Annotated in this window: 53 protein-coding genes (2 of these 53 cut by a window edge); 16 read left to right on the top strand and 37 right to left on the bottom strand. The window is 42.2% G+C overall.

Annotated features, from left to right (window positions below; genetic code table 11):
- On the bottom strand, positions 1-123 hold the 5' portion of the coding sequence (gene pnuC / locus IQ13_RS00520) for a nicotinamide riboside transporter PnuC (protein ID WP_144883447.1). Its footprint begins 504 nt before the window's first position; 123 of the gene's 627 nt are visible here — the first part of the coding sequence; the start codon lies at positions 121-123; its stop codon lies beyond the left edge, outside the window.
- A 463-nt stretch (positions 124-586) separates the two neighbouring features.
- On the opposite strand from pnuC, the gene IQ13_RS00515 reads away from it, so the two are divergent.
- Entirely contained in the window at positions 587-1,018 is a 432-nt protein-coding gene (locus IQ13_RS00515) for a DUF6326 family protein (protein ID WP_144883445.1), read from the top strand.
- Between the two features lie 137 nt (positions 1,019-1,155).
- Here the strand turns inward: IQ13_RS00515 and IQ13_RS00510 are convergent, their stop codons facing one another.
- From IQ13_RS00510 to hutH, 3 genes are all read right to left on the bottom strand, one after another.
- Positions 1,156-2,985 carry an AIPR family protein gene (locus tag IQ13_RS00510; protein ID WP_144883443.1) on the bottom strand — a complete coding sequence of 610 codons (1,830 nt, stop codon included), beginning with the start codon at positions 2,983-2,985 and terminating at the stop codon, positions 1,156-1,158.
- A gap of 465 nt (positions 2,986-3,450) precedes the next feature.
- The gene (hutU, locus tag IQ13_RS00505; protein ID WP_144883441.1) at positions 3,451-5,283 is read right to left on the bottom strand and encodes a urocanate hydratase; all 1,833 of its coding nucleotides are present in this window, start codon (positions 5,281-5,283) and stop codon (positions 3,451-3,453) included.
- Positions 5,284-5,632: 349 nt separating this feature from the next.
- Entirely contained in the window at positions 5,633-7,132 is a 1,500-nt protein-coding gene (hutH, locus tag IQ13_RS00500; protein WP_144883439.1) for a histidine ammonia-lyase, read from the bottom strand.
- A gap of 471 nt (positions 7,133-7,603) precedes the next feature.
- Here hutH and IQ13_RS00495 point away from each other — a divergent pair, with 471 nt between their 5' ends.
- Both IQ13_RS00495 and IQ13_RS00490 read left to right on the top strand, forming a co-directional pair.
- Positions 7,604-8,596: a WD40/YVTN/BNR-like repeat-containing protein gene (locus IQ13_RS00495; protein ID WP_144883437.1), complete on the top strand. Its 993-nt coding sequence runs from the start codon at positions 7,604-7,606 to the stop codon at positions 8,594-8,596.
- A 237-nt stretch (positions 8,597-8,833) separates the two neighbouring features.
- Complete coding sequence (locus IQ13_RS00490; RefSeq protein WP_144883435.1) at positions 8,834-9,235, top strand: hypothetical protein; 402 nt, start codon at positions 8,834-8,836, stop codon at positions 9,233-9,235.
- Between the two features lie 98 nt (positions 9,236-9,333).
- Here the strand turns inward: IQ13_RS00490 and IQ13_RS00485 are convergent, their stop codons facing one another.
- The 10 genes from IQ13_RS00485 to prfB all read right to left on the bottom strand — a co-directional run bounded on the left by IQ13_RS00485 (position 9,334) and on the right by prfB (position 18,056).
- Positions 9,334-10,128: a DUF4382 domain-containing protein gene (locus IQ13_RS00485; protein WP_144883434.1), complete on the bottom strand. Its 795-nt coding sequence runs from the start codon at positions 10,126-10,128 to the stop codon at positions 9,334-9,336.
- Positions 10,129-10,265: 137 nt separating this feature from the next.
- Positions 10,266-10,598, bottom strand: coding sequence for a DMT family protein (locus IQ13_RS00480; protein WP_242009441.1), 333 nt, complete (start codon positions 10,596-10,598; stop codon positions 10,266-10,268).
- A gap of 1 nt (position 10,599) precedes the next feature.
- Positions 10,600-11,532 (bottom strand): aspartate carbamoyltransferase catalytic subunit, encoded by a 933-nt coding sequence (locus tag IQ13_RS00475; RefSeq protein WP_144883432.1) that lies wholly within the window; start codon positions 11,530-11,532, stop codon positions 10,600-10,602.
- A 57-nt stretch (positions 11,533-11,589) separates the two neighbouring features.
- Positions 11,590-12,681 (bottom strand): hypothetical protein, encoded by a 1,092-nt coding sequence (locus IQ13_RS00470; RefSeq protein ID WP_144883430.1) that lies wholly within the window; start codon positions 12,679-12,681, stop codon positions 11,590-11,592.
- Positions 12,682-12,683: 2 nt separating this feature from the next.
- Entirely contained in the window at positions 12,684-13,091 is a 408-nt protein-coding gene (locus IQ13_RS00465; protein WP_144883428.1) for a hypothetical protein, read from the bottom strand.
- Between the two features lie 2 nt (positions 13,092-13,093).
- Positions 13,094-13,645, bottom strand: coding sequence for an RNA polymerase sigma factor (locus IQ13_RS00460; protein WP_144883426.1), 552 nt, complete (start codon positions 13,643-13,645; stop codon positions 13,094-13,096).
- Between the two features lie 147 nt (positions 13,646-13,792).
- On the bottom strand, positions 13,793-14,302 hold the full coding sequence (gene pyrR / locus IQ13_RS00455) for a bifunctional pyr operon transcriptional regulator/uracil phosphoribosyltransferase PyrR (RefSeq protein WP_144883424.1): 510 nt from the start codon (positions 14,300-14,302) through the stop codon (positions 13,793-13,795).
- A 132-nt stretch (positions 14,303-14,434) separates the two neighbouring features.
- A complete protein-coding gene (locus tag IQ13_RS00450) occupies positions 14,435-15,007 on the bottom strand; it encodes a porin family protein (protein WP_144883421.1) in 573 nt (190 codons plus the stop codon).
- A gap of 176 nt (positions 15,008-15,183) precedes the next feature.
- Positions 15,184-16,815 (bottom strand): L-glutamate gamma-semialdehyde dehydrogenase, encoded by a 1,632-nt coding sequence (pruA, locus tag IQ13_RS00445; protein ID WP_144883419.1) that lies wholly within the window; start codon positions 16,813-16,815, stop codon positions 15,184-15,186.
- A gap of 145 nt (positions 16,816-16,960) precedes the next feature.
- Positions 16,961-18,056, bottom strand: a protein-coding gene (gene prfB / locus IQ13_RS00440) for a peptide chain release factor 2 (protein ID WP_144883417.1) whose coding sequence is annotated in 2 segments (ribosomal slippage) — positions 16,961-17,995 and positions 17,997-18,056 — 1,095 coding nt in all. Because the reading frame shifts where the segments join, the coding sequence is not laid out codon by codon here.
- Positions 18,057-18,211: 155 nt separating this feature from the next.
- On the opposite strand from prfB, the gene dnaG reads away from it, so the two are divergent.
- Positions 18,212-20,143 (top strand): DNA primase, encoded by a 1,932-nt coding sequence (gene dnaG, locus IQ13_RS00435; RefSeq protein WP_144883415.1) that lies wholly within the window; start codon positions 18,212-18,214, stop codon positions 20,141-20,143.
- On the opposite strand, the gene IQ13_RS00430 is transcribed toward dnaG, so the two are convergent.
- From IQ13_RS00430 to IQ13_RS00390, 9 genes are all read right to left on the bottom strand, one after another.
- Positions 20,140-20,778 (bottom strand): phosphatase PAP2 family protein, encoded by a 639-nt coding sequence (locus IQ13_RS00430; protein ID WP_144883413.1) that lies wholly within the window; start codon positions 20,776-20,778, stop codon positions 20,140-20,142. The genes dnaG and IQ13_RS00430 overlap by 4 nt on opposite strands.
- Complete coding sequence (locus tag IQ13_RS00425) at positions 20,768-21,289, bottom strand: class IV adenylate cyclase (RefSeq protein WP_144883411.1); 522 nt, start codon at positions 21,287-21,289, stop codon at positions 20,768-20,770. The genes IQ13_RS00430 and IQ13_RS00425 overlap by 11 nt, the downstream gene beginning before the upstream one ends.
- A 54-nt stretch (positions 21,290-21,343) precedes the next feature.
- Positions 21,344-21,859: a hypothetical protein gene (locus tag IQ13_RS00420; RefSeq protein WP_144883409.1), complete on the bottom strand. Its 516-nt coding sequence runs from the start codon at positions 21,857-21,859 to the stop codon at positions 21,344-21,346.
- An 88-nt stretch (positions 21,860-21,947) separates the two neighbouring features.
- Positions 21,948-22,760, bottom strand: coding sequence for a M48 family metallopeptidase (locus tag IQ13_RS00415; RefSeq protein WP_144883407.1), 813 nt, complete (start codon positions 22,758-22,760; stop codon positions 21,948-21,950).
- A 75-nt stretch (positions 22,761-22,835) separates the two neighbouring features.
- Entirely contained in the window at positions 22,836-23,462 is a 627-nt protein-coding gene (gene plsY / locus IQ13_RS00410; protein ID WP_144883405.1) for a glycerol-3-phosphate 1-O-acyltransferase PlsY, read from the bottom strand.
- A gap of 1 nt (position 23,463) precedes the next feature.
- Positions 23,464-24,282, bottom strand: a complete 819-nt coding sequence (gene prmA, locus IQ13_RS00405) for a 50S ribosomal protein L11 methyltransferase (protein ID WP_144883403.1) — start codon at positions 24,280-24,282, stop codon at positions 23,464-23,466.
- Between the two features lie 60 nt (positions 24,283-24,342).
- Positions 24,343-26,520 carry a polyribonucleotide nucleotidyltransferase gene (gene pnp, locus IQ13_RS00400; RefSeq protein ID WP_144883401.1) on the bottom strand — a complete coding sequence of 726 codons (2,178 nt, stop codon included), beginning with the start codon at positions 26,518-26,520 and terminating at the stop codon, positions 24,343-24,345.
- A gap of 159 nt (positions 26,521-26,679) precedes the next feature.
- A complete protein-coding gene (gene rpsO, locus IQ13_RS00395) occupies positions 26,680-26,952 on the bottom strand; it encodes a 30S ribosomal protein S15 (RefSeq protein ID WP_144883400.1) in 273 nt (90 codons plus the stop codon).
- A gap of 91 nt (positions 26,953-27,043) precedes the next feature.
- Complete coding sequence (locus IQ13_RS00390; RefSeq protein ID WP_144883399.1) at positions 27,044-27,505, bottom strand: nuclear transport factor 2 family protein; 462 nt, start codon at positions 27,503-27,505, stop codon at positions 27,044-27,046.
- 60 nt (positions 27,506-27,565) lie between these two features.
- Between IQ13_RS00390 and IQ13_RS00385 the strand changes: the two genes are divergently transcribed.
- The 3 genes from IQ13_RS00385 to IQ13_RS00375 are packed head-to-tail and all read left to right on the top strand — an operon-like array spanning position 27,566 to position 30,377.
- Positions 27,566-28,123, top strand: coding sequence for a hypothetical protein (locus IQ13_RS00385; protein WP_144883398.1), 558 nt, complete (start codon positions 27,566-27,568; stop codon positions 28,121-28,123).
- A 42-nt stretch (positions 28,124-28,165) separates the two neighbouring features.
- Complete coding sequence (locus tag IQ13_RS00380) at positions 28,166-29,266, top strand: glycosyltransferase (protein ID WP_242009440.1); 1,101 nt, start codon at positions 28,166-28,168, stop codon at positions 29,264-29,266.
- Positions 29,259-30,377 carry a glycosyltransferase gene (locus IQ13_RS00375; protein ID WP_144883397.1) on the top strand — a complete coding sequence of 373 codons (1,119 nt, stop codon included), beginning with the start codon at positions 29,259-29,261 and terminating at the stop codon, positions 30,375-30,377. The genes IQ13_RS00380 and IQ13_RS00375 overlap by 8 nt, the downstream gene beginning before the upstream one ends.
- On the opposite strand, the gene IQ13_RS00370 is transcribed toward IQ13_RS00375, so the two are convergent.
- Together IQ13_RS00370 and IQ13_RS00365 are read right to left on the bottom strand one after the other, a co-directional pair.
- Positions 30,358-31,044 carry a cell division ATP-binding protein FtsE gene (locus IQ13_RS00370; RefSeq protein WP_144883396.1) on the bottom strand — a complete coding sequence of 229 codons (687 nt, stop codon included), beginning with the start codon at positions 31,042-31,044 and terminating at the stop codon, positions 30,358-30,360. The two genes, IQ13_RS00375 and IQ13_RS00370, sit on opposite strands and share 20 nt — an antisense overlap.
- A gap of 35 nt (positions 31,045-31,079) precedes the next feature.
- Entirely contained in the window at positions 31,080-32,252 is a 1,173-nt protein-coding gene (locus IQ13_RS00365; RefSeq protein ID WP_144883395.1) for an AIR synthase related protein, read from the bottom strand.
- Between the two features lie 71 nt (positions 32,253-32,323).
- On the opposite strand from IQ13_RS00365, the gene IQ13_RS00360 reads away from it, so the two are divergent.
- Both IQ13_RS00360 and pgi read left to right on the top strand, forming a co-directional pair.
- Positions 32,324-33,262 carry a bifunctional riboflavin kinase/FAD synthetase gene (locus tag IQ13_RS00360; protein ID WP_144883394.1) on the top strand — a complete coding sequence of 313 codons (939 nt, stop codon included), beginning with the start codon at positions 32,324-32,326 and terminating at the stop codon, positions 33,260-33,262.
- Between the two features lie 29 nt (positions 33,263-33,291).
- Positions 33,292-34,920 (top strand): glucose-6-phosphate isomerase, encoded by a 1,629-nt coding sequence (gene pgi, locus IQ13_RS00355; RefSeq protein ID WP_144883393.1) that lies wholly within the window; start codon positions 33,292-33,294, stop codon positions 34,918-34,920.
- A 55-nt stretch (positions 34,921-34,975) separates the two neighbouring features.
- On the opposite strand, the gene IQ13_RS00350 is transcribed toward pgi, so the two are convergent.
- Positions 34,976-35,776, bottom strand: a complete 801-nt coding sequence (locus IQ13_RS00350) for a M57 family metalloprotease (protein ID WP_144883392.1) — start codon at positions 35,774-35,776, stop codon at positions 34,976-34,978.
- 152 nt (positions 35,777-35,928) lie between these two features.
- Positions 35,929-36,735, bottom strand: a complete 807-nt coding sequence (locus tag IQ13_RS00345) for a M57 family metalloprotease (protein ID WP_144883391.1) — start codon at positions 36,733-36,735, stop codon at positions 35,929-35,931.
- A 210-nt stretch (positions 36,736-36,945) separates the two neighbouring features.
- Here IQ13_RS00345 and IQ13_RS00340 point away from each other — a divergent pair, with 210 nt between their 5' ends.
- Positions 36,946-39,579 carry a S8 family peptidase gene (locus IQ13_RS00340; RefSeq protein ID WP_158637268.1) on the top strand — a complete coding sequence of 878 codons (2,634 nt, stop codon included), beginning with the start codon at positions 36,946-36,948 and terminating at the stop codon, positions 39,577-39,579.
- Positions 39,580-39,627: 48 nt separating this feature from the next.
- On the opposite strand, the gene IQ13_RS00335 is transcribed toward IQ13_RS00340, so the two are convergent.
- Positions 39,628-40,527, bottom strand: coding sequence for a nucleotidyltransferase family protein (locus tag IQ13_RS00335; RefSeq protein ID WP_144883389.1), 900 nt, complete (start codon positions 40,525-40,527; stop codon positions 39,628-39,630).
- Between the two features lie 55 nt (positions 40,528-40,582).
- On the opposite strand from IQ13_RS00335, the gene IQ13_RS00330 reads away from it, so the two are divergent.
- From IQ13_RS00330 to IQ13_RS00320, 3 genes are all read left to right on the top strand, one after another.
- Positions 40,583-41,488, top strand: a complete 906-nt coding sequence (locus IQ13_RS00330) for a 1-aminocyclopropane-1-carboxylate deaminase/D-cysteine desulfhydrase (RefSeq protein ID WP_144883388.1) — start codon at positions 40,583-40,585, stop codon at positions 41,486-41,488.
- Between the two features lie 51 nt (positions 41,489-41,539).
- The gene (locus tag IQ13_RS00325) at positions 41,540-42,256 is read left to right on the top strand and encodes a hypothetical protein (protein WP_144883386.1); all 717 of its coding nucleotides are present in this window, start codon (positions 41,540-41,542) and stop codon (positions 42,254-42,256) included.
- A gap of 83 nt (positions 42,257-42,339) precedes the next feature.
- Entirely contained in the window at positions 42,340-43,143 is an 804-nt protein-coding gene (locus IQ13_RS00320) for a hypothetical protein (RefSeq protein WP_144883384.1), read from the top strand.
- Here IQ13_RS00320 and lipB read toward each other — a convergent pair.
- Positions 43,138-43,863 (bottom strand): lipoyl(octanoyl) transferase LipB, encoded by a 726-nt coding sequence (gene lipB, locus IQ13_RS00315; RefSeq protein ID WP_144883382.1) that lies wholly within the window; start codon positions 43,861-43,863, stop codon positions 43,138-43,140. The two genes, IQ13_RS00320 and lipB, sit on opposite strands and share 6 nt — an antisense overlap.
- Before the next feature lie 58 nt (positions 43,864-43,921).
- Here lipB and IQ13_RS00310 point away from each other — a divergent pair, with 58 nt between their 5' ends.
- A complete protein-coding gene (locus tag IQ13_RS00310) occupies positions 43,922-45,001 on the top strand; it encodes an RluA family pseudouridine synthase (protein ID WP_144883380.1) in 1,080 nt (359 codons plus the stop codon).
- A gap of 32 nt (positions 45,002-45,033) precedes the next feature.
- On the opposite strand, the gene def is transcribed toward IQ13_RS00310, so the two are convergent.
- From def to IQ13_RS00285, 5 genes are all read right to left on the bottom strand, one after another.
- Entirely contained in the window at positions 45,034-45,612 is a 579-nt protein-coding gene (gene def / locus IQ13_RS00305) for a peptide deformylase (protein WP_144883378.1), read from the bottom strand.
- A 118-nt stretch (positions 45,613-45,730) separates the two neighbouring features.
- Entirely contained in the window at positions 45,731-46,141 is a 411-nt protein-coding gene (ruvX, locus tag IQ13_RS00300; protein WP_144883376.1) for a Holliday junction resolvase RuvX, read from the bottom strand.
- Between the two features lie 47 nt (positions 46,142-46,188).
- Entirely contained in the window at positions 46,189-46,539 is a 351-nt protein-coding gene (locus IQ13_RS00295; RefSeq protein ID WP_144883374.1) for a four helix bundle protein, read from the bottom strand.
- A 44-nt stretch (positions 46,540-46,583) separates the two neighbouring features.
- Positions 46,584-47,525, bottom strand: a complete 942-nt coding sequence (locus IQ13_RS00290; RefSeq protein WP_144883372.1) for a UbiA-like polyprenyltransferase — start codon at positions 47,523-47,525, stop codon at positions 46,584-46,586.
- A gap of 15 nt (positions 47,526-47,540) precedes the next feature.
- Positions 47,541-48,077, bottom strand: a complete 537-nt coding sequence (locus IQ13_RS00285; RefSeq protein WP_144883370.1) for an RNA methyltransferase — start codon at positions 48,075-48,077, stop codon at positions 47,541-47,543.
- 242 nt (positions 48,078-48,319) lie between these two features.
- Here IQ13_RS00285 and IQ13_RS00280 point away from each other — a divergent pair, with 242 nt between their 5' ends.
- A complete protein-coding gene (locus tag IQ13_RS00280) occupies positions 48,320-50,032 on the top strand; it encodes a DEAD/DEAH box helicase (RefSeq protein ID WP_144883368.1) in 1,713 nt (570 codons plus the stop codon).
- A gap of 143 nt (positions 50,033-50,175) precedes the next feature.
- On the opposite strand, the gene fusA is transcribed toward IQ13_RS00280, so the two are convergent.
- Positions 50,176-52,320, bottom strand: a complete 2,145-nt coding sequence (gene fusA, locus IQ13_RS00275) for an elongation factor G (RefSeq protein ID WP_144883366.1) — start codon at positions 52,318-52,320, stop codon at positions 50,176-50,178.
- A gap of 533 nt (positions 52,321-52,853) precedes the next feature.
- Here fusA and IQ13_RS00270 point away from each other — a divergent pair.
- Positions 52,854-54,209, top strand: coding sequence for a hypothetical protein (locus IQ13_RS00270; protein WP_144883364.1), 1,356 nt, complete (start codon positions 52,854-52,856; stop codon positions 54,207-54,209).
- 98 nt (positions 54,210-54,307) lie between these two features.
- On the opposite strand, the gene IQ13_RS00265 is transcribed toward IQ13_RS00270, so the two are convergent.
- Both IQ13_RS00265 and IQ13_RS00260 read right to left on the bottom strand, forming a co-directional pair.
- Entirely contained in the window at positions 54,308-56,575 is a 2,268-nt protein-coding gene (locus IQ13_RS00265; RefSeq protein WP_144883362.1) for a DUF3858 domain-containing protein, read from the bottom strand.
- Positions 56,576-56,580: 5 nt separating this feature from the next.
- Positions 56,581-57,671 carry the 3' portion of a transglutaminase-like domain-containing protein gene (locus tag IQ13_RS00260; protein WP_144883360.1) on the bottom strand. It continues 781 nt past the right edge of the window, so the window shows 1,091 of its 1,872 coding nt (coding positions 782-1,872); the start codon falls outside the window, past its right edge — the gene reads right to left on this strand; it ends in the stop codon at positions 56,581-56,583.

The following is a 57,671-nucleotide window of genomic DNA, read 5'->3' as shown; positions in this document are numbered from 1 at the left end:
CGCAATTTTATTAGCTCTTGCCAGCAATACTTCGGCTACACCAAATGCAACACCCATCCATTCCAATAAGGGAACTGTTTTCAGCTGCAGCAGGAAGGTCTGCATCCATTCGTGAATAGTCATACTACGTTGTTTTATTCACTCAGGGGCATGCACTTGCAACTTGTATTTTCCTACGCCGGCATTACCCGGATCAGGTATGTGGGTATAATCTCAGCCCTTGAAAGTATGGCACCCCATGAGTTGGGCAAAGATAGGGAGAGAGAAGAAAATGTTTGACAAATGCAAAACGAAAGAGAATGATTACTGCTGCCCAACACAGCTGTCATCCCGAAGCATGAGGGATCTGTTGGGTAAGATTACACACTGATTGTATTTTTCAATCTGCAGCAATGCAGGTGCCGTTGGTGAAAACACACAACGGCGGCGGGCAATAGAATTACTATTTAGCAGGGAATACCAACAACGGCAAAGCTATTTGCAAAAACTGTAACATTTGCACGACAGCATCGTATTACAGCTGTAACCAATCCAAACTGCATATCTGTTTTGCGGTTTGGCTGTTCATTATTTTAACAACTGCTGTATGCAATCAACCAACACCAATCCTCGTTCGCTTGAAGATATAAAAGTGAATATCAAGATCAAACTTTCGGCACTCTGGACTGCTGTAACACTCTGCTATTTGTATGGTGATTATTTTGAATTGTACGTACCACAAAAAACAATGGGACTTGTTGATGGAAACAACTTGCTGAATAGTCCGTTGAAATTATTGTTAGCCGCTATTCTGTTAGCGATACCTGCAGTGATGGTTTTCCTGTCGGTGGTTTTAAAACCGGGTATCAACAGGCTGTTGAATATTGTAACCGGACTTTTCTTTACCGCCATTATGCTGTTGATTGCCTGTACTTCGTTAACCGCATGGCGGGCCTTTTATGTTTTCCTGGCACTCACCGAAAGCTGCATCACCATCCTCATTGTTTATTATTCGTGGAACTGGCCCAACAACAAATAACCTCTTTCGCATGACCAAACAAACAACCGATCAATATTTTGCTGTACTGCATGTGCCATTGCTGATAACACGCAACGGCGGCGGGCAATAGAATTCTTTTGAGCAGTAACACAAAAAACGGCTGAGATCGAAGCCCGTTATTTGAAGTAAGCATTAAGATCTTTCGTAAGAGTTTTTCCTTTGTAATAGTTATCAAAATTGACTTCAATTACCTCCTGTCCAGAATCTTGATCTGTATATTTTCTAAAATAAGCACGGTTATCAGGTTGACTCTTCACAAATTCTTCAAATCTAAGCCAGCGACTTAGAATCAGATCAGCATTTGAAATCACCTCTTGTTCAAAATTTCCAACTTTTACATTACTTGTATAATACTTTGCTATTACACCGACCATTGCAATTTTGCCATAACGAAGACCATAACCATATTGAGCTTGACCATATCGATTATTCGTATCTTTTTCAAATCGCTTCTGGACATCGTTCAAATACTCAAGACATTTATACCCGAAAAAATACTTCTTTGTAAGAGAATTGTCAGAAAGAATCACACTAAATATTTCCCTTTTAAAAAGCTGCTGAGAACTTGCTCTTCTAGCCTGCCCTGAATTTCCGTTAATTGACAGGCAAACTCGCATAAACGTTTCCCGGTCAATTATTTTTGTTCTATCAATATACTTGCTGCGAACTCCGTCTCCAAACTCACCTCTTTTACGCTCATAAAAATATCCATATGTTTTAAAAATAGTCTCTTGAATCTCAATTTGTATTTTTTCGTTTGATCTTCTATCTGCCTCTGTAACTGCAGTTTGGTCATTTGTTGCTTTTGAAATTGCTTCGATTAACTCCAGCTTACTTGCTTCATCTATATCGCCGTTCTCATCTTCACTAAATGTTATCACCTTAAGTAAACCTTCTTTTTCAGAAAATATTTCAGTTGATTTACCACCTTTTAAACAATCTTCATAAATTCTACTCAGAGTAAACGCTGTTTGTCCGCCGTTGATGATTTGCGGGTTAGTAACAATTAATTCCGCCTCACTTCTCTTGCCTACCCTGTCGCTATAGAAAGTATTATCGGAAAGCATAGTAATTCCGTTGTTATACAAAGCAAATTCGTTGGTCTTAATATTTGTTATTGATGTCTGTATACGACTATTAACAGACCCCCCTGCAAGATCCAAATAACTTCGTGGATTAAATTTTAAGATCGAATTTTTATACTTATAAAGTATTTTTGCTATTTCAATGGTTGGAACAAATAGAGCAGTGATATTACACTCCTTTATTGAAGTATCAACATAATAATCAATTCGATTTCCAGCGCTCTTTGAATTGACGCTTATTGTAATTTTCAGTTCTTTGGGGTTATAAAAAGTACCAGATACAACTGGGAAAACCAACTCATTGTAACATCGTTCATAATCAAATATCTCTGCTGGAAAAAGAGTCAGTTTTCTAATTTGCTCCCCTCTATACTTATCTTTTAAGTTAGCAAGAATTATTACCACTTCCTTATATTTCGGATAGTCGTCTGTTGCTTTTATCTCGTCAATTAACTTTTGGATTTTATTATTATAGTTGTTTCCATTGATATATTTTCTTTCTCCTTTCGTTATCCTATCTAAATCCATATTAAATAACTCATCTAGTTCAATATTCTTATTTTCAAAGTTATCTTCACTACTTCTAAACTTAGCTTGCAAAAAGTATATTCTCTTGTGTTCTCTGTCTAAGTAATAAGCATCAACACCCCCATCATCGGTATCATCGGTGATAAAGTTTTCTCTTTCAAGGAATGTAAGCAACCCAAATTTCACCTTCAAGAATAAGTGTATATAAGCTCTCGCTCTTGCCTTGTTAAGTGCTTCAAGATCTGTATCAATCGGATAATATTTCTTGTATTCAATTGGCGCTTCTTTTCTTAATTCATCTAAGATGTTTAATAAAGTCAAATATTTACTCATAGCATTTATTTCAATGTGGTTGTAATAAGCACATTATACAACGCATCTCTCACAAATCCAATTTTTAGATATATGTATTACTTTATATGAGGTTAGATATTTAAGCTCGGTTCATGATTGCCTTATAGAATTCTCCAACGCAAAAGAGTGCCCTTCGACAAGCTCAGGATAAACTGCAACAACAGCTCAATAGCAGCACTGGCTTCTACTAAAAAAATGTAGTTGGCTTTTCGGTTAAAGAGAGTTGTTATTTTGACGAAGAGCCTGTGCCGCTTTACGGCAAGAAATCTGTTGGGCTGTGGTGCTGGTGTTGGGCAGATCCCTCGTGCCTCGGGATGACAAGAAGGTTGAGCAGTTGAATCTTACTTCAACCGCTCTTTAAAATCAAGATCGTTTGCTTTGAGTGTTTCCTTTGCAATATCATAGCCAGCTGTCCCGCTGAGGCGGGACGGACCTGCCGGCTTATTAAATTCTATCGAGTATGTTTAAGTTATGGGCTTTTGCGGTTTCTTGGGCGAGTTCATAGCCGGCGTCCGCATGTCGTATCACACCCATTCCCGGATCGTTACGTAAAACCCGTTTCAATCTTGCTTCGGCATCATCTGTTCCATCAGCCACAATCACCATACCGGCGTGGATACTGTAACCCATACCTACACCGCCACCATGATGCAGGCTTACCCAACTGGCGCCGCCTGCGGTGTTAACGAGTGCGTTGAGGATAGGCCAATCGGCCACGGCATCGCTGCCATCGAGCATGCTTTCGGTTTCACGGTTGGGGCTGGCTACCGAGCCGGTATCTAAATGATCACGACCAATGACAATGGGCGCTTTTACTTTGCCGGTGCGTACGAGTTCGTTAAAGGCGAGTCCTGCTTTTTCCCGTTCGCCCTGGCCGAGCCAGCAGATGCGTGCCGGTAATCCCTGGAAGGCAATTTTTTCCTGCGCCATTTTCATCCAGCGGATCATGCCTTTGTTTTCGGGGAACATGTTCATGATGAGTTCGTCGGTTACGGCAATATCGTTGGCATCGCCACTGAGTGCTGCCCAACGGAAGGGGCCTTTGCCTTCGCAAAACAATGGTCGTATGTAGGCAGGTACAAATCCTGGAAAGGAGAAGCATCTTCCGGTTGGAAAGTTGTTAGCCGATAGCCGGTAGTGTGTAGTCGGTAGTGGTTCTTTACTATCTACTATCGGCTTTTGGCTATCGGCTTGCGTTTGACGGTTCTCAAACTCAAACGCTCTTGCCCGAATGTTGTTTCCATAATCGAACGTGATAGCTCCCTGGTCCATGAGTTGCAGCATGAGTTGTACGTGGAGGTACATGCTTTCGTAACTGCGTTCAAGGTACTCCGTTGGGTTTTGTGTGCGGAGGATGTTGGCCTGTTCGTTTGTTAATGTGTGTGGTACATAACCAATGAGGGGATCGTGTGCACTTGTCTGATCAGTTAATGTATCGGGGATGATGTTGCGTTCGATGAGTCGTTGTAAGAGATGAACAGCATTACATAGTACGCCAATGCTTTTGGCTGTTCCTTGTGCTTTGTATACTTGTGCCTTGTCTATGGCTTCATCGATGCTGGTATATTTTTCGTCGAGGTATTTTGTTTCGATGCGTTTATCGATGCGCCACTCTTCTACTTCGGCAATGAGTGCCACGCCTTCGTTCATGGTAATGGCGAGTGGTTGTGCGCCGCCCATGCCGCCGAGTCCGGCTGTAACGTTGAGTGTGCCTTTGAGGGTGCCTCCGGCGTGAATGGTCAATGGTGAATGGTGAGTGCCGGGCTGTTGTGCGTTTGAAGAAGCTTGTGAAAAATGTCTGTCAGCTATTGCTGCATAGGTTTCATAGGTGCCTTGTACAATGCCTTGTGAGCCGATGTAGATCCAGGAGCCGGCGGTCATTTGTCCATACATCATGAGTCCTTTTTTCTCCAGCTCATCGAAGTGTTTCCAGTTGGCCCAGTTGGGTACTAACTGACTGTTGCTGATGAGTACACGTGGTGCATCTTTGTGTGTTTTTAAGATGCCCACTGGTTTACCACTCTGGATGAGGAGTGATTCATCGTTCTCCAATACTTTCAAGGCGGCAATGATGTTATCGAGTGCTTCGAAGTTGCGTGCTGCTTTGCCTCGGCCGCCGTAGACGATGAGATCGTCGGGGCGTTCGGCTACATCGGGGTTGAGGTTGTTGAGGAGCATGCGGAGGGCGGCTTCCTGGATCCAGCCTTTACATGTTAATTCACTGCCCGTGGGGGTTTTGTATTTGATGGCGTCGTAGTGTTGTGTAGTTGTTGACATGGCAATATTTTTTTCTTATCTTTTTGCTTGTCCAAAAAGAAACAAAAAGGACCCCGAAAACCAATATACAGCCTGGTTTTCGGATTACGCCTTGATGTGACTTTTGTACTCCTGTGGTGAATTACTTTTTATTTTCTACTGTACACTTTCTGTGTAAAAGTAGAATTTGGTTTAAGCTGCTTGTTATTCAAATTCCCAATTACTAATTCCTCTATACTTTCTTCTACTGTGGTGAATTACTTTTATTTCATGACTGTACACATCATGTGCTGCAGTTTGACTAATGGTATGCTGCTTGTTTTACTAGCTACTAACGACTAACCACTACCGGCTTCCTACTTCGTGCGTCTTAGTGGTTCAACTCTTTACTGATGAACGTTACGGCAGCGATCATATCCTCATGCAACACTCTGTCTTTATCAACAAAGCTTACCTGCTTGCGGAATGCACGCATCACTTCTTCTACTTTCGCTGAACTTTTTAACGGTCGACGGAAATCCAATGCCTGCGCTGCACTAAGTAATTCGATGGCTAATACTTTTTCTACATTCTTCATGACACGATAAGCCTTGGTAGCTGCATTGGCGCCCATGCTTACATGATCTTCCTGGTTATTGCTGCTTGAAATACTATCAACACTTGCCGGTGTGCAGAGTTGTTTGTTTTCACTTACAATGCCTGCTGCTGTGTATTGCGGAATCATAAAGCCGCTGTTGAGTCCGGCTTCTTTTACAAGGAACATGGGCAGGTTACGTTGTCCGCTGATGAGTTGATAGGTTCTGCGTTCGCTGATGTTGGCGAGTTCACTCATAGCAATGGAAAAATAATCCAAGGCTAACGCCAACGGCTGACCGTGAAAGTTGCCACCGCTTACAATCAAATCTTCTTCGGGAAATACATTGGGATTATCAGTAACAGAATTGATTTCGGTTAAGAATACATTCTTTACATGTGCCAATGCATCTTTAGTGGCGCCATGTACTTGCGGTATGCAACGGAAACTATAGGGATCCTGTACCTGTTGTTTTTTCTGCTGACCAATTTCACTTCCGCTCAAAATGTTTCTTAATTGTTGAGCGGTGTGTATTTGTCCGCTGTGTGGACGGATGGTTTGTATTTTTTCATGAAAGGGTTGATCGATACAATCAAATGCATCGAAGGAAATGGCTGCGATGAGATCGGCCCATTGCATCAACCGTTCGGCTTGCACCAAACAGTACATACCATACGCACTCATGAATTGTGTACCGTTGATGAGCGCTAACCCTTCTTTGCTTTTTAAATGAATGGGTTGCCATCCTAACTTGTTCAGTACTTCTTGCGCCTTGTACCTTGTGCCTTCATACTTCACTTCGCCCATACCAATTAATGGCAAACTCAAATGACTGAGTGGAGCCAGATCACCACTTGCGCCCAATGATCCCTGCTGATAAATAACGGGTAACACATTGTTGTTGTGCATGTCCATTAAACGTTTCACGGTATCTACCTGCACGGCACTGTAACCATAGCTCAATGATTTTATTTTTAAGGCGAGCATGAGCTTTACAATTTCTTCCGGCACTTCTTCGCCCATACCGCATGCATGGCTCATGAGTAAATTGTTCTGCAGTTGCTCTAACTGATCATCGGCAATAATCACATTCTGCAGAAAACCAAAACCAGTGTTGATACCATAGAACGGCGTATCGCTTTCGGCTACTTTCTGATCGAGATAGCTTCTGCATGTTTCGATCTTGTGGTGTGCACGAAAAGTGATGGAAACAAATTGTTTGAACTGCAGGTAATTCTTCACTTCATCGAAGGTAAGTGGCTGCTCATCGAGGGGGAGATAATTGTATTCGGTCATAGTTGATGCAATCGGGACGAATGTAGGAAATAATGGAGAGAATGCGAACTGGTGTTAGTAGAAGAAACCCCGTTGGCGGCTGGAAGCCCCGACGGCGGTTTGCTCGTGCAAATATGTAAATGGTTTATGTTTTAAACTCCTGTTATTCTTCTTGTTCTTTTTGCTTGTCCAAAAAGAACCCCCGCCTGACCGTCGGGCAGGAAAAAAGACCCCGAAAACCAATATACAGCCTGGTTTTCGGAATTCGCCTTGATTAAGGTTTTGTGCTACTGTAGTGAAGAACATTTATAATCACATCAACAAATCCTCTGTGCAGCATCATGAGTTATTTTGTTATGGTTTGATTTTTGCCTAGCTAACCTACTTCTGATGATATGGAAGAACAATAAAATTATAGCAGCACTGATGCACCGCTCTTTCTCCTTCGGGGAAAGAGATGGAGATAGGGCCCTATTACTTACATTTGAACATATGAAACAACTTCTTCTTTTCGCTTTTCTGATTGTTGCGGGTTCTGTATCGTCGCAAACTATTCAATTGCTCGATAGTAATCATACTTCGTCTATTCGTGGATTGAGTGTGGTGACAGATAAGATTGTTTGGGTAAGCGGAACGAATGGTATGGTTGGCCGTTCAATAGATGGTGGTGCAACGTTTACGTGGAATAAAGTAGATGGTTTTGCAAAAACTGATTTCAGAGATATTGAAGCCTTTGATGCCAACACTGCGATCATTATTGGTATTGATACACCGGCGGTGATTTTAAAAACAGTTGATGGTGGTAAGAACTGGAAGATCGTTTTCCAGGATAAACGTCCGGGTATGTTTTTAGATGCGATGGAATTTTTTAATGAGAAAAGTGGTGTGGTGATCGGTGACCCCATCAACGGAAAAATATTTATAGCCGTTACGATTGATGGTGGCGATAACTGGCGCACCATGCCGGAGCAATTGGCTCCTGCTGCAGAAAAAGGTGAAGCGATGTTTGCCAGCAGCGGTACCAATATCCGCTCGGTTGGTAAAAATGAATTGTTGTTTATTACCGGTGGTATGTATTCACGCATCTTTATCCGCAACGATAAAATTTTATTACCCATCCTTCAGGGTAAAGAAACAACCGGTGCCAACTCACTTGCGGTGTGGGATAAAAAAACATTCACGGTTGTAGGTGGCGATTTCATGAATGCTACCTCAACAGAAAAAAATTGTGTGCTTACACGTAATGGCGGCAAAACATTTATCAGTCCCACTACTCCACCCTTTGGTTACAGAAGCTGTGTGGAATACCTAACCAAATCAAAACTTATTACCTGTGGTATTACCGGTGTTGATGTAAGTGAAGATGGCGGCGATAACTGGCGCAACATTTCTGCAACCGGTTTTCATGTGGTGCGTAAAGCAAAGAAAGGCAGTGCCGTTTTTCTTGCAGGTGGTAAAGGAAAAGTGGCGAAGTTGGTTTGGTGATGAGTAAAGCTGTCATCCCGAGGTACGAGGGATCTGTTGGGCTTCAGTACAACAGTTGGGCAGATTTCTCCTTCGTCGAAATGACAAAAGACTTCAGCAGATTCCTCCTGCGTCGGAATGACAAATGACTCAACAGATACTCTTCAAAATTTTCTGATAACAATCATCCCCTTTTTTGACTGCAGGCATGCAGCCATAAACGCTACAGGAATACCTTTAACCTCTAAAGATTCCCGTATGCACATCCAATTGCACGACCTGATTACGCTGAGAGAGATTAAATCTGTTTTTTCTTCTTACTATCCTTATTTACGGCTTGAGTTTTACAGTGTACCACATAAAATATTTGAAGCGTCTGCAGAAAAAGATATACTGCCCGATGATGTGCAGCTGCAAACGATTAAAGCCGGTCATACAGATGGTATCATTGATATTATGCCTACCGAAAAAGTAGCTGATCTGGAGCGTGAGTTCCAGGTGCGGTTCGATTTACCGGTGCAGGTGTTGCGTATGGAACATGGCGAGTGGACACAAACAACGGGCATGGATAGTTTTACATTGAAAGATGTAAACGAATACAGTCGCCTCGATTCGGATGAGTATGTCATCCAGGATGAAGAAGAAAATTTCAATGACTAATACAAGCAAAAACCGATCGTCCTTTTTTCATTAATGATGATGAAAAACAAGAAACCGGGCTTTTCAGCCCGGTTGGTTTTTCAACAGACTTACCACACCTATTTCTGCAAAATAATTGCCGGCAGTTTTACTTCTCTGTTGTTGAGTTGTACATTCCGCAATGTTGTATCTCTGTAGCCACTGGCGGTTGCGTTTACAAACACATCTACAACAGCTGATTTGATGCCACGAATTTTAAATTCACCATCGTTTTCAGGAATGGCCAGCAACGTATCTCCGTTGCTGATAACAGATACAATCGCTGCTGCTTCACGTGGCAGTACTTTTCCTTCAATGCGTCCGTCGTGCTCATCGGAAAACGTACGGATGCGTGGCTGCAGTTCAAAACTATTATTGTTGATTTTTATAATTGAACCGCATGCATCAAAATCAATATTGATTTTTACTGCCGATGGATTGATTAATGAAATATCATCCACATCAATCATTACCTGTGGTTTCTTCAGCAACAGCGGATACACAACACTATCGGCCATTACACTGTTACGGTTGCCCAATGTGATGCGTATCTTTTTGATTTCGCCTGTTGTTACCAAGCCCTGTGCAAACAAGGTATCTACACCATTGCGGAAGTTGAGAATATTGTACACGCCTGCACGTATCTGCAATGTTTCCCAAAATTCTCTTTCGCCGCCGGTACTGTCTTTCACTTCTACTTTTATTTCCAGCTTTTGGATATCAACATTCACCTGCTGAAATGCAACCGGGTTATCGGTTAAATAAATTTTCACCTGTTGTTTTCCATTGGTAGTTCCGGAATTTTCTTTGCTGCAGGATAAAAGCAAGCAGGCAGAAACTGCTGTTGCGATGATTACGTTGAACATGGCTTTCATACAATCAGTTTTAAATTGTTAAGAATGAACAATTCAAAACTATTGTACATAGCTGCTGCTGAAAAGCGAATAAAACTGAACGGGAAACGGTACTGCCTGAACAGGCATATACGTTACGGAAGCGGAAAAATGTGTTGTTACTTTTTAAACATAAAGTAAACAGCTCCTAAGAGAAAGAGAAAACTTACAATGTATTTCCAGTGAAACGGTTCTTTCAGATACATCACCGCAAACACGCTGAACACAACCAGTGTAATTACTTCCTGTATCATTTTTAACTGAAAAGCACTCACGCCATTTTCGTAACCAATACGGTTAGCGGGCACCATAAAACAGTATTCTACAAAGGCAATGAGCCAACTGGCAATGATTGCTTTCCAGATGGGCACATTCTGTTGTTTTAAATGGCCATACCAGGCGATGGTCATGAAGATGTTGGAGAACGCAAGTAGTGTTATAACCCGCAGCATCTTAATTCTCGGAGCGTTTACCTGCCAGCAGATATAGTGCAGCCATCCTTACAGCTACCCCATTTTCTACCTGTTGCAGAATGATGGATTGTTTACTGTCGGCCACATCACTGTCAAGCTCCACACCACGGTTAATAGGGCCGGGATGCATGATGACAATTTCTTTGTTGAGCGAATCGAGCAGCTTACGGTTAATGCCATACGCTAAATTGTATTCACGCAGCGAAGAGAACAAGGGCTGGTTCTGGCGTTCGAGCTGAATCCGTAATACGTTCGCCACATCGCACCACTTTAAGGTTTCTTCAATGTTATACGATACGTTAACGCCAAATGCCTGTTGTAGATATTTTGGAATAAGTGTGGGCGGACCTGCAACAGTTACTTCTGCTCCCATCTTCTTTAACAGATAAATATTGCTGAGTGCTACACGGCTATGCATGATATCGCCAAGTATGGCGATCTTCTTTCCTTGCAGTGTGCCTAATTTTTCTCTGATGGAAAACGCATCGAGCAATGCCTGTGTAGGATGTTCGTTAATGCCGTCGCCTGCGTTTACAATGGCTGCAGGAATATGCTTCGCTAAAAAATGCGGTGCACCGCTGGCGCTGTGACGCATCACCACCAGGTCCACTTTCATACTAAGGATATTGTTCACCGTATCCAGCAGGGTTTCGCCTTTGGCAGCCGAAGAACCCGATGCGGTGAAGTTGATGGTATCGGCACTGAGTCGTTTCTCTGCCAACTCAAACGAAATACGTGTACGGGTTGAGTTTTCGTAAAAAAGATTCACAATCGTTACATCACGCAACGAAGGAACTTTTTTAATGGGTCGCTGTAAAACTTCTTTGAATTGAGCGGCCGTATCGAGGATGAGCTGGATATCCTGTGCCGTTAAATCTTTAATGCCGAGCAGATGACGAGTGGATAGTTGCATTAAAGAGCGAAGTTAAAGCAAATTCGATAACAGCCAAAATTGAACCTGCCGGTCGACCTAAGACCTTTTTCGAAACAATAGCACAAGTGCCAAAATCACAATAATGCCCGACACAAAAACCGCCCATATATTCATCTTTCTTGAAGTAGCAGTAAGTGTATAATCGCTGTTCAGCATCTTTGTGGCATCGAGGTTCCAGGAAATTGTATCCTGTTCGATCATGCCATTGGCTGTTAGTAATTGCCCCGGCATAACCAACCGGTATTTAAAAAAAGTGGACGTATAGTCATTCAACTTCTCCATCTCCGCAGGATTATTTACTTCCCTGCTTATTGCACTTTGTTCGTTCAGTAAGGGATTAAACGCAGTGGTAGAAAACCAACGATTCAATACTTCGCCAATGTTTTTTACTTTATAATCTTCTTTGCTTTCGTTGCTGACCGATTTGTAAATACTATCCTTCTCCTGTACCATTTTTTCAGCACCCGGATTACCGGGAAATTGATCGAGATTACGCAGCACAGCTGCGTATTGCAATTCCCATGCATTGGCTGAAGCCCAGGTTTCGAATTTATCTTTTATGTTATCCAGTTTTTCGTACAGATCCATACCACTGATTCCTTTATCGAAAACAGGCGTACCTGTAAGCCAATAATCAGCTTCTTCTTTACGCATATAGTTTTCTATAGGCAATGGAAATTTAATCGGTAACCGGGGATAAGCTTCGCTGTAACTGTAGTACGTATAAAACCACCTGAACTTTTTCTCAAACACAGGCCGGGGAATAAGATCATTCCATTTGCTTTTGGTATTAAACCGAAAGTTTTTTGCCATTTCACTTGCTGATGTGAATTTTCTTGTGGCATACACTTTAATTTCTTTCGCACTGTCTTGCGGTTGCCGTATCCAATTGCTTAAAGGCCATTCGCTGAATTGTTCATCTCCGTTATACTGCCATTGCACTTTCCAGTTTTTATCAATTGAAACAGGAAAAGGATTACTTGTGCTATCGCCTTTTATAAATGCATCAGTAGCCTTTGCAACCAACACCCGCTCACAACTTCCATCAGGGTGAATAATAGTTGTCATGTTTCCCGGCTCACAGGAATAAAGTGCTGCAGCTAAAATTATCCAAAGTATCTTCTTCATCTTTATCGTGGGTTTATATTGTTGAATGTATAATCCTGCATATTTCTTTTGAATTTATCTCTTGCTGTTTTTTGATCGTTGATATAGGTCATAAGCGATTGCACTAAATTCTCCCGGTCAATTAAAGCTGGTTTTTCAGGTGCTTCAGCATTTATTGCAATGCCCGGCTTCGTTTGTGATTGTTCCTCATCAACTAAAAATGTTTGATAGAGAAACACCCCCGCCAACATAGCAGCAGCACTAACTGTTACATTCCTGAACAGGTAATAGATCCTGCTTTTTTGTTGGCTCACTTTATCCTTCTCAATAGCTTCAATAATAGAATTGGCCAGGCCATCAGCATCAGCAAGTGCCGGCTTTGCATCTTGCAGAGCAGTGATCATTTTTTGATAGGAATCCGACAATTGCATACTCACATTTTTTCAAGTTGTTCACGAATAGTTTTTCGGGCCAGGTATAAATTGCTTTTTATTTTTTCGGGCGAAAGATCAGTGATGATTGAAATTTCATTTACCTCAAATCCTTCCAACTCTTTTAAGGTAAACACCAGCTTTTGCTTGGGCGTAAGTTGATGTGTAAGCTGGCTGATGACCGCAGCCAGGTCTTTATTCATGATCTTTTGCTCCATATTGCTCTGCAGCATTTGTTCACAAACATGCTTTACCTGGTCGATCTCCACCTGTTGTTTTCGATATTTTCCTTTCCTGAGCTGATCATAACAACAGTTGGCCGTGATCTTATATAACCAGGTAGTAAACTTTAATGCAGTATTGTATTTCGACAGGTTTCGCCATACTTTAATAAAGGCTTCCTGCACCACATCTTTTGCATCTTCTTCCTGGCAAAGCATCCTGAATGCAAATACATATACCATCCCCTGGTAACTTTCTACAAGTTGTTTGAATGCGTTTGCATCTCCGTTTCTACATCGCTCTATTAATTCAGTGTCCCAGCCATTCTGCATGTAATGCGCCTGTTTTAATATTATACGGGAATATCGAAAAAAGGTCGAAAAAAGAGCATAAAAAAAACTCCCCAATCAATAAATTGATTGGGGAGTGAATTGACAAGAGTAATTTTTTGTGTACAGGCAGTTCCTCTGCCCTCTTTGCTAATGCAACACAACTTCCGGTTTATGCCAGTCAACCGTTACTTTTTGACTGAGGATGGAATCGATGGCTTTGCCGGTATAATCGGGTTGGATAGGGAGCTGGCGGTTGAAGCGGCGATCGATGAGCACCAGTAGTTCCACTTTTGCAGGACGGCCGAAATCAACCAATGCATCCATAGCAGCACGGATGGTACGGCCGGTGTACAGCACATCATCAATGAGGATTACATTTTTGTTTTCAATATCAAAATCGATGGTGGTTTGATTGGCGATGTGCAATTCCTTATGCACATCATCCCGATAAAAGGTAATATCGAGCTTGCCGTAGTGCAGTTTCACATCAGGATAATTTTCATGGATGGCTGCTACTATTTTATCGGCCAGGAAAATACCTCTCGGCTGTAAACCTACAATCACCGTTTCGGCAAACGGGTAATGGTTTTCGATCAATTGATGGCTGAGACGCTGTATCGTAAGTTGCAGTTGTTCGTTCGATAAGATCGTTTTCACTCGCTGAAATTTTTATAAAAATACATACGAATGTCTAAACTCGTTCATACTTACTGTTTCGTGTTACAGGAAACAGTACTGCACAAAAAAGGGCTGCACCTTTGTACAGCCCTTTACCCAACTTCCCTGCTATTAATATTTGTGTTTAAATACATAGAATACACCTACCTGCACATTGCGGTTATACAAGTTTACCGAACTGGCATCGTTGATATTGGTGATGCCGTAATTGTAACGGGCATCCACGCCAAGTCCTGATTCGCCAACATAACTGGCACCAATCGTCCAGCCCAGCTCTGCTGTTTTAAATGAGCTTTTTACATTTGTTTTTACATCGCCCTGTTGTACATTGGCAGCTGCCAGCATACCCAACTGCGGACCTGTTTGAATACGAAAACCACGATCGAACATGTATTGCAGTTGTACAGGTACATTCACATAATGCAATCTTGTTTTTACATCATTGCTTTGTGCGCCTTGTCCGGAGTACATAATTTCCGGTTGAATGGCCCATTGTTTATTCAGATGAATATGTGCTAAACCGCCTGCATGAAAACCAGCTTTCGCATCGAAACCTGCATTGGGTGAACTTGCAATGTTTGAAATGTTCAAACCTCCCTTTAAGCCTACATGCACATTGCTATGCTGTGCAAGTACAGATCCTGCCATAAATAAAAACGCTCCTGAAATTATGAATGCTTTCATTGTAATTGATTTTAATGAACAATATCGCCGGCGAAGACAAACCTACCCTTTAAAAAACCGTGCCAAAACAAACTGCACTGTACCTAACTGCTTGTTTACTTGTTTGTAAATACCTGTATAAAAAACAAAAAGCCACCCTTACGGGCAGCTTTTGCAAGTATGATTAATCTGCTTAATTATTCTTCACCTAAAAACGGATAACGGTAATCTGTCGGCGGGTTGAATGTTTCTTTAATGGTGCGTGCACTTAACCAACGATAGAGATTGAGAATTGAACCTGCTTTATCGTTGGTGCCACTTGCACGTGCACCACCAAACGGTTGCTGACCAACCACTGCACCTGTTGGTTTATCATTGATGTAGAAGTTACCTGCACTGTTGCGGAGTTTTGCTGTTGCTAACTCAACTGCATAACGATCCTGTGCGATGATGGATCCTGTTAATGCATAGGGTGAAGTGCTGTCAACCAACTCCAATGTCTTTTCATACTCATTGGCAGGATACACATAGATGGTTAATACCGGTCCGAAAATTTCTTCGCACATGGTTGTGTATTTCGGATCAGTTGTTTCGATGATGGTTGGCTGCACAAAGTATCCTTCTTTCTTATTGCATTCGCCACCTACCAAGATGCTTGCTTTCTTTGAACGCTTGGCGCCATCGATGTATGCTTTGATTTTATCGAAACTCTTTTCATCAATCACGGCATTCACGAAATTGGTGAAATCTTCCACTGTACCTACTTTAAAACTGTTGACACCTGCTACCAGTTTCTTTTTTACTTTTTCTGCAATATTTGATGGCAGATAAGCACGTGATGCTGCTGAACATTTTTGTCCCTGGTATTCAAACGCACCACGCAGCAATGCTGTTGCCACTACATCCGGATCGGCACTCTTGTGGACCATCACAAAATCTTTACCACCTGTTTCACCAACAATGCGTGGATACGAACGGTACATGCTCATGTTCTTACCAATGGTTTCCCACATGTTGTTGAACACTCCTGTTGAACCGGTGAAGTGTACACCTGCAAATTCTTTATGTGTAAAACAAACTTTACCTACAGTTGGTCCATCCACATAAATGAGGTTGATGACACCATCGGGTAAGCCTGCTTCTTTTAAAATCTTCATGAACATCTGCGCACTGTAGATCTGTGTGTGTGCAGGTTTCCAGATCACCACATTGCCGCACATCGCAGCACTTGTTGGCAGGTTACCACCAATTGCAGTAAAGTTGAAAGGTGTTACTGCCAGTACAAATCCTTCGAGCGGACGATACTCCATACGGTTATGCATACCCGAACCACTGATGGGCTGCTGACGATAGATTTCGCTTAAGAAATGTACGTTGAATTTGAGGAAGTCGATGATTTCACAAGCAGCATCAATCTCTGCCTGGAAGGCATTCTTGCTTTGTCCCAGCATGGTTGTACCATTCATGTACGGACGGTACTTTGTTGCAATGAGATCAGCTGCACGTAAGAAAATATTTGCACGGTTTTCCCAACTCATATTGGTCCATGCTTCTTTCGCTGCTAATGCCGCATCTATAGCCTGGTATACATGCTTCTCTTCACCTTCGTGATAATAACCTAATATATGCTTGTGTTCATGTGGCGCTTTTAATGCAAACTTTTTATTGGTGCGTACTTCTTTACCACCAATGTACATCGGCACATCCACTTCTTTACTTTTTAATTCAGCCAGTACTTCTTTTAAACGTTTCTTTTCGGCAGAACCGGGGGCGTAGTTTAATACGGGTTCGTTGGCCGGTAAAGGATAGTTGAAATAACCAAGATTCATACAATAGTTTTTTTCTTTTTTACGATGCTTTCGCAATAGTCTGCGTAAAGTGTGCGCAAGGTACAAACTATCGCTCATATGCTTTGTGCTTCCGTTTGCACAAAAAAAAGCCCCCGCTTTCAGCGGGGGCTATATCGGTTGTATCTTATTTTGATTCGGCTTCTTTTTCACTCATCAGGTAGGCTTTAATAAAGCCATCCAGCTCGCCATCCATTACCGGTTGCACATTCCCTACTTCGTATTCGGTACGGTGGTCTTTGATCATTTTATACGGATGGAATACATAGCTGCGTATCTGGCTGCCCCACTCGATCTTCTTTTTGTTGGCATTGGTGGCATCCTTCAGCTCATTGCGTTTGCGGAGTTCGTCCTCGTACAAACGGCTCTTCAGCATGGTCATCGCTTTTTCACGGTTGCCCAGCTGCGAACGTTCTGTTTGACAAACCACCACAATACCTGTTGGAATGTGTGTGAGGAATACTTTTGTTTCCACCTTGTTTACGTTCTGTCCACCTGCACCACCGCTTCGGGCTGTTTCCATCTTTACATCACTTTCTTTGATGTCGATATCGATGGTATCATCCACTAACGGGTACACATACACGCTGGCAAAAGAGGTATGTCTTCTGGCATTGCTATCGAACGGTGAAATACGCACCAGGCGATGCACCCCATTCTCTGCTTTTAAGAAGCCGTAAGCAAACGGACCTTCAAACTGCAGTGTACAGGTTTTAATACCGGCACCATCACCATCCTGCCAGTCTAGTTCAGTTACTTTCCAGCCCTGCTTTTCGCCGTACATGCGGTACATGCGTGCAAGAATCTGTGCCCAGTCCTGGCTTTCGGTACCACCTGCACCGGAGTTGATCTGTAATACAGCAGGCAATTCATCTTCGGGTTGATTAAGCGTGCTTTTAAACTCAGCATCTTCAATTGCAGTAATTGCTTTCTCGTATGCTTCTTTTGTTTCTTCTTCTGTAGCGTCGCCGCCTTTCCAGAATTCGAAGAGCACAGCAAAATCCTCAACAGCTGTATTGGTCGCTTCATAGAGATTCACCCAATACTCATTGTTCTTGATTTCTTTCAGAATCTCCGTTGCCCGCTTATTATCGTCCCAGAAACCGGGACTCAGAGAGAGTTGTTTGTCTTCTGCGATTTTATATTGACGGCTCTCGACGTCAAAGAAACCTCCTCAGGACAAGAATGCGTTCCCTTATATCGTTTAATTTTTCGATTGTCATAACGGGTGCAAATGTAAGGGAAAGAGTCGGAAGTCGGGAGCCAATAGTCGGAAAGTCCGAAAGAAAGAAGCTGCTGATTTATCGGGCTGATACTTTCTGACTTTCGGTCTTCCTGACTTCCAGTCTTCCGGACTTTTCTTCGTAATTTGCCCCCCTTGATCTCGCAGGAAACCATACAACAGATTTTAAGCCGCATCGATATTGTAGAAATAGTAGGCGGCTTTGTGAAGTTGAAGAAACGTGGTGCCAACTATCTTGGTAATTGCCCGTTTCACAATGAAAAAACGCCTTCGTTTACCGTATCGCCCGCCAAAGAATTGTACAAATGTTTTGGTTGTGGTAAGAGTGGTAATGCTGTAAGCTTTCTCATGGAACATGAGAAGTACAGCTATGTTGATGCGCTGAAGTTCCTGGCGAACAAATACAATGTAACTGTTGAAGAAACCTTCTCTTCACCGCAAGCAAAAGAGATGCGGCAAACAGCCGACAGCCTGCACATCATCAACGCTTTTGCACAACAGTTTTTTTCCAAACAGTTATTCGAAAGCGAAGAAGGACAGGCCATCGCCTTAAGCTATTTAAAAGAGCGTGGTTTCCGGGAAGACATCATTCATAAATTTCAAATAGGCTACTCTCCCCGCCAGCGTGATGCATTTACCAGCGAGGCCTTGCGTCAGCAATACAATCCTGAGTTGTTAACTAAAACAGGCATTGTTGCCGAACGTAACGGCGAGTTGATGGACAACTATCGTGAACGCATCATTTTTCCTGTACACAACAATACCGGAAAAATCATTGGCTTTGGCGCACGTATTATCGGTAAAAAAGAAAATGCACCGAAGTATATCAATACACCGGAGAACGAAGTGTACGTTAAGAGTAAAATCCTGTACGGTACTTATTTCGCCAGGCAATCGATTGATAAGAACGATGAATGTTTACTGGTAGAAGGTTATACCGATGTTGTTTCATTGCACCAGGCGGGTATTGAAAATGTTGTTGCCAGTGGCGGAACTTCGTTAACACAGGATCAGTTACGGTTAATCAAAAAATACACAAACAATCTTACCATTCTTTACGATGGTGATGCTGCCGGTGTAAAAGCCGCCATGCGTGGATTGGATCTTGCATTGGAAGAAGGATTGAATGTTCGTTTGGTTCTCATTCCTGATAACGAAGACCCCGACAGTTATGTGAACAAAGTTGGCGCAGCAGGCTTCAACGAGTTTATCCGTAACAACAAAAAAGATGTGATCCTTTTTCAGCTGGAAGTAATGCTGAAAGATGCAGGCAACGATTCAACCAAAAAAGCAGCGGCTGTTAATACCATCGCCGAAAGCATCAGCCGTATTAACAAGGTTGAAGATTTTACACGCAAGCAGGACTACATTAAAAAAAGTGCAGAACTGCTGAAGATTGACGAGGCAGGTTTGCTTACGTTGGTGAACAAGCTTACCAGCGAGCGTGTCATTAAACAGGAGGAACGTTTTCAACAGGCAGTTACAGATGTGCCACCCGATATGCCACCTCCTGAAGTTGGCTACACAGACACTGTTGAGTTTTTTAATCTTGACATTAAAAATGAACGGGCTTTGGTTTGCCTGTTACTGGAGTTTGGTTTACAACCATGGGATGAGCAGACGACTGTAGCTCAACATGTATTTGCTGAGGTAGATGAATGGGGAATGGTTGAAGATGCAGAGCTGCTTCATTTATCAAACATTTACCGTGATGCGTATCTACAAGGAACAGAACCTACCTTGAAAGGTTTTCTTTTCCACGAAGATCAAACCATCAGTAAACTGGTGGTCTCCTTATCTGATTTCGGTAATGAATTAAGTCCGAACTGGATCCGTATTTACGAAAAACCCTTCCCTACCAAAGAAGACCTGTATGTGCAGGAACTGCAATCTGTTTTAACGTACCTGAAGCTGCGTAAGATCAAAAAAATGGTTGATGAAAACCAGCGTGACATGGAGCTACCGCACAGCGATGAAGAATTGATTACGCTCCTTAAAACACATCAGCATCTGAAAGAGCTGGAGATGGAGTTAACAAGGGCATTGGGTACCGTTATTGTTCGTTAATCCCAATCTTTCTTTCGCAACAACCAGCATAGAAAATAAGAGCTGCTGAAGCCGAGTGCTGCACCGGCCAAAACATCTTCTGCAAAATGTGCCCCGAGATAAATACGTGAATAACCAACAAGTACTGCCACAACAAAAAAGAACAGCTGGACCAATTTATTGCGGGTTGCAAATGCCAGCAGACTGAATGTAGCAAAAGCTGTAGTGGTATGTCCGCTGGGGAAACTATTATGCCCTTTCAGTAATACATCATCTACTTTATGAATGACTTCGGGCTTTTTAAAATACAAACCGGGTCGAGGGCGTTGCTCCAGCCGTTTAATTCCCTGTGCTAATAATCCACTAACGATAAAAGAAAGGATTAACAGTAAACCCAGTTTCTTTTTACCCAGCAACCACAGAATAATGCCCAGTGCAGCCATAAAAATACCATCACCTACATACGTAAAGTACTTCAGAATAATATCTGCCACATCGGTATGCCGGTTATTGAGTGCAAGAAAAACTGTTTCCTTATTCCAGTAGAAAAGAGCTGCTACACCAATCAGCAACAACACGACTGTTGCATAGGTAAATAGGTTTCGTAAGGGATGATTGTATTTCCAGTTCATGGCCTTTGCAAAACTAAGATGCATTCAGCAACAGGTCGCTGTAAGAATGCGTTAAAAGATCGGTTTCGGCTATTTGAAAAGCCTGTACATAATACTGGCATTGTGCATTAATTTTTTCTAAACCAAGGCTGCCATCGGTATCGATTGCTTCTATTTCCACAAAGCTGCCTAAGCCTTCCACTTCATCAATATGAAACTTTACGTTCCCGATAAAATAAATGGCTCTGCGTTTTTTAACCACCACTTTAACACCGTTTGCTTTTGTAAGCAGTGCTTTCAGTGCATCACTCTGTGCAGGCACCTGAAACAGTTGCACCTCACTCAATTTCGGACCGGCTTTGTTTTCCCGGTTATAAAAAATCAATGCGTTTTCAATTGGGCCCTGCCGCAATTTTAAGCGACCGTTTGGCACATGAAAATACGTGTCGGTCTGTTCGTCAACTCCAACAAAACGGGCTTGCTGCTGTTGCAGATATGCACGAATAAAGGCCGGATCGGCACAGCGTGCTTTTATTTCAATATTGTTATGGCTCATGTAAACTAAAAAGCCGCCTTTACAGACGGCTAGTGAATTAGTTGGTGAACGGATTTACGCTTCAGCCGGTGTTAACCTTGAAGTTCTGTTTGTTGATCTTGCTGGTTTCGGAGCTAACGCAATTGCACGCTCAAAGCGCATTGCAGTCCATACGTGGTCCAGCACTACTTCTTCTGAAGTTTCAAATCCGCACTGGCACACAAACTGCCAGCTTCCGTCTCTGTTTAAATCACTCACAATTTTGGAAGCCGATTTCGGATAGGCCACCCAGAATTTAGCATTAGGGCTTAATGCGGGCAACACTTCCTTTAAGATTCCATTTAATTGATTCTGATTTACTGCAAAGACGAGGGCAAAATCGATCTTCTTACTACGTAACAACGGTGTTACATTCTTGGCGAATGATAACTTTACAAATTGTTTTTCGATTGAAGAGGGTAAGCCCTGAATTAATAAGTTCTTTTCTTCGTTCAATTGGAGTTTTTCCAAGAGAGAAATAGACATGCCAATGTAAATTTTGATGAGAACTAAAGTGGATGGCAAAGGTAGCCAATTTTCCCCATGTTTCACGGGTTATCAACAAACATTTTTTTGTTTTTGCAGACATAAAAAAGCCGGCTTACCGCCGGCTTTTTCTATCTAAATATATATTTTTCAATTACTTACCTACCGGCTTATAGTACGGCATGGCTTCTTTTACATATTGCTCCATTTTTGCGATACGTGTTTCATCGGATGGGTGAGTGCTTAAAATTTCCGGTGGTTTCTGTCCGCTGCTGGCTTTTGCCATGCGTTGCCAGAACGCTACGGCCTCCTGTGGATTATAACCGGCCATGGCTGCAAAACGCAATCCAAACTGATCGGCTTCTAACTCCTGCTTGCGGGAGAAAGGAAGCGTGCCTCCCACTGTTGAACCAATACCATACGCATTTAAAAACAGGTTTTGCGTCTCGGCAGGCTTGTTCGCCAATGCCACCGAGAGTGCAACACCACCTAATTGCTGTACTACACCCAAACTCATGCGTTCGTTACCATGCAGGGCTATGGCATGTGCAATTTCATGACCCATTACCACAGCCAATGCAGCTTCGTTTTGTGTAACCGGTAAAAGGCCTGTATACACTACTACTTTACCACCTGGCATACACCATGCATTCACTTCTTTGTTGTCTACAAGATTAAACTCCCAGGTATATCCATCCAATACTGCCGATTTTCCCTGCTGCTCGTAATACTTTGTAATGGCATAGGCAATACGTGTACCCACACGTCTTACCATTTCCGCATCTTTATTTACCGTTGCCGATACAATTTTATTTTGCGCCAGGAACTGCTGGTATTGCTGTGTGGCCATTGATTGTAATTCCTTCTCCGGTAGCAACCGAAGCTGTTTACGACCCGTTACCTGGTTCTTCGCACAGGCAACAAGCAAAACTGTAATAACTACGAACGATCCAAGAATCTTTTTCATCACTGATTGATTTTAGAGTGTATTTCCAATTTGTGTACCAATTTTTTCGACCGGCTATTGTTCAAAAAGTTAAACCTATTTTTTCTTTCTTATTCCTTTAAACTTATTCTCGTTACCTGCAAACAGGCGCCGGATGTTTGTCCGATGCATAAAGATGACAAGTACAGCAGACAGTACGGAAAACCAACGCATATACACATTTGTTTCCTGTACGGCAAACCAAACACAAGCTGCAAATACTACAACGGCAACAATGGAACCGAGTGAAATATATTTTGTTAAAAACACCACCACTACAAAAGCAGCTACACTTATTAACGCCGTCCAGGGTTGTATTGCCAATACCACACCAAACAAGGTTGCCACTCCTTTCCCTCCTCTGAAACCTGCAAACACCGGAAAGATATGCCCTGCAACAGCGGTTAATCCTAATACCAATTTCCAGAATGTTGTTTCATAACCCAACCACATAGACGCACTTACAGCATGCGCCAGTTGCACTGCAGCAATACCTTTTCCCATATCAATCACCAGCACAATAATTCCCCAGGTTGAACCAAGTACACGAAAAGTATTGGATGCACCCATGTTCTTACTGCCATGCTCCCGAATATCAATATGAAAAAACCATTTCCCTATCCAGTAAGCGGTGGGAATGGAACCGATGAGATACGCAGATATGATCAACAAGAGGGCTTGCATACTATGCTATCTTTTGCAATAATAAGGCACTCCAGTTATTACGATCGGATGAAGTAACCAGTTGCAGCTGTTGTGCATTTGCTGCATCCACAAGCAATTGATTCTCCTCTTTATAAAAACCACTAATGATGATATAACCGTTGGGGTTAAGCGAAGCGGCCATTGTTGCCATGTATTGCAGCAGAATGTGGCGGTTGATATTCGCCAATATGATATCGAATTGTTGTGTTGATGGCACATCGGCTTTTTGTACAACAATGTTGCTGCAGTTGTTGGTAGCAACATTTTCCAGTGAGTTCTCAATGCACCAGTCGTCGTTATCAACAGCGAGTACAGACGTTGCTCCAAGCTTTTCTGCAAGAATGGCCAGCACAGCAGTACCACAGCCGAAATCAAACACATTTTTTTTGCTGAAGTTGATACCCTGCATCAGTTTCATTACCTGCCATGTGGTTGCATGATGGCCTGTACCAAAACTCATTTTTGGTGTAATCACAATTTCGTGCTGCACCGTTGCAATAGGCTCATGAAAATGTGCACGTACTGCAACAAACTCATCAACAATCACCGGTTCATAATTACTCTCCCACTCTGCATTCCAGTTTTTAGGCGCAATTTCTTCTTTTGTATAGCTGAGTGCAAAAGGTTGCAACAATTCTTCCAACTGCGGTTCATTGTATGCTTCTTCGCTGATGTAGGCATGGAATGCATCGGCTGTTTCTTCAAAACCATCATACCCTTCTGTACTTAATAAAGCCAACAGCATTTCCTGTTGTTCTTCATTGCCTACGGGAATAGAAATTTTAATGTAGTTATTCATACGCAATAAAAAGTCCCGCCTTGCAGCGGGACTGTAAAGTTCACTTATTTCATTGAAAGTTTAGAGACGCTCTTCGCCGTTGTTCTCATCCTGCTTTGGTTGCGGTTGAGGACGGGGAGCACTCTCCGGCTTTGGCATTAATGCCTTGCGGCTGAGTTTGAACTTGCCTGTCTTCGGATCGAGACCGATGAGTTTTACTTTCACCTGATCTCCGATTTTGAAGATGCCTTCCATGCTTTCCAAACGCTTCCAGCTTATTTCACTGATGTGCAACAAACCTTCTTTCTTCGGCAGGAATTCTACAAACGCTCCAAACTCTTTAATACCTTTTACCGTTGCTTCGTAAACAGCACCCACTTCAGGAACAGCAACAATACCTTTTACCCAGGCTACGGCTTTATCCAATCCTGATTTTTCCTGTGAGAAAATGCTTACTTCACCGTAGTTGCCAACTTCTTCAATGGTAATGGTTGTACCTGTTTCACGCTGGATCTCCTGAATCACTTTACCACCGGGTCCGATAACTGCACCGATGAATTCTTTATCGATGATCAGTTTCTCCATGCGTGGTGCATGTGGTTTCACTTCCGGACGGTGTTCTGCAATACACTCATACATCGCATCAAGAATATGCAAGCGACCGTTACGAGCCTGTGCCAATGCTTCACGCATTACATCCATGCTCAAACCATCTACTTTAATATCCATCTGCACGCCGCAAATACCTTCACGTGTACCGGTTACTTTAAAGTCCATATCACCAAGATGATCTTCATCACCAAGGATATCGGTAAGAATAGCATATTTACCATCGCCACGTGTAATCAATCCCATTGCCACACCACTAACGTGTTTTGGAAGAGGTACACCTGCATCCATCAACGCTAATGAACCGGCACAAACAGTTGCCATAGAAGACGAACCGTTCGATTCAAGAATATCACTTACCACACGAACAGTGTATGGATATTCACTTCCAGGCATCATTTGTTTCAATGAACGCATAGCAAGGTTACCATGACCAACTTCACGACGGCCAGGACCACGCATCATCTTTACTTCACCTGTTGAAAACGGAGGAAAGTTATAATGAAGGATGAATTTTGTGTATTCGCTTTTTGCTGCACTTTCTACCAGCAATTCATCAAGTTTGGTACCGAGTGTAACAGTTGTGAGTGATTGTGTTTCACCACGTGTAAACAATGCAGAACCATGTGGTGTTGGCAACGGTTCTGTTTCCATTTCCAGAGGACGCACTTGGTCTAACTGGCGACCATCGAGACGAATACGATCATCGAGGATCATGTTACGTACTACTTCCCATTTAAGGTCTTCGTAGTATTTCTTTGCAAGCTTTTTATCTGCATCAGTTGCTTCTTCACCGAGGCTTGCGATTAACTCCTGTTTCAATACATCGTATGCTTCGCTGCGTTCGTGCTTGCTGCTTCCCGCTTTCGAAATAGCATATACTTTATCTTTTGCAAAGGCAATTACTTTCGCATTCAGTTCTTCGTTAACAACAGGCTTTGTGTAGTCACGCTTGGTTGTTACACCAACTGCATCTCTTAATTCCTGCTGTGCTTTAATCTGAACACGGATTGCATCGTGTGCAATTTCCAATGCCTTTACCAATTCCTCTTCACTGCATTCTTTAGCTTCACCTTCCACCATCATCAGGTTCTTTTCGGTAGCTGCAATGATGAAATCGGAACTTGCTTTTGCCAGTTGTGAACGGCTTGGGTTAACCACAAACTCGCCATCAACATTGGCTACACGTGCTTCAGAAATAATTTCTTTGATGGGAATATCAGAAACAGCGAGTGCGGCAGAAGCAGCCAAACATGCCAATGCATCGGGCATCACCTCTGCATCAGATGAAATAAGGCTGATGAGTACCTGCACATCGCAGAAATAATCTTCCGGGAATAAGGGACGTAAAGCACGGTCAACCAAACGGCTGATGAGGACTTCAGAATCGCTCAGTCTTGCTTCACGCTTAAAAAATGAACCGGGAATACGGCCTGCAGATGCAAACTTTTCCTGGTAGTCTACGGATAAGGGGAAGAAGTCTTGTCCTTCTCTTGGTTCTTTATTGGCTACAACAGTAGCAAGGAGAACGCAGTTGCCCTGGCGCACAGTAACGGCACCATCGGCCTGGCGAGCCAGTTTACCTGTTTCGATGGTGACAATGCGACCATCACCCAGATCGAACGACTTGCTGATAGGTTTTAATAACATACAAATCTTGTTTTTGAATTGGCAAGCAAGGCAGGCGGGATGGAGGCCTTACAGGCAATTCTGTGAAAAATGAAGTGAAAGGAGAAACCTTTAAGAAAAGCAAAATTCCCAACCGCAAAAAAACGTGTTGGGAATAATGATTTATTACATGACCGTAGATTATTTACGGAGACCGAGTTTCTCAATTAATGCACGGTAACCTTGCAGGTTGTGCTTGCTCAGGTAGCTGAGTAAACGCTTACGCTTACCTACCAACTGCATCAGACCACGATTCGTTGAAAAGTCTTTCTTGTTTGCTTTTTGGTGAGCAGAAATGTGATTGATACGCTCAGTTAACAGAGCGATCTGACCTTCAATAGAACCAGTGTTTGTTTCAGCGCCACCGAAGTTGGCGAAAATGCTTGCTTTTTTTTCTTTTGTAATTGCTGACATCTCAGATTTTTTTAATTGACATCCAAATAGTACATCTGTAAATTGGCGGCAAAGGTAGGGGAAATAGTTAAAAAAAGCAGCGTTTGTGGTATTAAATATTCCGGCTAAGATAACGATCGAGCCCCGCCCGGGCAGTTTTCTGCAGTTTTTTCCGGAAAAAACCGGTGCTGCCCAGCAGTTTTCCCTTGAAACCCATGGCTTGAGCTGCCCATTTGTGCAGATCAAACCGATCCCGGTGTCGGTAAATTTTCCCGTCTTTCAGTTCAAACTCTGCATGAATGCGGTTAATAACCCGGCGCCCGGTTGCCGAAAACAGGTACACCGCCACCCAGTCGGCACTACCCTTTTCGGCTGTTTCCTGCACATGGCTGAAGGTAACATCCATATCGCCGCCTCCCCTTTCGATCAACATGCGCCACATGGCCGGCACTTCACGACCTTTCAATCCAACAAAAACCTCATCGGTAAATTCAGCTTCAGGATGATAGCAATCGGCCATTGTTTGCCAATCGCCCTTATTAAAAGCCGCATAAAACGTTTCAATTGTATTCATACTCTCAAGTTATCGTTTAATAATAAAGTATCATAATCTTTGTTCTAAACCTTATCAAAAATGCGCCTGATCATCATACCCGCTGTTGTGCTGTTGCATACAGTCGTTGCAACAACACAAGAAGTTGCAACTATTTCATTTGTTTCGCCCGGTATCGGATACGAACAGCCTATATCCAACCATTTCACCGTTAAAGGACGGGCAGCTTTGACCGTTAACTGGTCTTACTCTTCATCTGACTTTTTCGGGAATAAATTTGAGTTTGCCCCAAGTACCCTGGCAGCTGCGCATTTCCGGTATTATTACAATATGAACCTGCGTGACCGCAACAACAAACGAACAGCGTTGAACTCTGCCAACTATCTTTCACTGCTTGTAAAGTATGCATACAGCAACAGGTATTACCATTATGGCAGCGATGGTAATTACAGCTACAGCATGCCTGCACATACTGTTGATGGCGGTGTTGTATGGGGCATACAACGTAACTTCCGGAATCGTCTGAGCCTTGATTGCAACATTGGTCCAAGTTTATATAATCCGATCGCCAACAAGAAGTTTTCACTTATTGCAGATATTACATTTGGTATCTGGCTGGGTGCAAAAGAGCAGCAATGATTCATTTGTAATTTTTACATTTGCCCAAAACCAATTATTCCTTTGGCAAGCATTATCTGTACAGTTACCAACGACCTCACCTACGATCAACGCATGATCCGTATCTGTACTACGCTTGCACAACAAGGTTATACTGTTACATTGGTTGGAAGAACGCTAACACAGTCAGCCCCACTACAACATCATCCCTTTCTTCAAAAACGATTGTATTGCTGGTTTACCAAAGGGCCTTTGTTTTATGCAGAGTATAACCTGCGTTTATTTATCTGGTTATTATTTCAAAAGGCAGATTGCATTTGTTCCATCGATCTTGATACCATCTTACCTTGTTACTTCGCATCAACACTAAAAGGCAGCAAACGTGTATACGATGCACATGAGTTGTTTTGTGAGATGAAGGAGATTGTTACCCGTCCTTCCCGTTATCGCATGTGGAAATGGATTGAACGGTTTACTGTACCAAAATTCAAACATGGTTATACCGTTTGCCAACCCATTGCCGAAGAGTTTGAAAAAATGTACGGCGTGCAGTATGAAGTAGTGCGGAATGTTCCGTTTCTCAAAAAATCCAAATTCCAAAATCCAAATTCCAATGAACCAGAAACCTTCCTCCTCTATCAAGGCGCCGTAAACGAAGGCCGCAGTTTTGAAACCTTGATTCCCGCTATGAAAAAGGTGGACGCTCCACTGCAAATTTATGGCGATGGTAATTTTCTGGAGCAGACAAAAGCACTCATCAACAGCAATCAGCTGCAAAATAAAGTTGAGCTGAAGGGCAAATTAAACCCGACTGAACTGAAAGAGATCACTGCTACAGCTTATGCCGGTATTACTTTATTTGAAAACAATGGCCTGAGTAACTACCTTTCGCTGGCAAACCGTTTTTTCGATTATATCCAGGCAGGCATTCCGCAGTTGTGCGTTGATTATCCAGCTTACCGGAACATCAACAATCAATTTGAAATTGCGTTACTGATACCGGATACAAGCGAAGCGTCTATTGCAAATGGTTTGAACAAATTATTGTCCGACCCTGTTTTATATAACCGGCTGAAAGCAAACTGCCAGCAGGCTGCAGCCGTTTTAAACTGGCAGGAAGAAGAAAAACGATTAATTCACTTTTATCAACAACTCCTTGGCTGATCATTTACATATTGTTTCGTTTGATGTTCCCTACCCCGCCGATTACGGAGGTGTGGTTGATGTTTTTTATAAAGTAAAAGCATTGCATGATCTGGGTGTTCATGTGCACCTGCATTGTTTTGAATACGGCCGTGGCCAACAACCCGAACTGGAAAAATATTGTGCAGAAGTACATTATTACCCACGACAGGAAGGACATAAAGGCTTTTCACTGCAACTGCCCTACATTGTTGCTTCCCGAAACGACGAGCAATTGTGGAAACGCTTAAATGCTGATGCATATCCTGTATTGTTCGAAGGAGTTCATTGTACCTATGGACTTACCAATGGTGCTGTAACAAAAAAGAATATCGCCATCCGATTGCACAATACCGAGTTTGAATACTACAAACAATTAGGCAAGTGGGAAACTTCGCTGGTGCGTAAAGCGTACATGCAACACGAAAGCAGGTTATTGAAACGATACGAAGCAACATTGAAAAACTACCGCATTCTTTCCATATCGCAGAACGATTGTACGGCGTATCAAAAACTGTTTAAAGCCGATAACAGCAGTTATCTGCCTGCATTTATTCCAAATACGCTTGTTACATCTAAAACTGGAAAAGGAAACTTTGTTTTATACCACGGAAATTTATCGGTAGCCGAAAATGAAAAAACAGCGACATGGTTACTGGAAAAAGTTTTTAACGAGTTGGATATTCCTTTTGTAGTTGCAGGCAAAAATCCACCGGACCGTTTAGTTGAACTGGCGCATAAACACCAGCATACCTGTATTGTTGCAAACCCAGGTGAAACCGAACTGAACGACCTGATGCAGAAAGCACAGGTACATGTGTTGCCGGCAATGATGCAATCGGGTATTAAATTGAAACTGTTGAATGCGCTATTTAAAGGCCGCCATGTAATTGCCAACAGCGAAATGATTGAAGGAACTGGTGTTGAGCAAGCTTGTCAGCTGGCTAATAACCCAACTGAAATGAAATACCAGATCTTCCGGCTCTTTCATAAAGAGTTCACCGACGATGATGTGCAGATAAGAGAAGGCTTACTGCAAAACAACTTTAATAACCGAAAAAATGCAGAGCAGCTTATGCGTGCTCTACAGTAGCATTATCCCACACTTTGCCGCCTTCGGTCTTTACCATTCGTGCAGGATATTTTTTAATCACCATAAAATCATGTGTGGCCATTACAACGGCCGTGTTATAATCACGTGCAACCTGGAACAACAGGTTCATGATTTCATCGCTTGTTTCAGGGTCGAGGTTACCCGTAGGCTCATCAGCCAGTATTAATTTAGGCGAGTTGAGGAGTGCACGTGCAATGTCTACACGTTGCTGTTCGCCGCCGCTCATTTCAAAGGTCATTTTAAATCCTTTCGATTTCAAACCTACTTTGTCCAGCACATCGTTGATCTTTTCTTCCATCAGATTCTCATCTTTCCAGCCGGTTGCTTTCAATACAAACTTCAAATTCTCGTGCACGTTGCGATCGGTGAGCAATTGAAAATCCTGGAACACCACACCGAGGCTTCGGCGCAGGAACGGCACTTTCTTCCAATCCATCTCCCGCAGATTAAAACCGGCCACAATAGCGTCACCTTCGGTCAAAGGCAATTCTCCGTATAATGTTTTCAGTAACGATGATTTACCGGTACCCGTTTTACCAACGAGGTACACAAACTCGCCCTGGTTGACCGTGAGGTTTACATTGCTGAGAATAAGATTTCCACTCTGGTAAATATTGGCGTTCTTTATTTCTACAATCGGGAGCATTTTTAAATTCTTTTGAGTTAAAGTTGAAAATAAAATTAAAATTCGAGTTCACCTCCTGCATGGCGGATAATTAACTCTTTCTTTTCGCTCGCTTCTACCCTGCCGATCACTTGTGCATCTACACCAAACGAGTTTGAGATGTTGATCAATGTATCAGCATCTTTTTCATTGGTATAAATCTCTAATCTTGTACCCATGTTAAACACCTGGTACATCTCCCGGGCATCAGCACCGGACGCTTCCTGTATCAGATCAAAAATGATTGGCGGAGTAAAGAGATTGTCTTTTACAATCTTCATTGGCCCCGGTAAATATTTCATACACTTGGTTTGTCCACCGCCACTGCAATGGATCAAACCATGGACTGCATCAAAATGGTTTTGCAGAATTTCTTTCAGCACCGGCGCAAAGGTTCTGGTGGGCGATAACAACAAACGACCAATCAATGAAGTTTCACCATTCGGCAATTGTACTTCATCGGCCAGACGATGTTTACCAATGTACACAACGTCATCGCTCAGCTTCGATTCGAATGTTTCAGGAAAGTGATGCGCATAATATTTCTCCAGCACATCGTGTCGTGCACTTGTTAATCCGTTACTGCCCAAACCACTGTTGTACGATGTTTCGTAATTCGCCTGACCAAAACCGGCTAAGCCAACAATTACATCACCGGCTTTTATTTTATCGTTACTGATCACTTTGCTCTTCGGCCAACGAGCCGTCATTGTGCCGTTCACTGCAATGGTGCGCACCACATCACCTACATCAGCTGTTTCGCCACCGAGATAATGAATGTTCACGCCATATTCTTTCAATTGTGCAAATAACTCAGCCGAGCCATTGATCACCTGCTCCAGCACTTCACCCGGAATGAGTGTTTTGTTCCGGTCAACTGTAGAAGAGAATAAAATATTATCATAGATACCAACACAAAGCAGGTCGTCGAGGTTCATAACAATTGCATCCTGTGCAATGCCTTTCCACACCGATGCATTACCCGTTTCTTTCCAATACAAGTAAGCCAGAATACTTTTTGTACCGGCACCATCGGCATGCGTAACATTCACCCAATCGGCATCGCCACCCAGGTAATCGGGATAGAGCTTGCAAAACGCATTGGGGTACAAACCCTGATCGAGATGTTCTACTGCCTTGTGTACTTCTTCCTTTTGCGCTGAAACGCCCCGTTTGTTGTATAATGACATGTACCGACGATTATGAGCCGCAAAACTAACACTTCCACACATCAAATGTGTTACTTTTGTGCCTTCAAATTATGAAGGTTTACAGAAGTTTGCAGCAGTTACCGGTTTTCAGTAAAACCGTACTAACAATCGGTACGTTCGATGGTGTGCATCTTGGTCACCAGCAAATCATCCGGCAGTTAATAGCTGAAGCAAAAGAACGGGAAGCCGAATCGGTGCTCATCAGTTTCTACCCTCATCCCCGCAAAGTGCTAAAGCCCGAACAGGAAATAGCTGAACTCACCACACTGGAAGAACGTATTGAACTGTTGAAACAACAGGGATTAGATAACCTTGTGGTTGTTCCGTTCGACAAAGCATTTGCTGCACAAACAGCACAGCAATACATCCAGGATTTTTTGGTGAAGCTGTTTCACCCATCGCTCATTATTATCGGGTACGATCATAAATTCGGTAATAACCGTGAAGGTGATTTTGCGTTGCTGCAGCAAATGGGACAACAGTTTGCATACGATGTAAAAGAAATTCCCAAACAGGTATTGAATGAAGTGGCCGTAAGCTCCACCAAGATCCGTGAAGCCATTGCCAAAGGCGATGCACAAACAGCAAATCAATTGTTGGGCTATACGTATTTCTTCAGAGGATATGTGGTGGAAGGAAATAAACTCGGTCGCAAGCTGGGCTATCCTACTGCTAATTTGCAAATACAGGATGCGGGCAAACTGATTCCTGCCAATGGTGTGTACGCAGTGCTTGCACAGGTAGAAGGTGATACACGCATGTTGAAAGGTATGATGAACATTGGTACCAGGCCAACAGTTGACGGCACACAAAAAACAACCGAAGTAAACCTGTTCGATTTTGCAGAAGATATTTACAACCGGCATTTAAAAGTGTTTGTAAAATATCATTTGCGGGATGAAGTGAAGTTTAACGGACTGGATAAACTGATTGAACAGTTGCACAAAGACAAAGAACAAAGCCTGCAATTGCTGGCTGATGCAGAATAATACTTATTGATTGAATAAAATTAACCCACATGCTTTCGTCGATTAACCCAACAACAACAACAGCCTGGCAACAATTGGCAGCACATGCTGCACAAATGAAACAGGTGCACATGAAAGAATTGTTTGCAGCTGATGCAAACCGTTTTCAACAATTCAATGTAACAGAAGGTGCTATCATCTTCGATTACTCCAAGAATATTATTACCGGAGAAACCATGCAACTGCTGCAACAGTTAGCAGATGAGTGCAAAGTGAAAGAGGCGATTGAAAAAATGTTTGGAGGTGATGTCATCAATCATACCGAAAAGCGTGCGGTGCTGCATACTGCCCTCCGCAATTTTTCCGGCAAACCTGTTTTGGTTGATGGAAAAGATGTAATGCCCGATGTACAACGTGTACTGGCGCAAATGAAAAGTTTCTGTGCGAGTATTCATAGTGGCGAATGGAAAGGTTACACCGGTAAGAAGATCAAATACATTGTAAACATCGGTATTGGTGGTAGTGATCTTGGTCCGGTAATGGTTACCGAAGCATTGAAACCTTATTGGGTTGAGGGTATTGAAACCTATTTTGTAAGTAATGTAGACGGTACACATATTGCAGAAACCTTGAAGAAAGTAACGGCAGATGAAACGCTGTTCCTGATTGCATCGAAAACATTTACCACGCAGGAAACCATGACGAATGCACACAGTGCAAGAAGTTGGTTTCTTGAACATGCAAAAGACGAAGCCTTTGTGGCCAAACATTTTGCGGCATTATCTACCAACGAAAAAGAAGTAGTGAAGTTTGGTATTGACAAAGCCAACATGTTCGAATTCTGGGATTGGGTTGGCGGCCGTTACAGCTTGTGGAGTGCTATTGGCTTATCCATTGCATTAACCATCGGCTACAACAACTTTGAAGAGTTGCTGAAAGGTGCTTATGCAGCTGATGAACATTTTAAAACAGCAGCATTCGATAAAAACATTCCCGTGATTATGGCACTGCTCGGCACATGGTATGTGAACTTTTTTGATGCAAAGAGTGAAGCCATCCTTCCTTACGACCAGTATCTGCACCGCTTTGCGGCTTACTTCCAGCAGGGCAATATGGAGAGCAATGGTAAGTATGTTGATCGCAGCGGTAATAAAGTTGAGTACAGCACAGGGCCTATCATTTGGGGTGAACCGGGCACCAATGGTCAGCACTCGTTTTACCAGCTGATTCACCAGGGCACCCATTTAATTCCTGCCGATTTTATTGCACCGGCTATCAGTCATAATTCGCTGAGTGATCATCACAACAAACTCATGAGTAATTTCTTTGCACAAACAGAAGCCCTCATGAACGGCAAAAGCAAAGAAGAAGTGATTGCTGAAGGTGTAAAAGAAGAGTTGATCCCTTATAAAGTATTTGAAGGCAACCGTCCTACTAACTCTATTCTTGTAAAACAAATTACACCGTTTACATTAGGCGAACTGGTGGCGTTTTATGAGCACAAAATTTTTGTGCAAGGTGTGATCTGGAATATTTACAGCTTCGACCAATGGGGAGTTGAGTTGGGCAAACAATTAGCCAACAAAATTCTACCTGAACTGGAAAGCGATGCAGTGGTTACATCGCATGACGCATCCACCAACGCACTCATCAATCAATACAAAGCGTTCCGTAAATAAAATTAAAAGCCCCGCTGGACAGCGGGGGCCTTTAATTTTTATCTTTTCTATTTAATTAATAGAGATAATTCAAGGCTGTTTTATCGTTTGTATTAAATGGACGATTTGTTGTAGCACTCAGACAAGCTAACATCCATGAAGCGGCATCAGGAGTAGAAGGTGTTCCCGGGATGAGAATTGCACCAACACCACCATCGCCTTCATTTACTGCTGATCCACCACAGCTATAAGAACGATTCATATAATCGGTATGACGGAAGCCAATGCAATGGCCCATTTCATGAGCGATTACTGTTGTTACAAAATTCAGGCTGTAACCAGATGTATAAGTACGTGCATACTTAATTGTGTTATAAGGATCGCCTCCACTTGGGAAACCTGCTGATGCGATATATTGGCCTGTATTAACTACGCTCAGATTAATATCACCACCGCCATTAGTACCTATGTACTGGAATGTTAAGCCAAGATTCTCTGCATTGTATCTTCCTACAGCTGCATTAACACCATCAATTAATAATTGTGTAATATTTCTGCCGCTGATGCTTACTGTAATTGTTCTTGGAAGTCCTGTTACAAGATTGGTTGTACGGTACTGTTCCTCCTTAGCAATAAGCAAGCTGTTAGTTACTTTCTTATTTGTGAGATCTGATGGAGATAGAAAAATATCGCCTTCTACAACATAGCCTCCATCACTGGCTACCACATTATCTGATGAAAAACCAAGAGCAGCAATCTGGTTTAATACATCCTGCGGAATATCTGCCTGCGGAACTTCTTTTGCAGACTTCGAACAGGCCACAATAAACAATGTTGCAAAGGAAGCAACGGCCAAAATTGAAAATAGTTTTCTCATGTTTTAAATGTTTAGGTTTAAGAGATGGTTAAATTAATCAATTTTATTCAAGGTGCAAGGTTAATTTCACTTAGTAAATACACGCATCCATTCTTACAAAAAAGTAAAAGCATTCATGTACATGAATGCTTTTACAACTAGCTGATAATGTATTAATACACGTAATTCAAAGCTGTTTGATCTGCGCTGGTAAACGGACGGTTAAATGAAGAAGAAGTACTTCCGCAAGCAAGCATCCAGGAACCGGCACTCGGACCGGTTGGTGTACCCGGAATATACACAGCACCCACACCTGCCGAACCTTCATTAACCGCAGAGCCACCACAGCTATAAGAACGGTTCATATAATCGGTATGACGGAAACCGATGCAATGACCCATTTCATGTGCAATGGTTGTTGCCAAAGCATTTACGGCAATACTAGGTGTGTACCAATACGTATTCATCTGAATCTGGTTGTAAGGATTGCCAGAGCTTGTAGGGAAACCTGCAGAACCCAGCGTATTACTTACCTGGTAAAAAGTAACAATATTGATGTTTGCCGAAGTTCCGGTTACACGTTGAAAACGTACACGCAGATTCAACGCATTGTACCGACGAATCGCTTCATCCGTAGCTGAAACAAAATTAGCCTGTGTGGTGTTCAGACTTACGGTAATGGTGCGTGGCAAACCAGTTACTAAATAAGTGGTACGGTAGTGCTCTTCATTGGCATAGATCAACTCGTTTGACGTAGCTGTATGCTTCAGGTTTTCAGGCGTTAACAAGATGTCGCCTTCAACAAGATAACCTCCATCGGTTTTAATTACACCTTCGGTAGAAAATCCCTGTGCGGCAATCTGGTTTAATACATCCTGCGATACTTGTGCATCGGTTTGTTCTGTTGATGCTTTTGTACAGGCAACAATAAATAATGCTGCAAAGCTTACTGCAGCAATTCCATAAAACAGTTTTCTCATGTCTAAATGTTTAGGTTAAAAAAAATGACAGGTTTAAATTATTTATTTTTATCAAGTGTAAAAGAGCAATCATTGCAGCAATGTTGCAAACAAAATATCTGTTTAGGAAAAAAGTAAAATCACTTCGAAAAACTACACAGCAAAATTTTTAATGTGCAATTTGAAGTTTTTTAAAGAGTTTTATAGTCGATGAAAAAATATCTAATAAAGTTGAAAAGTAGTTTTGCACTGTTACAATTAACAACGCTTCCTTTATTTATTTTTCTATCGACGCTTTCGTTACATGCACAGGAAATAAAACAAAAACCTGTGGATAAGTTGTTGCCTTCACTCGCATTACAACTACGCACTTCAAAGCCAACAGGCATTGGTTTGTATACAGTTTCAGTAACGGATCTTCAACAAATTAAAACTACCGTTTCATCAAACAAATCCATCCGTATTGTTTCCATATACGAACCGGCAAAAATTATTGTACTTGAAACCAACTGGACAGAAATAGAAAAGCTGTTGCAGTTACCGTTTATACGTTCCGTTGATACCAAGAAAAAACCAACAGAAGAATTGCTGTTTGGCTTTGTTGATTATGCTGCGAACCGTATTTCAACTATCCAGCATTATTACAAACAATACAACGCTGCCAACGTAAACGTTTCGATTAAAGAACAGAAATTCGATTCAAACGATATTGATCTTCGTGGAAGGATTCTCAGCTCTTCTTTTGCAGCTACATCTACGTCAAATCATGCAAGTATTATGGCAACCATGCTTGCAGGCGGCGGTAATACATGGTACAATACAAAAGGAACAGCATGGGGTGCGCAACTCAGCTCAGCCGACTTCATTAATCTGTTGCCTGAACCAAACAGTTATTACAGCAACAGTTCAATTCTCTTACAAAATCATTCATACGGCACTATTGTAGAAAGTTATTATGGTGCTGAAGCTGTTGGTTACGATGCATCGGTTATTGCCAACCCTTCGTTGCTGCATATTTTTTCGGCAGGTAACAGTGGTTCGCAAGCTGCACCTACAGGAGCTTACACGGGATTGAATGGCTATTCGAATCTTACCGGCAATTTTAAACATGCAAAAAATATTATTACAGTTGGTCATACCGATACGTTTGGAGTGGTGCTTATTCCCAGTTCAAAGGGCCCTGCTTTTGACGGAAGAGTTAAACCCGAGTTAGTTGCGTTTGGCGAAGATGGCAGTTCGGGTGCAGCGGCATTGGTATCGGGTATCGGTGCTGTAGTGCATGATGTATATAAACGTTTACATGCAAATACAAGCGCACCCGCTTCGCTTATTAAAGCAGTATTACTGAACAGCGCTAATGATGTAGAAACGCCGGGTATTGATTATAAATCGGGCTATGGAAGTGCCAATGCTTTTGCTGCGATTCAAACGATGGTCAACAATCACTATTTCACAGGCAGTGTAAGCAACAACACACAACAATCATTTACACTTACAGTTCCTGCAAACAGTAAACAGTTAAAGCTTACGCTGGTGTGGACCGACCCTCCTGCTGCACCCAATACAGCAAAAGCATTGGTGAATGATCTTGATTTGACGATTGCTTTGGGAAGTACAACCTGGCAACCCTGGGTACTCAACAGCACAGCGAATACAAACAGCCTGCAACAATTGCCGGTGCGTAAGCGTGACAGTTTAAATGTTGTTGAACAGATAACAATTGACAATCCTGTTGCAGGGGATTATACTGTTACTGTACATGGTTTTGCAATACCAGCGGGCTCGCAAAATTTTGCCATTGCTTACCAGGTTGATACTGCCGATCGGTTTACCTGGCAGTTTCCGACTGCTTCCGATCATTTATTTCCCGGTCAACAGAATGTGTTGCGTTTTCAATCCACATTCAGCAATACAACCGGCACCTTGCAATTAAGCACGGATGATGGTACGAGCTGGCAAACTATTTCAACAGCAGTAGATCTTACACGTGGCTATTATAAACTGCAAACTGCAAATACAATTTCACGTGCGCTTTTACGTATGACGATTAACAGCTCTGCTTTTACAAGTGATGCCTTTACAATTTCGCAACGCATTAATAGTGTTGTTGGTTTTAATTGTGCAGATTCCGTTTTATTCAGCTGGTCTCGTGTACCGGGTGCAACAGGTTATCGTATAGCACAGCTGGGCACTCAATACATGGAACCGTTCCGCACAATCACCGATACGTTTATTGTTTTGTCGAAGCAAACAAATCCATCCAAACATTACAGTGTTACACCGCTGCTCGCTTCATCTGCTGCAGTAAGAAGCTATACCTTTAATTATGAACTGCAGGGAACAGCTTGTTACATCCGGAATTTTATTGCAGATAAAACAGGCGTTAACCAAGGTTTACTTTATTTGGAAACCGGCACAGGCTACTTAGTAAAATCTATTCGTTTTGAAAAATATACAGCAAACGGATTTGTGTTGCTGGAGCAGAAACCATTTACCGGCAGTTTGCAGTTAACAGCTACAGATCCATCGTTGGTCAACGGCAATAATTTATACCGGGCAGTCGTTGAGTTGACAGATGGAAGAAAATACTATTCCGATACAGCTAATATTTATAATACCGGCAACCGCAATGCAGTTGTATATCCAAACCCGGTACCGTATAACGGAAGTGTAACAGTTCTTACTGAACTGGATGAAGATGTCTTGTTCCAGCTGATAGATAATTATGGCAGAGTTGTTTTGCAACAGCGGGTCAACGATTATCCGCAACAAATCAACGTGTACAACCTGCAAAGAGGTATTTACTACTACCGCTTACTCCGAAAAAATAAAAAAGTACAAACAGGCATTATGCTGATACAATAAAAAAGAGCCGTTTAGTACTAAACGGCTCTTTCAATTACATCATTCAAGTTAGTTCCACAACGATGCAGGATATTCGCCTGAAGCAACGAGATCGTTCACACTTTTCTGAACACCCGGTGCATCTTCTTTATACGTAACACCAAACCATTGTGAAGAAGTTGGAATTACTTTCACCACACCCAATCCTTTTTTAATAAACTGATCGGCTACAATGGGAATAAAAAATTCTGATTTCTCTTCCTGTCCTCTTGTTGCAAGAAACTCCACAAACAGGTCGGATGCCAAATGAAATACAGAAGCATCAAAACACCAGAAGTTCATACTTACACTGGAATGATAAGGCACTTCATGTTTGCCTGCTTCATCTTCGTACACAATCTTTCCTGCTTCAGGATAAATTTTTGTACGCTCCGAAATACTTACCAGGTTGTTTGCCGCATCAACTTCGCACACACCACGACTTACTGTTCCGTTTTCGCTTAATGTTTTTGCCAGCTCGTAACCAATGATGGCGTGCTTATCAGCTGCACATTCTTCTTTCAAAAACTTTGCAGCTTTTTCAAATGCATCTCTGCCATAAAAATCATCGGCATTAATCACTGCAAATGGTTCCTTGATGGCATCTTTAGCACAAAGAATAGCATGTGCAGTGCCCCATGGTTTAACACGTGTTGCAGGAATGGTAAATCCATCTGTAAACGATGTCAGTTCCTGGTATACATAGTCAATTTCAACCTTGCCCTTCAGCTTTGGTTCAAATGCCGCTTTAAAATTGTCGGCAAAATCTTTGCGAATAATAAATACTACTTTTCCAAAACCTGCACGGATGGCATCGTAAATAGAGTAATCCATAATGGTTTCACCGGAAGGACCAAAGCCTTCCATCTGTTTCATACTGCCGTACCTGCTGGCCATTCCTGCTGCAAGTATTAAAAGTGTTGGTTGCATGTAATCAATTATTTTTGAGCGTTGCGAAGATAGGAAACTATCGTTCCCCTGCATCATGCAAACGATACCATTAACAATAGCATCAACTGGCGCAGAATGGCTGCTCGCAAACGGCACTGTTTTTCCGTTTACGGTGGCGAGGCTCGATGTATTACACCCGGTTATTTCGGGTAACAAATGGTTTAAGCTCAAATACAATCTGCAGAAAGCCATAAGCGAACACAAGCAAGGTATTCTTACAATGGGTGGCGCATACTCCAACCATCTTTGTGCTACGGCTTTCGCCTGTTTCGAACAAGACCTGTCATCGATCGGTATTATCCGTGGCGAAATAAAAGAACCACTCAACACTACACTGGCTTTTTGCAAAGCACATGGTATGCAATTGATCCCTGTGAGCCGGGCAGAGTATGATTCGAATAGCGCTGCTGTCAACCAGATCAAACAACAAAACGATCATTTCTCATTTGTGCCGGAAGGCGGTAATAATAGCGAGGGGTTGCGTGGCTGCACGGAAATACTTTCAGCAATTGATGATGCACACAGTTATACGCATATTCTTTGTGCCATGGGTACCGGCACAACTTTCAAAGGAATTGCAGCAGCAGCAAAACCGCATCAAACCGTGATCGGTATTCCTGTGTTGAAAATTAAAGCAGCGGAACAGCAACAGTTTTTACAGCAACATGCAGCAACAACTACAGCCGCTGCAACAACTGTATTATTTGAGTTTGCCGGTGCGGGTTATGCCCGAACTACACAAGAGCAATTCAATTTTATGAATTTGTTTTATACCAAAACAGGCATTCCCACCGATATTGTGTATACAGGCAAACTGATGCAGGCAGCTGTAACACTTGCAGAGCAACACTACTTTCCACAAGACAGTTCGGTATTGCTCATCCACAGTGGTGGTTTACAAGGCAACAACAGCTTACCTGCAGGCACATTGTTATTCTGAACGGCATTATATTTGCGAACTATTGTAATCAACCATCAGCATACATCATCCATGAATAAACTGAGCTTACTCGCCCTCCTTTTTTTTGTAACGTCTTTTGCATTTGCGCAAAACGATACCTTACCAAAATTCCAGGCAATTAAAAAGAGGAACGGAGAAATTTTATTAAGCTGGAACAGTCCGTACAAAAATGTATCGCAGATCAATATTCAACGTTCGAAAGACAGTTTACGCAGCTTCAGCACCATCCATTCGGTACCCAACCCCAATGTAAAAAGTTATAGCTACGTTGATAAAACAGCCAAAAACGACAGTGGCTATTACCGCATTTTTATTTTGTTTGAAGGAACCAACTACATCTTCACTCCATCACGCAAGTTATTTATTGATACAACAAAAGAAGTGGTGGCAACTGTAACAGAGCCTGTAAAAACAACGAAGCCGGTTGTAACTACACAGCCAAAAGAAACCGTAAAAGAAGAAAAGCCTCAGGCACCACCAAAGCCTGTTTGGGTTCCGTCGGTGTATGTTTTTACAGGCGATGATGGCAACCCTGTTATTCGGTTACCCGAAGCTGCATCAAAAAAATACAGCATCCGTTTTATGAAAGAAGATGGCAGCTTGCTGTTTGCCATTCCAAAAATTACTGAATCCTATCTTACCCTCGATAAAGTAAACTTTATGCGCTCGGGTTGGTACCACTTTGAACTCCTGGAGGATGGTAAGTTGAAAGAGAAAAATAAATTCCTCATAACAAGAGATTACTAATCTTTTTGGTCCGTCATTTGAAGAATGGCGTTGTTTTTGTAATTTGAACTGCATTGCAGATTGCATTCCCTGCATCCACACTTATGAAACAAAGTTTAACCCTATTATTGTTCCTGCTTTTTTCTGCACCTTGTTTGCTAATTGCACAACGTGTTGGAAGACGAGGTGTTACTCCAACCAATACAGGTAATCCAAAAAAGACCCCAACTTTTAATTTTTCGTTAGAACAATTGCAGGGCCGCTGGCAGGAAGCAAAGCGTTCGGATGAGGACAAAAACGATTTGCCGATTGCAGATACGATCTATCTCCATTTTACCAATACCAATAAAGTTGAAACACGTGACGGCACCAAAACCATTATGCGTGGCGAAGCCTTTATAGATGAGCCCGGCAATGTGCTGATTGCAGCAGCTGATATTTACACCATCAAAACGGTTACGGAGAACGAATTAATTTTATTGGATGATGATGGCACGGTGCACACTTTAGTAAAGAAAGAAATTTTCTGGCGGGAAACATTGGGTAAAAATGCCGTAACTGATCCTGTACTGGATACGCCCATCAGCCCCAACCTTGCCGATTTAGATGGCAGCAGCTGGACTATTTACCGCAGACGATCGAAGCCCGGTGCCATCAGCAACGAATCGGTATTGATCCGTTACATTAAAGCCATCAAGCACAACGGCAACAATACGGCAACAGCAGAACTCACCTTTTACTCAAAAGATAAAACAGAAGTGATGCCTTGCACAATTACTGTTGTTAATAACCAGATCGAAATCAAATCGGGCGACAACAGCTGGCTGCTGTTTATTTATAAGCTGGAAAAAGAAGAATGGATTTTTGGCGATCATAAAACATTGCTCTACTTCGCCAAGCCATTATAATTTGATATCAAATACTTTTTCAAAATTTCGTTTCACCCTTTCTTTGGCTTCTTCAAAATCAACTTTACGGCCAAGTTCCTTTTCAAGTGAAGTAACCTGTTTGTTTTGTATACCACAGGGAATGATGTTGTTGAAATAAGCAAGATCAGTATTCACATTAAATGCAAAACCGTGCATGGTAATCCAGCGGCTGCAACGCACGCCCATGGCACAGATTTTTCGTTCCCTGCCTTTCACATCCGGATCGAGCCACACACCTGTTTCACCGGGACTACGATCGCCTTTCAATCCATAATCGGCCATTGTTAGAATAATCACATCTTCCAGCTTGCGGAGGTATTTACCAATGTCGGTCTCAAATTTTTCAAGGTCGAAGATGGGATAACCAACAATTTGCTGCGGACCATGAAAGGTAATATCGCCACCACGATTGGTTGGGTAATATTCAATGCCTTTTGCAATACGTTCTTCTTCACTTATAAGAATATTGCTTACATCGCCGCTTTTACCTAATGTGTACACGGGTGGATGTTCTACGAAAAGAAGATAGTGTTGAGTCGTCAGTCGTGAGTCGTCAGTCGTGAGTGCTTGCTGCCTATCAGCTGCAACACGCAATGCAGCCTTTACTTCCAGATTCTTCTTCAGCAAACTTTCCTGGTAATCCCAAGCCTGTTTGTACGGCATGTTTCCTAAATCTTCAAACTGCACCTGTTGTGTCATAGCCTGCAAATTTACGTTGATTTGAACGGATGACACACAGGGCTTACTTTTGCAGCTTATGATCGACGAAGAATTACTGGATGAAGACAGTGAACTGGAGAACGGCGACGGCTCGGAAGAGTTGTTCGAGAAGAAGCGTTTTGTTGTTACCAAAGGGCAGGAACCTTTGCGTATAGACAAATACCTGATGACGAAAATTGAAGGTGCCACCCGCAATAAAGTACAACGTGGTATTGAAACCGGTCTGGTACTGGTGAACAACAATACCGTTAAAGCCAATTATAAAGTAAAACCGGGCGATGATATTGTAACCTTTACCGACACTGCTCCTGAAGATACAGACCTGAAACCTGAGCAACTGCCGCTGAACATTGTGTACGAAGATGATCACGTAATGCTGGTGAACAAAGTGGCCGGCATGGTGATGCACCCGGGCTGCGGTAACTATTCGGGCACATTGGTAAACGGTGCCTTATGGCATTTTCAACAGCAACAACCTAATCTTACAGAAGATGAATTGCCACGCTTTGGCATGGTGCATCGTATTGATAAAAATACCAGTGGACTTGTTATTATGGCTAAGACCGAACAGGCCAGCGTGCATTTAGCCAAACAGTTTTTCAACCATACAGTAGAGCGTAAATATGTGGCCTTGGTGTGGGGCGATATTAAAGAAGATAACGGAACCATTACCGGTCATGTAGGCAGGCATCAACGTTTCCGTAAAATCATGGATGTATATCCTGATGGTGAATATGGTAAAGAAGCCGTTACACATTACACCGTGCTGGAACGTTTCGGCTATACCACACTGGTAGAATGTCGTTTGGAAACAGGTCGCACCCACCAGATACGTGTACATATGCAGCACATCGGTCACCCGTTGTTTAATGATGATACGTATGGTGGTGACCGGATTGTAAAAGGAACGGTTTACACCAAGTACAAACAGTTTGTAGATAATTGTTTCGCTATTTGTCCACGCCATGCACTCCATGCAAAAACACTGGGCTTTACACATCCTAAAACACAGGAACGCATGTTGTTTGACAGTGAGCTGGCAATAGATATGCAACAGGTAATTGAAAAATGGAGAGTGTACACAAAGGCGAAGAATCTCACCGGAGATGATGAATAAAAAGAAAGCCCGTCGTGTGACGGGCTTTCTTCTTATTTAGGGAACACCATTTTATAATCTACGCTCACTTTTCCTTTTGATATATCATCGAGTTTTCCTTTCAGCATTTTACGCTTCAACGGTTTCAGATAATCGATAAACAGTTTCCCTTCTATATGATCGTATTCGTGCAGAATAACACGGGCCGTAATACCATCAAATGTTTTTACATGTTCGTTGAAGTGTTCATCCATGTAGCGAATTGTTACTTCTTCGGCACGGTACACATCTTCACGAATCTTCGGAATACTTAAACAACCTTCGTTGTAAGCCCAGTCGTCACCAATCAACTCTTCTACCTGTGCATTGATGAACACCTGTTTTACGCCCGGACGATCGGGATACAGCAAGGCTTCTTCTTCATCCATATTGGCAAACATCTGTGCACTGTCTACCACAAACAACCGGATATCTTTATTGATCTGCGGAGCAGCCAAGCCTACACCGTTTGATGAATACATGGTTTCCCACATATCGGCAATAAGCTTCTCCAGGCCCGGGTAATCGGGTGTAATATCTTTTGCTACTTTACGAAGTACATCAAAGCCGTATGCGACAATAGGAAGAATCATGCGATTTCAGATTTACGATTTTGGATTGCAGATATGAAGATTGCAACCCTGGAAAATAAGCTGCAAATATACACATTGATGGCGAAGGGAGTGCAACCTGCAATCGCCAATCTGAAATCTACAATCTTGCTAAATATTCCTGCAACATAATGGTAGCGGCAATTTCATCCACCAGTTTTTTATCCCGGCGCTGGCTTTTTTTCAGGCCCATTTCGAGCATGGCATCTTTCGCCATTTTGGAAGTATAGCGTTCATCTACCGTTTCAACGGGAATCTGCGGAAAGTTTTTCTTGAGTTGAGCGATGGCATTCTTCACTAACGGTGTGGCGTGCGTGTCGCTGTCGTCCCAATTGGTGGGCATACCAATGAGGATTTTCTCCACCTGCTCTTTGCTGAAATAATCTTTGAGAAAAGGAATGAAGTTTTTTGTTTCAATCGTCGTCAAACCGGTCGCAATAATCTGTAACGGATCGGTTACAGCAATACCGGTGCGTTTACCGCCATAGTCGATGCAAAGAATTCTGGCCATTGGGTTACAAGTTCATGGTTGATGGTTCATGGTTCATAGTATACCTCCTACATTGAGTCACGCAGCTTAGTGATCATTTTGCAAATAACTTCGTATGCTGTGTAATTTTTATCAAATTCCTCTTTGCTTATATAATTGCGCTTTATAGCCATAAACAAGCAGGCCACAACCTCCACTGCTGATCGAAGTGCAATATCCAGAAAACGCTTAAACTCGGGCTTCGTTTGTCCAGTACTGCCTTCTGCAATATTCAATACAACCGAATCTGCTGCTCGTTTTATTTGAGATGAAAGGCTGAAACGCTCTTCAACGGGAAACTTTTTACTAAGCAAATCAATCTCATTCGATAAGTCCAGTGCCATTTGCCAGACCTTTAATTCTTCGAAACGAAAAGCCATAAGCGTGTTTTTCTATGAACGATGAACCATGATCTATGAACTGGTTATCCAATAAATATATCCGCTATCACAAACACCGCAAACACCACGCTGGCAATACCGTTTGCTGTCATAAATGCAATGTTCACTTTGCTGAGGTCGTTTGGTTTTACAATGGAATGCTGGTACACCAACATACCAATAAACACCGCCACACCTATCCAATACAACATTCCGAAGTTGCCGTAATAACCTGCAGCTGTAACACAAAATGCAGAAAGCACATGCAGAAACTCTGATACACGCAACGCTTTTGTTTTACCTAACCAGGCAGGGATGGATTTCAATTCGTATTTCTTATCAAACTCTTCATCCTGTAAAGCATAAATAATATCGAAACCACTCACCCAAAACAATACAGTGAATGAAAACAAGATGGGCAACACATCAAACACACCTGTTACAGCTAAGTAAGCGCCGATGGGCGCCAACGATAAACCCAAGCCTAATACTAAATGACAAAGCGGAGTAAAACGTTTGGTATAACTGTAACCCAGCACCACCAGTAATGCCACCGGCGATAATGCAAAGCAGAGTGTGTTGATGAAGAAAGTTGTAACCACAAACAACACACTGTTGATAATGGTGAACAGTAATGCACTGTTGGCCGAAATAATTCCTGCCGGTATTTCACGAATGGCCGTACGTGGATTTTTTGCATCGAAGCTTCTGTCGAGATAACGGTTGAAGGCCATGGCTGCACTGCGGGCAAAGACCATGCAGAGGAGCACTAGAGTGAACTTTACAATAATTGTACTTCCATAATGTTCAAAGAAGTTCGCATCAAAAGGCTTTGGCCCCCAGCCTATTGTTTCATTTAAATTCCAATGTCCATGTTCAATATTTCCGAAAACAATCGCTAGAAAAAAACCAATCAATGCAAAAGGCAATGCAAAAATGGTGTGCGAAAACTTTATCAGCGATAAATAGTTCTTTACTGTACTCATGTTGTTCAATCCAGATTATTGGTTCAAGATACCTTTTCTTACCATTTCCCAAAGCACCACACCGGCAGCTACACTAATATTCAGCGAATGTTTCATACCAAACTGCGGTATTTCAATACATCCTTCGCATTGCAGCAGAGTTTCCTGTTCTACGCCTTCTGCTTCGTTACCAAAAATGAGGGCTATTTTTTCATCGGGGGCTTTTTCAAAATCCTGCAGCATTATGCTTGCTTCCACCTGTTCAATACCAAACAATTTGTAGCCGTTGGCTTTCAGTTCAGCAATGGCTTCGGCGGTGGTTGCAAAATACTTCCAGTGTACGGTTTCGGTAGCGCCCAGCGCTGTTTTATGAATATCCCGGTGCGGAGGTTGCGGTGTATAACCAACCAGGTAAATAGCTTCTGCCAGGAACGCATCGGCGGTACGGAACACACTCCCTACATTCTGCATGCTGCGGATGTTTTCCAGCACCACAATCACCTTGTTTTTTTCTGCTTCTTTGAACTCATCCACGGTTTTACGGTTCAGTTCATCCATGCTCAATTTTCGCATCGGGCAAAGGTAATGGTGAATGCTGAATAGTGAGTGGTGAATAGATTGCCTTAATGCTGGCCCACTACTTCTTACATCAGACATCAGATATCCTACATCCTACTTCAGACATTCTCCATCAAATATCCTGATTCAGACATCCCCTTGCCCGCAAGAGTCCGGTTCCTGCACCTGCTTCGCAGTTCTTCCCCCTATTCTCCCCTTAAAAGCTTACCTTTGCGCCTTGTTAAAAATTATTAAGAATGAACACATTTGAAGCGCTTGGACTCGATGAACGATTGATGAGTGCAGTTACAGAACTCGGGTTTACCAACCCAACCCCTATTCAGGAAAAAGCCATCCCGGTTTTACTGAGTGGAACGAAAGACTTTATTGGCCTTGCCCAAACGGGTACAGGCAAAACAGCCGCCTTTGGCTTACCGTTATTACAATTACTGGACACAAGTAAGAAATATCCCCAGGCACTGGTGGTATGCCCCACCCGTGAACTTTGTTTACAGATTGTTACAGAACTGGAACGTTTTAAGAAAAACGTAAAAGGTATGAATGTGGTAGCCGTATATGGCGGTACCAGCATTGGTATGCAGATTCGTGATATTAAACGTGGCGTACAGATTGTTGTAGCAACGCCCGGCCGTTTAATTGATCTGATTGAACGGAAGGCCATCGATCTCGGTGAAATTGAGTACGTAGTATTGGATGAAGCCGATGAAATGCTGAACATGGGTTTCCAGGATGATATTGAATTCATCTTGCAAAACACCCCCAAGAAAGAAAGTACCTGGTTGTTTAGTGCTACAATGCCACCCGAAATACGTAAGGTGAGCCGTAAGTACATGAAAGAGCCGGTGGAAGTTACCGTTGGTAAAGTAAACACCGGTAACAAAAACATCGATCATCAGTACTACGTTGTTTCATCGCATCACCGTTACGAAGCGCTGAAGCGTTTGATCGATTTCAACCCCGGTATTTATGGTATCATCTTCACCCGTACAAAAGTTGATGCACAACAAATAGCAGAGAAACTTACACGTGAAGGTTATGATATCGACGCACTGCATGGCGATCTTACGCAACAGCAGCGTGATACCGTAATGGGTCAGTTTCGTGATAAAACATTACAGCTGTTGATTGCAACAGACGTAGCGGCACGTGGTATTGATGTAAAGGAAGTAACACACGTAATCAACTACGAATTACCTGATGATATTGAGGTGTACACACACCGCAGCGGACGTACAGGTCGTGCAGGCAAAACGGGTATTTGTATGAGTATTGTACACAGCCGTGAAATTGGCAAGATCCGCCAGATTGAACGCATTGCACAATCCTCCTTTCATAAACTTGAAATTCCAACAGGTAAAGATGTTTGCCGTAAACAGTTTTTCTCGTTTATGGATAAACTCATCAGTACCGATGTAAGCAACGAAGCATACGAAACCTATGTACCCATGCTTCAGGAAAAATTTGCAGACATGACGAAGGAAGATATTCTGAAGCGCATTGCGGCGATGGAGTTTGATCGTTTCCTGAAGTATTACGAAAACGCCGAAGACCTGAACATTCGTGAACGTGGTCGTGAGTTTGATAAGTTTAAACGTGATGGTCGTGGTGGCGACAGAGGTATGGACAGAGGATCTGCACGAGGCGCACGTGGTGAACGTCAACCCTATCGTGATACACAAGGTCGTGATTTCAACAGCGGCGGTTCGGGCAACTACACCAAACTGTTTGTGAACCTTGGCACCAAAGATGGTTTTTACAAAGCCAGCTTCCTGCAGTTTATTTTAGACATGAGCGATTTGCGCAAAGATGTACTGGGCAAAATTGATATGCGTGAAATGAACAGCTGGGTGGAGGTAGACAGCAAAGCAGCCAAGCAAATGATCAAATCGATCGATGGTAAAAAGTTCAAAGGAAGAAACATCCGAATGAATGATGCAAACAGCAGATAAATATTTGTATTACAAATAACGAAACGCCACATCAAATGATGTGGCGTTTTTATTTTATGCCTTACCTATTGCTAACTTAAATACAAGCTTAAAAAAATCCCCCGATCTCTCGGGGGATTACTATTTCAAGTTACTACTTACAATTAAGCATTCACTTTACCTTTCACCTTTGCAATCACTTCTTCAGCGATGTTGTTTGGTGCAGGTGAATAGTGGCTGAACTCCATGGTTGAAGTTGCACGGCCAGAAGATAATGAACGCAGCTGAGTTACGTAACCGAACATTTCGCTCAAAGGAACTTTTGCTTTAATTACCTGTGCATTACCTTTTGTATCCATACCTTCCAGCATACCACGACGACGGTTCAAGTCACCTGTTACATCACCCATGTACTGGTCTGGTGTTACAACTTCTACTTTCATAATTGGCTCGAGGAGTGTTGGAGCAGCTTTACGGCCTGCTTCACGGAAACCACTCTTCGCACACAATTCGAACGACATTGCATCAGAATCCACATCATGGTAGCTACCATCAAACACACGGATCTTCATGTGCTCTACAGGGTAGTTAGCCAATACGCCGTTCGTCATTGCAGCTTCAAAACCTTTCTGGATCGGAGCGATGAATTCTTTAGGAATAGAACCACCGAAGATATCATTCACAAACTGGAATGCTTTACCCGGATTTTCTTTTAACCACTCTTCATCAGCAGGTCCGATTTCGAATACGATATCAGCGAACTTACCACGACCACCCGATTGTTTCTTCAACACTTCACGGTGTTCAACAGTTTTCTTGAACGCTTCTTTGTAAGCCACCATCGGAGCACCCTGGTTTACTTCCACTTTAAACTCACGCTTCATACGGTCTACGATGATCTCTAAGTGAAGCTCACCCATACCACTTAATACAGTCTGACCTGTTTCTTCGTCAGTCTTCACACGGAGTGTAGGATCTTCTTCCACCAACTTAGAAATTGCAAGACCCATTTTATCTACATCGGCTTGTGCTTTTGGTTCAACCGCCAAAGAGATTACAGGTTCAGGAATGAACATGTTCTCTAAAGTAATCGGATGATTTTCGTCGCACAATGTATCACCGGTTTTGATCTCTTTAAAACCTACTGCTGCACCAATATCACCTGCTTCAATAAATTCAACAGGGTTTTGTTTGTTGGCAAACATTTTCATGATACGGCTGATACGCTCTTTTTTACCGCTACGTACGTTCAATACATAAGAACCGGCATCGAGGTGACCAGAGTAACAACGGAAGAACGCCAGACGACCTACGAAAGGATCGGTCATAATCTTAAACGCCAACGCTGCAAATGGTTCTTTTGCATCAGGCTTACGTGTTAACTCTTCGCCTGTATCAGGATCAGTTCCTTTGATCGCTTCAACGTCAACTGGTGAAGGCAGGTAACGGCAAACCGCATCCAGTGCAGTTTGTACACCTTTATTCTTAAATGAAGAACCGCACATCATAGGTACAATTGAAAGATCAATTGTTGCCTTGCGCACAGCTTCGTGAATTTCTTCTTCAGTAATGCTGTCCGGATTGTCGAAGAATTTCTCCATCAGGTTATCATCGTACTCAGCAACAGCTTCTACCAGTTGTGCTCTCCACTCTTTTGCTTCTTCCAGCATGTCAGCAGGGATGTCGATCTCATCGAACGTCATACCTTCTGTTTCCATGTGCCAGATGATACCTTTCATTTTAATCAGATCCACCACACCTTTAAAATCATCTTCTGCACCAATTGGCAACTGAAGAGGAACGGCTTTAGAACCCAACATTTCACGTACCTGCTTCACTACGTTTAAGAAGTCAGCACCGCTACGATCCATTTTGTTTACGAAACCGATACGTGGTACGTTGTAACGGTTTGCCTGGCGCCATACAGTTTCCGATTGTGGTTCTACACCATCAACCGCACTGAACAAAGCGATCAAACCATCCAATACACGCATAGAACGCTCTACCTCTACGGTAAAGTCCACGTGACCGGGAGTATCAATAATGTTGAAAGAATATTTCTTTGTGTCCGGAGTTTGCTTACCTAACACTGTAGGGAAGTTCCACTGGCAGCTTACTGCCGCAGAAGTAATGGTAATACCTCTTTCTTTTTCCTGCTCCATCCAGTCGGTTGTAGCTGCACCATCGTGCACTTCACCAATACGGTGAATCATACCGGTATAGCGGAGGATACGCTCAGTAGTTGTGGTCTTACCGGCATCAATGTGTGCCGCAATACCAAAGTTTCTCTGAAATTTTAAGTCTGCCATGACTGTTTTTGTTTGAATGTTTATCGTTTAAAAAATCTTGATTTGTTTTTTGAGACCGCCTCCTGTAATTCTCTTCAACCACATCGGCGTCGCACTCTTGTACTCTATGAATTCTATTGAACTGTTATCCCCAATTCTGGAGACAATATGCCCGGAGATATGATCCTTTTCAGGAATGGGCTGATATGTGATTTTTAGACTCTCATATTATGCCAATCAATTTCGAACCCCATATCCGCTATTCAATTGCACCCTTTGGTTGGAAACTTTGGCGGCCGCAAAAGTAGGGATTTTTTTCAAAATCTAACCAAAATAGGAAAAGGAAAAAACCTGCAAAGCATTGCCGCTATTGATTGGCAGGAAGTCTTCTGATAAACGAGTACCCTCCTTTTCTCCTGGCCTGCGACATGAGAGCCGCTACCAACCCCATTATCAGCTTTTCCTTTTACACGAACGGTCGAAATCGTGCAAACGATTGAGCCTGCTTTTGCATTTCCCCAGCCGTTTACTTTGCTGCAAATAATTCTAAACCAATGAGCAAAGCTTACTTACTGGGCCTGCTGCTGAGCCTTACCGGCAACTTGCAGGCACAGACTATCGGCGATACGGTTCGTCCTGTACGCACCGAAATGATCAGCCCGATTCATAAAAACAGTTTCAATAATAATGGTGAATGTCCCGAACGGAAACAGGGCGGCAACTCCCGCATGGTCAACGGGTACTTGGTTTTCGACGGTTCAATGGACGGTAACCGCCAGGTGGACCCGCAGATTGCTGTGGGTGGCGGCTATGTATTGCATGGCACCAACAATGGTTTGGTCATCTACAATAAAAAAGGCGAATACGTGCAAGGCATTTCGCAAAAATGCTTCAACAATGGTATTGATCCGAAACTGTTCTTCGATGCACACAACCAGGTATTCGGATTTGACCTGTGGGTGTATTGGGACTCTGCCAAAATAAAACCAGTCAACATTTCCGTGTCCGAAACCAACGATCCCCGTGGCGCCTGGAACACCTACCCTGTTCCTGCTCCCAAAGGTGTTGATGGTGGCGGTATTGGTTACAGTAAAAGATGGATTGGCTATTCTTTTCCCGGAGGTACAGAAAGAACATTTGTATTGAAAACAGCTGATGCGAAATCGGGTAAGCCTGCAACAATTTACCATTTCAGCGGAAGCCTTGGCCATCCTGTTTACGGACAAGATGGAACGGATGATATTTACTTTTTCGAAATTGATCGTGACAAGTTTGTGATCCGTCGTGTAACAGAAGCTGCCGACGGTACTCCGGTTTGTGTTTTGGTGAGCAGCAAACCCCATAATTTAAAATATGTTGGCGGTCCTCCTCAATCTCCACAATACGGTACACAACAAAAAGTTTCTTCCGGCGATCGCAATCCAAAAAATCTTGTGTTGCAAAGTGGAAGCATCTGGTTTTCGCAGGCTGTTCATTGCGAAGGGCGTGCCGCTGTACAATGGCACCAGGTTAATGCAATTGATGGAACCATTGTACAAACAGGTTTAATCAAAAGCGATACAACCAACTATATTCAAACAACACTTGCTGTCAATAAAAAGAACGATGTACTCATCGGCTTCCAGGAAGCAAATGGAAACATGTTTGTAAGTCCACGCTTTGCGTACCGGAAATCGAACGATGCTGCAGGTACTATCCGGGAAATTGTTCGTGTTGGCGAAGGCAGAGGAGCAGCCGATGGTGTTGCCTGGGGCGATTACAGCGGCAGTGTTGTTGATGGTGATAACCAGCTTGACCTGTGGACCATACAAAGCAGGTCAAATGAAAAAGGACGTGGCGAAACAGTAATTGTACAGGTGCCTATGACAAAAAACAAAATGAAACAAAAGAAAAAACAAAAAACCAGGTAAGAATAAATCATAGTTTATTCGCTGTAACATAGGTATTAAAAAAGGAGCAACTTGCAGAAGTTGCTCCTTTTTTACAATCACAGATTACTATTGCCGGCTTACTTTTTTTTCAACAACAATTTTGCGTTTGCCCATTCTGCTGATGCATTTACAAATGCTACTATTTTTTCGAAGTTTTTAGCCGATTCGAAATTGTGCAAATAATGCTTGCGTATTTTTATTGAAACAGTATTACCATTCTGTGTTGCTTCAGTAGTAAAAAAACCTGTTTCGTTTTCAACTTTCGTATTCAACGCAGCAATCCCTTCGGCAGTGTACCCTTCGGGAATTTCTAGTTCAACATGGTATTCAATACTGCGGGCAAAAGGCATGTACACATCTAAATCACGCTTCAGTTGTTCTTCTTTTATAACAAATGGCGTACCCTGTATTTTGCCAATTTCAACAATAATATTGTTACCGGCTTTTTTTAACAAGCCGCCCATTTCAAATGTTGAACGATATATAAAGTCAGGAGCCGTGTGCCTGATGCCCGGATTATCTATTCCAAAATCTTTCATGTTGGTTATCTCCTGCTCAAAATAATTTTTTGCATCCTTTAAAAATGCATCCTTCTGTTTTTTCTTCGCTTCTGCAAAAGCATTTTTTACTTCTTCAATGTATTTCTTACTCCCTTTCTCATCTGCAATTTCGTCTAAAAAAGTTGTACTCTCGTTAAACTCTTTAAATTCATAATTCATTATATCCTCATATAACAAAAGCTTTTCCTGAACTGCATGTTTATTATGCCCTTTTAAAGTACAAGTACGTTTTACACTTACGAGGGATTGATCGGATGTTATTGAAAGACGAAGCTTTTCAACTCTTGAATTGTTTGACGATTTACTAACCGGAACATCGGGACCTGTTTTAATCTCAGTAAGATTGTTAACACCTGCTGGTTTATCCTTTGCCCGATGTTCAAAAGAGAAACTTGATGTGTTTTGTGCTCCTTCGGCTGCTACCGGTATTGTAAAAGGAACATCAAAAATATTGCGTACAGAAAAAAAACTTTTTATACTAGGAATATATGCTAGAGCAAGCAAATCAGTTCCATTCATTGATTCGCTGACTCTATACCCCATTCGATCTTCACATACTACTACGTCTGGATTTAGCCCTGCAGTTTTGAAAAGAAAAAAGAGAACAAGATTATAACCTTCATCATATTCCCTGTATCCAATATTAATTTTATCAGCAAGCCGATAGATTGAAAATTTTAAAAGCCAATCAAATCTAAACGTGTAATATAACATTGCGGCCTTTTCTTCATTGCTTAAAAGCTCGTAGTTTACTCCCTTTTGTTTTGCTTTTTGTTTTGCTAAATCCTCAAGCCGTTCATACTCTTTTTTAGCATTTCTGATTAAATAGCCATTATAATAGTCCAAAGAATAAGTTCTGGCCTTTTCTTCGATAGCCATTCTTTCATTTGTTACTTTTATAACCTCACCTGGTTTGCTAATACCTAAACTTTCACTTCCTATTCCTTTGAATCCTTGCGCAATATTCATTCTAATAAAAGGGAGTTGTCGTGACACAGAAACCCAAAGAGATGTTTCAAAGGAAGGAATATCATTTTTAACAACATCAATTACAATAGTCCCATCGTCGTTTTTACGAACATTTAGCTCCGGAGCATTATTATAACTTCGATATTCGATAGCATACTTCTTAGCAAGTTGCCCGTGAAAAGAGTAACTAAGAACAGGTGCATCCGCAAACAAAATTAAATTGTATTGCTTAGTAGACATGTCATCAATAGTGTTTCTGGCTGTTGCAAAAAAATAATCCAAGATATCCCCAACTTCTAAATCAGGAATTGCAAGCTTAGCTTGTTTTTCGTTTGCAGCGTCTTTTGTAAGAACAATGTCATCAGCGTTAACTTCTTTTATTACTCCATTAGGTTTAATAATTCGAACTCCAATATATGTACTTGTTTTATCAGAACCATAAAAACCACTTCGCTTTTCGAATTGTGTAAAGCTAAGTTCTGAATATTCAGCAATAGCACTTTTATCATTTAGCTTTACAACCTCTCTTACAATTTCCGTAAGATCCTGTTTAAACTTTGCCCCAAAGCCCAATCCATAAAATGCAATAGACGACTTACTGTCTGCTATTAATTCTGTATGATGTGCAATAATTATTTTTGATGCATTTGCATACTTCTGCGGAATGTCTCTCACTTTAAACTTAGGGTTTTCCCAAGCCCAAACTGATTTACGCATATCTTCCGATTCTTTCCGATAGGCTATTGCTTTTTTCGACTGTGCGAATGAAGAAAAAAAAGCAAAACACAATACTGCTGAAAAAACTAATTGTTTCACGATGGTTATTTTTTAGAGGTAAGTACTAATTGCTGGTCATAAAAATCTGTAAGCTGCTTAATGTCTTTGTTCCACTGTGAGAAATTTTCCGGAACAATTTCTGCGTTGTTAATAATGATCTCACTACGGTAATTGATCTTCCCCGCTTCGTTTGTATAAGCTGCATAAAAACTATACCCCGGCTGTTTAATATTTATCTTTTCAGGCAATTCGGATACAACTTTATCTGAAGGGAGTACTAACTCAATTTCAAACACAAGATTATTTTTAAACTGCAGCCAATAGGGCAAGGTTCGTTTATCCGTATCAATTTTAAAGTCTTTAAAATTCACCCTGTTATCAATGCTCAGGTAAGCATCTTTATCAAATACCGATACTGCATTTTTCCACAAAACATCATACTCAATCTTCAGATCATTATTGTAATCGGCAAGGTTCGTGATCTTCAAATTACTTATTTCGAAACCGCTCTCACCTTCAGCAAGAAATTGTTTCAGGGCATTTTCCTGTTTATCCTGTTTAATGTCTGTAAGTGCATTTAACAGCCACTCTTTATTTTCGCCTTTCCATACATGCGTTATATGGCCTCTCAGATTATTACCTTCAATCACTAACTTTCGTTTTTCAGTAGACGTATTCTGTAAGTAACTGGCAACGGGTACTTTTTCCAGCAGGTATTGATTCCCATTTTCAATAAGTGTCTGGCGTCCTTGAATCCGTTCAGCAATTTCTCCAAAACCAATATACTTTTCTGTTGCATCTAAATAAACCGGTTTCCCGTCTTTCATCCATGCACAGATCATGTGATTATCTACCGAAAGAGAAGGCGTGCTGTAATCGTATGCAATATGCTTTGTACCAATCCAGCACCGGCGTGCATCTAATTTAATTGAACGTAACATAACTGTAAGTAAATTAGCCATGCCTTTACAGTCGCCATATTTTTTTCGCAACACCTCCTGGGCTTTTTCAGGCTTAAACCCTGCTATCCCATTTTCAAAAGCGATGTAACGTATATTGTCTTGCACCCATTGAAATATCTTTTTTACTTTTTCTTCATCATTGCTGATCCCTTTTACGATCTCTTCTGCTTTTT

The organism is Lacibacter cauensis (genome assembly GCF_007830055.1).
Lineage (GTDB): Bacteria > Bacteroidota > Bacteroidia > Chitinophagales > Chitinophagaceae > Lacibacter > Lacibacter cauensis.
Note: the sequence above shows the minus strand (reverse complement) of the source record. Positions and strands in the feature narration are given on the sequence as shown.

Bases quoted from the DNA above. Each gene is read 5' to 3' on its own strand.
- fusA (WP_144883366.1), bottom strand. From the start codon at position 52,320: ATGGCAGACTTAAAATTTCAGAGAAACTTTGGTATTGCGGCACACATT.
- IQ13_RS00320 (WP_144883384.1), top strand. From the start codon at position 42,340: ATGAAACAAAGTTTAACCCTATTATTGTTCCTGCTTTTTTCTGCACCT.
- IQ13_RS00450 (WP_144883421.1), bottom strand. From the start codon at position 15,007: ATGAAAGCATTCATAATTTCAGGAGCGTTTTTATTTATGGCAGGATCT.
- IQ13_RS00385 (WP_144883398.1), top strand. From the start codon at position 27,566: ATGCGCCTGATCATCATACCCGCTGTTGTGCTGTTGCATACAGTCGTT.
- IQ13_RS00485 (WP_144883434.1), bottom strand. From the start codon at position 10,128: ATGAAAGCCATGTTCAACGTAATCATCGCAACAGCAGTTTCTGCCTGC.
- IQ13_RS00360 (WP_144883394.1), top strand. From the start codon at position 32,324: ATGAAGGTTTACAGAAGTTTGCAGCAGTTACCGGTTTTCAGTAAAACC.
- IQ13_RS00510 (WP_144883443.1), bottom strand. From the start codon at position 2,985: ATGAGTAAATATTTGACTTTATTAAACATCTTAGATGAATTAAGAAAA.
- IQ13_RS00280 (WP_144883368.1), top strand. From the start codon at position 48,320: ATGAACACATTTGAAGCGCTTGGACTCGATGAACGATTGATGAGTGCA.
- IQ13_RS00415 (WP_144883407.1), bottom strand. From the start codon at position 22,760: ATGAAAAAGATTCTTGGATCGTTCGTAGTTATTACAGTTTTGCTTGTT.
- IQ13_RS00290 (WP_144883372.1), bottom strand. From the start codon at position 47,525: ATGAGTACAGTAAAGAACTATTTATCGCTGATAAAGTTTTCGCACACC.
- IQ13_RS00295 (WP_144883374.1), bottom strand. From the start codon at position 46,539: ATGGCTTTTCGTTTCGAAGAATTAAAGGTCTGGCAAATGGCACTGGAC.
- IQ13_RS00430 (WP_144883413.1), bottom strand. From the start codon at position 20,778: ATGCATCTTAGTTTTGCAAAGGCCATGAACTGGAAATACAATCATCCC.
- prmA (WP_144883403.1), bottom strand. From the start codon at position 24,282: ATGAATAACTACATTAAAATTTCTATTCCCGTAGGCAATGAAGAACAA.
- IQ13_RS00515 (WP_144883445.1), top strand. From the start codon at position 587: ATGCAATCAACCAACACCAATCCTCGTTCGCTTGAAGATATAAAAGTG.
- IQ13_RS00370 (WP_144883396.1), bottom strand. From the start codon at position 31,044: ATGCTCCCGATTGTAGAAATAAAGAACGCCAATATTTACCAGAGTGGA.
- IQ13_RS00495 (WP_144883437.1), top strand. From the start codon at position 7,604: ATGAAACAACTTCTTCTTTTCGCTTTTCTGATTGTTGCGGGTTCTGTA.
- IQ13_RS00470 (WP_144883430.1), bottom strand. From the start codon at position 12,681: ATGAAGAAGATACTTTGGATAATTTTAGCTGCAGCACTTTATTCCTGT.
- IQ13_RS00310 (WP_144883380.1), top strand. From the start codon at position 43,922: ATGATCGACGAAGAATTACTGGATGAAGACAGTGAACTGGAGAACGGC.
- IQ13_RS00330 (WP_144883388.1), top strand. From the start codon at position 40,583: ATGCAAACGATACCATTAACAATAGCATCAACTGGCGCAGAATGGCTG.
- IQ13_RS00270 (WP_144883364.1), top strand. From the start codon at position 52,854: ATGAGCAAAGCTTACTTACTGGGCCTGCTGCTGAGCCTTACCGGCAAC.
- IQ13_RS00285 (WP_144883370.1), bottom strand. From the start codon at position 48,077: ATGCGAAAATTGAGCATGGATGAACTGAACCGTAAAACCGTGGATGAG.
- def (WP_144883378.1), bottom strand. From the start codon at position 45,612: ATGATTCTTCCTATTGTCGCATACGGCTTTGATGTACTTCGTAAAGTA.
- plsY (WP_144883405.1), bottom strand. From the start codon at position 23,462: ATGCAAGCCCTCTTGTTGATCATATCTGCGTATCTCATCGGTTCCATT.
- IQ13_RS00475 (WP_144883432.1), bottom strand. From the start codon at position 11,532: ATGCAACTATCCACTCGTCATCTGCTCGGCATTAAAGATTTAACGGCA.
- IQ13_RS00325 (WP_144883386.1), top strand. From the start codon at position 41,540: ATGAATAAACTGAGCTTACTCGCCCTCCTTTTTTTTGTAACGTCTTTT.
- IQ13_RS00350 (WP_144883392.1), bottom strand. From the start codon at position 35,776: ATGAGAAAACTATTTTCAATTTTGGCCGTTGCTTCCTTTGCAACATTG.
- IQ13_RS00465 (WP_144883428.1), bottom strand. From the start codon at position 13,091: ATGCAATTGTCGGATTCCTATCAAAAAATGATCACTGCTCTGCAAGAT.
- lipB (WP_144883382.1), bottom strand. From the start codon at position 43,863: ATGACACAACAGGTGCAGTTTGAAGATTTAGGAAACATGCCGTACAAA.
- IQ13_RS00490 (WP_144883435.1), top strand. From the start codon at position 8,834: ATGCACATCCAATTGCACGACCTGATTACGCTGAGAGAGATTAAATCT.
- rpsO (WP_144883400.1), bottom strand. From the start codon at position 26,952: ATGTCAGCAATTACAAAAGAAAAAAAAGCAAGCATTTTCGCCAACTTC.
- IQ13_RS00365 (WP_144883395.1), bottom strand. From the start codon at position 32,252: ATGTCATTATACAACAAACGGGGCGTTTCAGCGCAAAAGGAAGAAGTA.
- IQ13_RS00425 (WP_144883411.1), bottom strand. From the start codon at position 21,289: ATGAGCCATAACAATATTGAAATAAAAGCACGCTGTGCCGATCCGGCC.
- IQ13_RS00335 (WP_144883389.1), bottom strand. From the start codon at position 40,527: ATGCAACCAACACTTTTAATACTTGCAGCAGGAATGGCCAGCAGGTAC.
- ruvX (WP_144883376.1), bottom strand. From the start codon at position 46,141: ATGGCCAGAATTCTTTGCATCGACTATGGCGGTAAACGCACCGGTATT.
- hutU (WP_144883441.1), bottom strand. From the start codon at position 5,283: ATGTCAACAACTACACAACACTACGACGCCATCAAATACAAAACCCCC.
- IQ13_RS00460 (WP_144883426.1), bottom strand. From the start codon at position 13,645: ATGCAGAATGGCTGGGACACTGAATTAATAGAGCGATGTAGAAACGGA.
- pruA (WP_144883419.1), bottom strand. From the start codon at position 16,815: ATGAATCTTGGTTATTTCAACTATCCTTTACCGGCCAACGAACCCGTA.
- hutH (WP_144883439.1), bottom strand. From the start codon at position 7,132: ATGACCGAATACAATTATCTCCCCCTCGATGAGCAGCCACTTACCTTC.
- pgi (WP_144883393.1), top strand. From the start codon at position 33,292: ATGCTTTCGTCGATTAACCCAACAACAACAACAGCCTGGCAACAATTG.
- IQ13_RS00390 (WP_144883399.1), bottom strand. From the start codon at position 27,505: ATGAATACAATTGAAACGTTTTATGCGGCTTTTAATAAGGGCGATTGG.
- IQ13_RS00345 (WP_144883391.1), bottom strand. From the start codon at position 36,735: ATGAGAAAACTGTTTTATGGAATTGCTGCAGTAAGCTTTGCAGCATTA.
- pnp (WP_144883401.1), bottom strand. From the start codon at position 26,520: ATGTTATTAAAACCTATCAGCAAGTCGTTCGATCTGGGTGATGGTCGC.
- IQ13_RS00480 (WP_242009441.1), bottom strand. From the start codon at position 10,598: ATGCTGCGGGTTATAACACTACTTGCGTTCTCCAACATCTTCATGACC.